Genomic DNA, 56,773 nt, shown 5'->3' on the forward strand with positions numbered 1-56,773 from the left:
AGTGAGCGCCTCGGTTCCGGCGTCATCGACGGCGGGCGGCTGCTGCACGGCAGCCGCGGCAGCGCCGGTGAGTTGGCCTTCCTGGACCTGGTCCAGGGCGTGGGCGACACCTACGGCATTGCCCACCTTGCCCGGACGTGGGCGGCGGAAGCCATGGCCGGCACAGCCACGACGTCCCTGAACACCCACGCCCGCCATGGCGCCGAGGCCGAGCATGTCTTTGCCGCTGCAGCTGCTGGCGATGCCGTGGCCCAGGATATCCTGGAGCGGCTGGCGGACAGGATGGCCCGGGTCATTGGCACCGTGTCCACCATGTACAACCCGGAGCTTGTGGTCATCGGCGGCGCCGTGGCGAACTCCGCGGGCGTCCTGCTTGGACCGATCGCCGAGCGTCTGCCGGACTTCACGGCCACTCCCCCACGCATCGCTGTTTCGCCGCTGGGGGACGCGATGGTGACAGTCGGAGCAGTCCGGGCGGCGCTGGACTACGTGGAAAAGAATTCCCTGGACCTTGAACTGGCCCCGCTTTCCTAGCACGGACTTACGGCTGCAGGGCAGCCGCGATGGGGAGGGTACCGTCACAGAATTCGATGGTCCTGCCTGCTGTTTCCGGGAGGTCCAGCACCGCTGCAGCCACTCCCGCGGTGTTGCTCCGCGAGGTTTCCCTGCTGTCCCCGGATGAGGGGTCCACCCTGATCAATCCCGTCCCTGGCTTCTCCGTCAGGGTGCCGGGGCCAAGGATGGTCCAGGCGAGGTCAGTGCCGCGCAGGTACTCATCAGCGGCAGCTTTCGCCTCTGCGTAGGCAAAAAAGCTGTTGCTTTGCGGCACGCCGTGGTCCTGGCGTGCTCCCAGGTACGACACCATCACGTAACGGTTAACGCCGGCCTGCACAGCCGCATCCATGGAACGGATGGCCGCATCCTTGTCCACGGCATAGGTCCGGTCCGGGTTCCCGCCGCCGGCACCGGCCGACCACACCACTGCGTCGTGGCCCTTCAGCGCCTGGGCGAGCGCCGCCGTCGTCGAATTTTCCACATCCAGGACCGACGGCGTTGCGCCCGTTTCAGCCACGTCGGCGGCATGGTCCGGGTTGCGGATGAACGAGGTGACGCTGTGGCCCTCATCCGTGAGGATGGCGGACAGGTGGAGGGCCACTTTGCCGTGGCCGCCGATGATTGCGATTCGGGTCATGGACCCATTCTGCCCCTTAGGTCAGGCATCGGTACTGCAGATAGACCACGCCGTTGCCGAACCTTCGCTCGGACAACAGCTCGAGCCGCAGGTTCAGCCCCTCCGGCAGGAACCGCAGTCCACCTCCCACCGCCACCGGGTTGAGGAAGATCCGGCACTCGTCCACCAGCCCCGCCTGGAGCGCGCTGGCAGCAAGGGTGGCGCCGCCGAGGCCGATGCTGCCGCCGGTGCGCTCCTTCAGGTCCCGGATGGCATCCGGTTCGAAAGCCCGCTGGATTGTTGTCCTTGCAGTCAGTGGTTTGTCCAAAGATCCGGAGAAGACGATTTTGTCTGCTGCCTGCCAGATGCGCGCGTAGTCCTGGATTACGGGCGGGTCGTCGCTTCCGCCCAGGGTCTCCCAGACGGACATGACCTCGTACATGCGCCGCCCGTAAAGGTGTGTGCCGGCGTCGCGCTCCAGGTAATTGATGAAGGCATGGACTTCCTCATCCGGTGCACTCCAGTCGAAGTTGCCGTGGCGGTCGGCGACGTAGCCGTCCAGGGATGCGATGCCCGTGTAAATCAGGTCAGCCATTGGCCCATTCTGCCTGCGCCTGCGGCATTCAGTAAGACCTTCAGCACTGGTTCCGGACGGGACTAGGCAGTGCCTGAAGCCCGCCGGTCACGCACAAGGAGTTGCTGGGCCATTGTCCAGAGGTTGGTGACCGTCCAATAGACGAGCACCCCGATGGGAAACAGTATGCCGCCCACGCCGAACACAACCGGCAGGATGTACAGGATCATCTGTTGCTGCCGCATGAAGGGGCTTTCCGGGACGCCGGCGGCCCCGCTCCGCGCCATGATCCGCTTTTGCGCGATGAACTGGGCCGCGATCATCACCAGGATCATCAGGAGGGTCAGGACCCCCACGGCAGTCTGGTTACCATCGCCCCCGTGCAGCACTGACGCGGACAGCGAGGCGTCGAAGATGCTGGACTGATCGAACTGCAGCACCTGGGCGTGGGTCATCGCGCCGATCCCCTGCCCCTGCCGGGCGCTCGTGCTGATGCCGGAGAGGACCTGGAACAGGGCAAGGAAGAACGGCACCTGGATCAGCACTGGCAGGCAGGCCGAGAAGGGGTTGGTGCCGTGCTTCCTGTACAACGCCATCTGCTCCTGCACCATGGCCTGGCGGGAAAGCGCGTCGGTTTTGTCCCTGTACTTTTCCTGAAGCTCCTTCAGGTCCGGCTGCAGTAACCGCATCCGGCGCTGCGCGTCGAGCTGTCTCAGGAACACGGGGATCAATGCAGCCCGGATCACCAGCACCAGCCCAATGATGGACAGCGTCCATGTCCAGCCGTCCGCTGGCGGCATGCCGATGGCACTCAGGGCGTCGTGAAAGCCGACCATAACGACGGACACGAGCCACCTGAACGGAGCCATGATTTCGCCAAGAACGTCCACGTGCTTCCCCCAACATCAGTTGCCGCAAAGCTACGGCGAAACGGGGAAGTTGTCACGCAGGTGAAAGCGGGGCCGGCGAGGGTCGCCGGCCCCGCTTTGGACCTCCAGGTGAATCCAGCCCGTGTTCTAGGACGGAAACAACAGGAACGCTATGGGGGTCACAAGGATCAGCGTCAAAGCGACCCGCTGGAACCAGATAACCACCAGCTTCCAGACCGGGATCGGGATATCCGTGGCCATGATGCAGGGAACCAGGGCGGAAAAGAAGATGATTCCGGACACGGACACAACACCAACAATGAACTTGACCATCGGTACCGCCTCCGCCGCAAGGAGCGCGGGAAGGAACATCTCTGCAACACCGACCGCACTGGCCTTTGCCACGAGCATGGGCTCGGGCAGTTGGAGCGCCCAGGTGAAGGGATAGAAAAGGAAGCCCAACCAGTCGAAGACGGGGGTGTAGGTAGCAAGGACCAGTCCCAGCAGGCCGATGGAGAGGATGGAGGGAAGGATGGCCATTGCCATCAGGAGGCCGTCCCTGACGTTGGTCCAGACATTGACAGCGAGTGAGGGTGCTGCTTCCACAGTTTGGCGCGCTTCACGCCAGGCGACCGAGAGGCGGCGGCCGGAAACGTCCTCTTCGGGCTGCGGTACGGCATCGGGGTGGTATTCGTCCGGGATGCTGTTCAAGGGCCAGATCCTGACCGTGATGGCGGTGACCGCGAAGGTGACCAGGAAGGTGATCCAGAAGTAGGCGGTCCACTGGCCCATCAGGTCCAGGGTCTTGGCCACAATAACCATGAAGGTGGCGGATACGGTGGAGAACCCAGTGGCAATGATGGCAGACTCACGGGCCGTGTACTTGCCTTCTTTGTAGACCCGGTTCGTGATGAGCAGGCCGAGGGAGTAGCTGCCCACGAAGGAGGCAACGGCGTCGATCGCGGAGCGCCCCGGGGTCCGCCAAATGGGACGCATCACGCGCTGGACAAGGACACCAATGAACTCGAGCAGTCCATAGCTGACCAGAAGTGCCAGGAACACAGCACCGATTGGGACAAGCAGCCCCACGGGAATCACGAGCTTTTCAAACAGGAACGGCCCCATGCCGGGTTCAAACAACCATGCCGGCCCCACCCTGAAGACCATCATGAAGCCCACCGCCATTCCCACCACTTTCAGCAGCGAGAAGACCAGCTCAACCGCGGACCTCTTCCAGGTGCCGGCGATAAAGGGATATACGGCACCGGCAACAATGACGGCCAGCGCATAAAACGGCAGGACCGGACCGGCAGTCGCCTGAAGAAAGGAGACGATGTGGTCCAGCATGATGGTGTTTTTTCCTGCAATCGTCACCGGCACAAAGAACATAAACGCGCCGATGCCGCTGTAAACGAATAGTTTCCAAGTGTGGCGCGACGCCGTGCGGGGGGCGTCTGAGGTGATGGCCATCGGTCTGTCTCCTGATTAAGTGCCGGCCCCTGTGGACCAGCATTTTCTGAATAGAACCATCGCACCGTGAATCGCGGACGGGGACAATGGAATGCATGGGAAAGCAGTCCCAGATATGAGATTCACACCACTGGAGGGGCCATGGGCGGTGAAGCAGACAGTTTCCTGCGGCCCCTTCGGATTCTCAGCTACCTGGCGACACAGGCAAATCCGGTCTCAGCCGCAAGGATTGCCGAGGCCGTAGGGTCCCCGCGTTCTTCCACCTTCCGGCTTCTCCGCGGAATGCAAACACTGGGGTATGTGACCCACATTCCCGAGGAACAGGCCTATGCCCTGGGCCTCGCGGCCCTGGAAATTGGCCAGGCGTTCGGCATTCAGGCGCCCTTGGCCAGGTACGGCCGCCCCGTCCTGGCCCGACTGGTGGCCAAGGTGGGTGAAACCGCCCATCTGGCGGTCCTTCATGGCCACGAAACGCTCTACATCCACGAACAAACCGCTCCCCTGCGGGCGCCCTTGGTCACAGCGAAGGACGTCCGCCTGCCGGCGCACCTGACGGCGTCGGGACGGGTTATCCTCGCCGGTTTGGGCAATGACCAGTTGCAGGCACTGTTCCCGCCCAATTTTGCCTTTATCCAGCGGACCGGCCGGGGCCCGCGGACCTACGCCGAGCTGCTCCAGCAGCTGGCTTCCACCCGGAGGCAAGGGTTTGCCCGTGAGTTCGGCGAGGTGACCGAAGGACTGACCTCCATCGCCAAGGCTGTCCGGGACCGTACCGGAAGGGTGGTGGCTTCAATCGCCGTGACCCACACCTACGACAAACAGGTGCCCGCGCTTCCGCCCGCCCATGAAGGCATGCTGGACGACATGATCCTGGCTGCTTTGGACCGTGCAGCCATGGAGCTCAGCCGCAGACTGGGGTGGGATCCGGAGCGCAGGGTGTGAAGGCGACTCAGCGGACCAAAAGAAAGGGCCCCGGAACCGTGGGGTTCCGGGGGCCTTACCTGTAGCGGTGGGACTTTTAACCGCCGCAGCTAGCTGATATCACCCGCCGGCGGCACCTGTGGGGGGCTCGTAAAAGTGCCAGTACCGGCTTGTGGCGTTCACATCTGCGAGCAGCAACAGGCCGCTGTTGGCCGTGCCCCGCGCCGCGCTGTTGAGGTTTTGCTTCGTGGATGTCACGTTGTGGGTGTACTGGTCGGCGTCCATGATACGAAGCGTCTTCGTCGCTGTGGTGAAGTTGATGTTGTTCAGCGGCGAGGACTTTTCGTAGATCGCGCCTCCCGAGCTGGTGCAGGCACCGGCGTTCGGTGTGCCGCTCGGTTTTGGATAGGTAGCGAAGGTACGCAACCTCTGCGTGCTCTCATCGATCAGGACCATCACCCGGTTCGGGCACTCGGCCACAGTTGCAATGGTGTGCGCCGACCAGGTCTTGGTCGTTTTATTCAATGCCAACAGCTGAATCAGCGGCTGGGATGCCGCCGTGAACGACGTCTTGATGGCGGCGAAAACTTGATCACCCGTCGAGTCGAGCCACTTCAGGTTCATGTGGTCATCACCGCTGCGCTGCCCCTTCACCGCGGCGACAGGAGTGGTCCAGTTGGTGTTCGCTGCTCCATCGACGTGGTGGCTCCAGTACATGCCGTCATTGGCGTCACCGAGCTGCCGGTTCCACATCACGCCGATCTTTCCGTCGAACGCGATCACAGCCGAGGTGTCGTCCACAGACACGTTGCTCAAGGACGAAGGATGCGCGAACGGCTTCCCCCACGTTTTGCCATCTGTGCCAGTGACGTTCAAATAGATTTTGTTCCTCTGCTGCCACGTCGCCCATACCCGGCCGGTCGAGTCCTTATCGATGGTCAGGGCCTCAACGCGCTGGTTGTTGATCTGTGAGGAATCCCGCAGCTTGTACATCTTCGTAACCGGGTCGTAGCTGTAACGCCGCATGGTCGTTGGGTAGTTCGGCTCAGCCGGCAGACCGTCCTTGACGAACTTATAGCTCGCCACATGCAACGTCATCCCGTCCCACAACACGTCATGATGCGTGTTCGCCCGCGGGTCCGTCGCCACACCAGTATCAACCCACGTCCCGGCGTTGAACTTGAAGATATGAAAATCCGAGCTAGCGGTGTGCCACAGGTTCCCCCACCAGCTCCCGCCGTGAAACCACAACCCACTCGTTGACCGCTTCGTACCCGTCGGTGTGCCCGTCCCGGAATGCGACGGGCCCTGAACCCCAACATCACCGGGAGCGGCCGACGCCGCAGGTACCACCACAACACCCAGCGCAAGCAACAGCGCTGTCAGCGGTGCTGCCAGCAGTACATGGAGCCGCAAATCCCGCGACCTGCGTGAACAAAAACCAGCCGGGCGACTCACTGGCGCTTTAGCTTTTGACATCTCTAATCCTTAACCGTTGAGGAAAGCAATCTCAGTCGACACCAGCTTGCGCACTGAATGTCCGGGTAATCGAACGCCTGGATCTGGGGACAACCTAATCCCCGCGGACGAACCCGGGCAATGCTGCGCCTGGCATTGTGTGGAAACCCGCACATTTTCGCGAAGACCCCCCGGCCGAAGCGCCGACCGTCCTTGGAACTGCCCCGGGACTGTCCGATAAACGGTGTGTGGGTCCGGCCGCTTTTCATTATTGAGTGGTTCTTTCGAACCGGCCCGCGAAGGTAATCGCGAACGCGTTTAGGGCAGGCTTCCACCTCATCACCCAGCGTGCCCGGCCGCCGCCGGTGGGATCAAGCGATCTGGTGACCAGATACAGGCATTTCAGGGCAGCGGTTTCATTTGGAAAGTGCCCGCGGGCCCTTACTGCCCTTCTGTAGCGGGCGTTGATCAACTCGATTGCGTTCGTCGTGCAGATCACCCGCCGGATCTCCACGTCGTACTCCAGGAAGGGCACGAACTCAGCCCACGAGGATTCCCAGAGCCGCACGATGGCCGGATATCGCTGGCCCCATTCGGCCGTGAACTCGGCGAACCGGTCCTTCGCCGCTTGCTCGGACGGGGCCGTATAGACGGGCTTGAGCGCCTTGACGATACCGTCACGGTGCTGGCGTCCGGCATAGCGGAAGCTGTTGCGGATCAAGTGCACGATGCACTGCTGCACGACCGTTCGCTCCCACGTGGTTGTGATCGCCTCCGGCAAGCCCTTGAGCCCGTCGCAGACGGCGATCAACACCTCTTCCACGCCCCGGTTCTTCAGCTCGGAGAATACCTGCAGCCAGAACCGGGCGCCCTCGCCGCCGTCGCCGGCCCAGATGCCCAGAATCTCCCGCTCCCCGTTGGTGGTGACCCCCATGACGACGTAGAACGGGGTGTTGCGCACCTGCCCGTCACGGACCTTGACCACGACCGCGTCAACGAAGAGCACCGGATAGACCGAATCCAAAGGCCGGGCAGACCATTCGGCCAATTCGCCAGAGACTTTCTCCGTGATGCGGCTGATGGTGTCCTTGGAGACCTTGGCGCCATAGACCTCCTCGAAGTGCGCGGCGATTTCCCCGGTGGTCAGCCCCCGTGCGGACAGCGAGAGGACGATCTGATCGATCCCGTCCAGACGCCGTTTCCGCTTGGGAACGATTACCGGCTCGAACGATCCGTCCCGATCCCGGGGCACCTCAATCTCGACCGGGCCGATCTCGGTCAGCACGGTCTTTGACCTGGTGCCGTTGCGCATGTTGGCGCCGACCGGTGTCTGACCGTGTTCGTGCCCGAGGTGCTCGGTCAGCTCAGCTTCCAGCGCGGTCTCGAGCACGTTCCTGGTTAGCTGGTTCAGCAGCCCGCCGGGGCCGACCAGGCTCACGCCCTGTTCCTTGGCCTGCGCGAGCAACCGCTCCGCAAGTTCCTTCTGATCGATGATCTCTCCCGTCACAGGATCGATCATCACCCCTGTCATCTCGGTCGTGGACTCCGACATGGCCGTCTCCTTTCGGATCAGGCCGGACTCCACACACCGTTATTCAGACAGTCCCACTGCCCCGGCTCATGTTGACTCGGGTCTTCGCCAAAGGTGAGCGCCAGCGAGTTGTTTGTTTCATATTCGACGGGCTAAGGTTCCCAACCGTCGTTGTCGTCGTCTGCGGTGGCAGGTTGCTCGATCCTGGTCGTGACTGCAGCAGCGAGAAGAACGACTCCATGGTAGCGTTGTCCGGCCACTGCCAGAGCGAGTTTGGACCAACCAGGAGCGTTGAAATGGACTGTGAGCACTTAAAACAAAAGCAGGTCAGAGGCGAAACCCAATGACCTGCGTTTGTAGCGGTGGGGAGGCTCGATCTCCCGACCTCACGATTAGGTGGCAAGACCTTTCCCCAGCTTCCGACCTATGCCGTAAGGCTTTCATCTATAAGGGAAATGACCTTAGAGGCCCTTCTCTGATCTTCGGACGATTCCTCCGCATTTCAGAGTATTCGTTGGATAAGCGTTGGGTACGGGACTACCGCGTACAAAGCAGAGTGAATGGAACGCGGTACGAATTCGTCACTATGTGGGCTCTTCGCATTAGGCGTGGTTGGTCTCTTTGACGGTAGGGGCGGTGGCCGCCGGCGGCGAGTAGGCATCTGAGTCTGTAGTTGGTGAAGTTGCGGAAGCCGCGGGCGATTCTTCGGGTGGTTTCGATGACGCCGTTGATCGCTTCGGTGGGGCCGTTGGAGGCATCGGAGGTGTCGAAGTAGGCCAGGATCACGGCCTTCCATTGTTTGAGTGTGCGGCCGAGCCGGGCGACTTCAGGGGTCGGGCAGGACGGGAATGACGCGATGACGAGTACCCTGCCCGGCCCGGGTGTGGCGTGGTAGATGTTGCGGAGTTTCTGGTAGCACTGCCAGGCGATGGTGACTTCGTGGTCCGGGTCCCCGAGGGTGAGTTTCGCATCGAGGCATGCGGCCTGTTTGCCGGTGAGGTGTTCGGCGCCGATCTGCAGGGTCCGGCGGATCCCGTAGAGCGGATCGCCCTTACGGCCCCGGTGCCCGAGCGTGTCTTGCCGGACCCGGCGGCGTACTTCATCGACCATCGCGGAGCCGGGCTTCACGACATGGAACGCGTCCAGGACGGTGATGGCTTCGGGCAGTCCGTCGCGGATCGCGTTCGCGTAGCCGCTGAAGGGATCCAGCGCCGCAGTCTTGATCCCGGCGGTAAATTCAACCCCCGGTCTTTGAGCCAGTAGGCGTGGGCTTTCCTGGACCGGCCCGGTACGAGGTCCAGCAACCTGGCGTGCACCACGCCGTTCGCGTCGCGGGTGTGGTCCACGATCCCGGTGACCATGCCGGACCCCGGCGGGCCGGTGTGGGACCAGACATGCTCATCCACGCCGAGCGCGTTCACTCCTGCCAGGTGCCCGGTGGCTGAGAGCCGGCGGGTGGCTTCAGCCTTCATGGCGTCCCAGGCCGTGTGCCAGGAGACGCCGAGCTGGCGGGCCAGGGCCGAGACCGAGGTATTGAAACGCTGCAGCGCATCGGTTGCCCTGCGAGGGCGGCAGCTAAAACCGCCACAATCAGGAACCGGAGCAGCGTGGGAGCGTGGCGCAAGGATCCGCCATCTGCGTGCCTGCGTGCCTGCGTGCCTGCGTGCCTGCGTGCCTGCGTGCCTGCGTGCCTGCGTGCCTGCGTGGAACACTAACAGTGTGAGCCATGGATTTCCTATCCGGTGGCCGGTGCGCTGCACGAAGGCACCGTAGGAGGCTGACGAGCAGATGCGTGCACACCTGTTTCGCCCCTAGCACCATCCAACAAAAAGGCCTGGACCGCAAGAGTGCAGCGACGGTATTCAATCCTGGGCGAAAGCGGACTTGACGGTGAGCATTAATTGGCCACTGTGAAGGGAATTACGGTCACCCCGGAATTTGTAGAGCCCAGCGTGTCGTCACGGCATGACGTTCGCAGGTGCAGCTTATGTACACCGTTGGTCAGAGTCCTGGTATCGATCGCGATGGGGGCTGATCCAAACGGCTCGGCGTTCCAAAGCACGGTTCCAGGTTCGGACGGAACGGCGTGAAAATCCGGGTCGATCGAGATGAAAGAGTGAGTCGCCGGGAGCGAGCCATCGGGGCGAGTGGTCGAATCTACTACCGGCGTCCAGATTCCTGATACCGGACTGTCAGGAATGGGAACGGTACGGAGCGAGGCCTCACAGTACAGCGTGTGGGTGTACCAGCCCTTGCCCCGCAGGAAGGGATCCCTGGATATGTTGGACACAGACGCGCCGTTTTGGATGTTGACCTGCCAGTTCAAGTTAGTTCGCATTTCCTTGCCGCCCGGCTCCGGGACGAACCCGCGGAAACGAACCTCCTGCAAGCCTGAATGGTTAAAGGAAGAAATTGGCTGCGAGAACGTCAGCCAGCGCTCACATGTTCCCGTACACACAAAGTCGCCTTTGCCTGTGCTGGACGGGCCGGGGCAAGTGAAGTTCGTCGCGGTCGCCCGTAGGTAACACTTCTGAACTATGGTTTCGGTGTCGGAGGTTTTGAACACCATCGAGACGTAATTGGCCTTGCCCGGGTTGTCATGGAGGATCACCCGTACATGCACGGTCAAGTTGCCCGAACTGATCGTTTCACGTTCAGGTATGCACGCCCCCATGTGTACATGGCCATGATTGGTGGTGGAGTTGTCGGCCTGATCACTGTCCGGCATCCACCATGCTTGAGCATCTATGAAATGCCGGGTCTCGGCGTAGGTCGTGCCGTCCGCGGCAGGGGCACCAATGCACGGCCCGGCCGCAGCCTGAGCAGCGCCCGAACTCAGTGCAGGCATAAAACCACAGATCAACGCAAGACCAACTACCGGTGCTAGGAATCTCCTCATGACCACCATCCTTCGAAGTACTTATTCGCGTCTATTGACTGTTTCTAGTAGCGCCCACTTGGACACCCGCACTGCTCAGGCCATTGACGAGGCAGTGGACAATAGTCGTCTTACCTGAATTCATCGCCGTTCCGATGACGGCCACGGTTCGGGGACGGGAACCTGCGTGGCGACGGGCTGCAAGGCAAAGTCCTGACGTTCAGCGGCCGGTCCGTGGCGGGAACCAGGGAAGCTATCGCATCCGGGACTACCCGGCGGGTAGGGAAAGCAGCCTTCACCTTTGTCACGCGACCCCCGTCCAGCGGTTTGACCCACACTCCCCGGTCAGAGCTCATGACTGGACCGTAATCCCGGCACACGGGGCAGGAAAGGGGCGTAGCTACTCGAATTTACGATTAGGTACTACTTGGGAAGGAATATCCCCGCGAATGGTTTCCCCTCCTTAATCACCCAGCAAGGTGCGGCGGCAGCCGGCAACGAGTTCGTCTGGTTTGGCTGTACGTTCCGGGTACAACTGGTTACCCATGAGGACATCGAGCCGCCTGTCGACGAGACCGAAACTCCGGGAGCGCCGATCGTGACCACGGACGTCCGCAGCTCCGGCGAGACCTGCTACAATAACGCTTCGACCCCGGAGCAGCGGCGCAACCGCTGCTAAGCCTTGCCCCTAACCAGATCGCCGGCAGGTGCCGACCTGTTTAGCCAGGAGGGCGGCACCCGCCACTATTTTTGCCGGTGGCCACCCGGGTGTCTTCCTCAGCGGAAATGTGCAGCGCCTACGCCTCAGCACCCTCGAAGAACTTCGTTCGGCCAGTCCATACACGCAACCACGCTGGCCGCCCAACTATTGATTTAGTTGGGTTTCCGTTGGATTGGGCCTTAAAACAGAAGCAGGCCAGAGGCTTTGCCTCTGGCCTGCTTCAAACTGTAGCGGTGGGGAGGCTCGATCTCCCGACCTCACGATTATGAGTCGTGCGCTCTAACCAACTGAGCTACACCGCCACGAATGAGAAAAACCTGTGTCAAGCCGGTCAAAACCGCCTTGACACAGGCCCTCATTCAGAGCCCCCCACCGGAATCGATCCGGTGACCTCGTTCTTACCAAGAACGCGCTCTACCACTGAGCTAGGGGGGCAACGAGTAAATACTCTACCGGAAGATTTTCCCACCAACAAATCGTCTCCCGGGCAGCCGGGAAGCGCCGCAACAGTTGCCCTTTTGGCAGTTGATGGCCCCGTTTTCCCCGCCGTTACAGGGAAGCCGAGCCTCCGGCCCGGTATAAGACCAGGCGCCGGTGACCGACCTGGATCCTCCCCGGGCGATAAATGTGGCGAGGTACACATTCTGTTCAGGGGCATTGCCGGGCCCGGCTGCTGCAGCCTGGAGCGGCAGGTCGCCGTCGGCCATTCATCCCGGCGGTTAAACGCCGATGGGCCGGCTCGAAAGCCGGCCCATCGGGGGTGTCAGACTAGCTGACGGTTACCATTTGCCCTTGCGGTTGAAATCGCGCTGGCCGCCTTCGTTGCCATGGCGGGGCTTGCGTGAGCCGTCGCCGTGGCCGCCGAAGCGGGAGTCGGTGGCCTGGCCGCGGCTGGCGCCGCTGTCAGCACCAAAGGAAGAACGCTCGCTGTAGGAACGGCCACCGCGGTCAGCGGAGGACCGCTCGCCGTCGGACTTGCGGAACTCCTTCTTGAACCCGCCGTTGCCCTTGAAATTGCCCCCACGGTCGCCGCCGCGGTTGCCCTGGTAGGCGCCGCGTTCGCCGGAGGGCTTGCGTCCGTTGTCCAGCTCGAGGTGGATCAACTCGCCACCGATCCGGGTACGGGACAGTGCACGCAGCTGCTCCGGGCTCAGGTCCGCCGGGAGCTCCACCAGGGAGTGGTCCGAGCGGATGTCGATGCCGCCGATCTGGGCGGAAGAGATGCCACCCTCGTTGGCGATGGCACCCACGATGGAGCCCGGCATGACGCGCTGGCGGCGTCCGACGGCGATCCTGTACGTCGCGTTGCCCTCGGTGAGCGTGCGGGTGGGTCCGCGGGAGCCGAAGCCGTCCTTAGCGCGTTCGCGCTTCTGGAACTCGGGAGCTGCGGCGAGCTCCTTGACCAGCAGCGGCTGTCCACCCTGGGCCATGACGGCAAGGGCGGCAGCGATCTCTGAAGCCGGAACGTTGTGCTCTTCCTCGTAGGAGGCGATGAGGTCGCGGAACGCGGCCACATCTTCGGAGGCGAGGGTCTCCGTGATGCGCTCGGCGAACTTGCCCAGGCGCAGCGTGTTCACGGTCTCAGCCGTGGGCAGGTGCATCTGCTCGACCGGCTGGCGGGTGGCCTTCTCGATGGAACGCAGCAGGTACTTCTCGCGCGGCGTCATGAAGAGGATCGCGTCGCCGGAACGGCCTGCACGGCCCGTGCGGCCGATGCGGTGGACGTAGGACTCGGTGTCGTGCGGAATGTCGTAGTTGATGACGTGGCTGATGCGCTCCACGTCAAGTCCACGGGCTGCGACGTCGGTGGCCACGAGGATGTCGATGCGGCCTTCCTTCAGGGCTTCCACAGTGCGTTCACGCTGCTGCTGCGGGATGTCACCGTTAATGGCGGCGGCCTGGAAACCGCGGGACTTCAGCTTGTCAGCCAGGTCCTCGGTGGCCATCTTGGTGCGCACGAAGGCGATGACGCCGTCGAACTCTTCCACCTCGAGGATGCGGGTCATGGCATCGAGCTTGTGCGGGCCCATGACCTGCAGGTACCGCTGGCGGGTGTTGGCGCCGGTGGTGGTCTTGGACTTGACGGAGATCTCGGCCGGGTTGTTCAGGTACTGCTTGGACATGCGGCGGATCTGGCTCGGCATGGTGGCGGAGAACAGCGCAACCTGGCGGTCCGAAGGCGTCTGCTGGAAGATCTGCTCCACGTCTTCGGCGAAGCCCATGCGCAGCATCTCGTCAGCCTCGTCCAGCACCAGGTACTGGAGCTCGGACAGGTCCAGGGAACCCTTGGAGATGTGGTCAATCACACGGCCGGGGGTACCGACAACCACCTGGGCACCGCGGCGCAGGCCTGCGAGCTGGGGGCCATAGGCGGAGCCGCCGTAGACGGGGAGGACGGTGAAGTCGTCGATGTGCTTGGCGTAGGAGGTGAAGGCCTCGGCAACCTGGAGCGCGAGCTCGCGGGTGGGGGCCAGGACCAGTGCCTGCGTCTTGCGGGAGGGGCCGTTGAGGTCGTGAAGCTCGGCCAGGCGGGACAGTGCCGGTACTGCGAATGCTGCAGTCTTACCGGTGCCGGTCTGGGCGAGGCCCACGACGTCGCGGCCTTCAAGCAGCAGCGGGATGGTTGCTGCCTGGATGGGGGACGGCTTCTCGTAGCCGACGTCCTGCAGGGCGGCGAGGACGCGGCCGTCAATGCCGAGATCGGCGAACTTGATGCCTTCTTCTTCGGATTCCTCGGCCTTGGCTGCGGGAGCGGAAGCCTCTGCGGCGGGAGCGGAAGCCTCTGCTGCAGGTGCAGCCGGCTCAGCTGCTGCCGGGACGAGGGCCTCGGCGAATTCGACGGCGGCGGTCTGCGCGTCGTTAACGGTGTTCTGGGTTTCGACGGAGTCGTTCTGATTTTCGGGCATAGGAGAATATTCCTCATCCATAGGGGGCCAGGCGGCACAACCCGAGGTGAGCGGAGCCGCAGTACGTTGTGCCGTGGACGCCGGGCAAACATTGACCGGCCGGTCACAGAAGTCCGGCGCTTTCGCAATCCCGTGGCAGGACTTCGCGCTGCATCTCTTGGCTGCTATCCCAGCAGTCTGTACAGCGTTTTCTTTAGCCGGCTCTCCCTATGAAAATGCCCACATCACAGTTGCGGGCCCCAACACTTGCCAGTCCTGCCTCAAAAATTGGGCAGGAATAAGGGATTTCCGGAGTGGGGGATGTTTCAAGTGTAAGGCACGGTGGGCGCCCACCGGAAATCAGGCGCCCAACAGCGGTGGTGAGCTTGGGCACACTGCCTGCCTCCGCCGTCGTACGTCCCTGCCGGCTAGCCGCGGAGCCGCCGCTGCAGTGCCTCGAACTTCCTGGTGAACTCCGGCTGCTGGAGGCGGATCTCACCCCCGGCATGGGCGTCTTTCAGCGCTTCCATGGACTCCACGTCAGGCTCCCTGAACCACCGGCCGACGGTGACGCCGTGCCGGGGAACATACGTCCGGTGAATATGGTCCCCTGCCCGGATTGTGCCAACCCGGATCACCCGAAGGTAGGCACCAACCCTGCCCTCGTCCGTGAACCGCTTAACGAACCTGGGCTCCCCCAGCCGCCTTTGGAATGTGGCGCACGGGGTCCGGGGAGATGTGACTTCCAGTTCAAGGTCGAGCCCAATCTTCCAACGCTCGCCGATCACGGCATGGGTGGCCTCGACCCCGGCCACCCGGAGGTTCTCGCCGAAGACGCCTGGCGGCATCTCACGCTGCAGTTCACCTGCCCAGTAGTCCGCGTCCGCCTGGGAGTAGGCGTAGATCGCCTGGTCCGGACCGCCGTGGTGGACCCGGTTCGCCTGGATGTCGCCCTGCAATCCCAGCTTGTGCACTATGACAGGACCCTCCGCGGGGCGCTTGTCGATCGCCGTCACGCCCACGCTCGAGGCATCCGGCAGAAGCTGGTGGACACGGCAGACAGCAATCAGGGACGCGGTTTCCATGGCTCCAGTGTAGGGTCCGGGACCGGCTGCCGAACGGATGGGCAGTTCTTCCCGCCCCCACACTCGCAGGGGGCACCGGCAGGGACTACGCTGATTTGAGGATTGCAATTGGGGGTGCAGCGCTGTGCCCAATTCACGTGGACAATTGAGGGGGACGCCGTGGACCCGAACAAAAAGGATCCAAGCGATCCGGACCGCGCGCCGGCCGGCGGTGACCCCCAGCGCCCCACGGACGGCAGCAGCAGTCCGAAGCCTCCCCCATGGCAAGTACCCAAACCGGAACTCCGCCCGGAGCTGCTCAACGGGCCCGTCACCCCGGTGGACCCGTTTGCCAGGGACCGGGAAAAGCAGCTTGACGAGGCCGCGGCCCGGAAGAAGCGCTCCCAGCGGCGCACCGTCGTGGTGGGACTGGGCGTGACCGCGCTCCTCGCCGGCACCATCACCGCAGTGGTTGGCAGCAACCAGGACGAACCCGAGTACGCGCAGGTGTGCTTCAACGACGAAACCGGTGAGCGCGTCGAAGACACCAACTGCAACAGTTCCGCGGGCAGGGGCGGCGGGCTCTACGCCTGGTACTTCTTCTCCCGCGGAGCCTTTGTCCCGGCCGTAGGACAGAACAGGTCAACGGCTCCGAACTACACCCGGACCGTCCCCAGCGGCGCGAAAGCCTCCACCGGCTACAGCACCAAAGGCGGCACCGTCAGCCGGGGCGGCTTTGGCACCAGCGGTGGCGGCGGCAAGGTCTCGGGGGGCTGAGCGTGAAGCGGTTGCTGTCTGAACCCCGGCCCGGCTGGAAGCAAAAAATCGAAGAACAGGGCCTGGTCTTCTCCACCACCACCATGGACGATGGCCGGAAAATCGAATACTGGAACGAATCCGCCTACTACGAGTTCACCCTGGACGAGGTGGAAACGCTCGAGGAAACCGCCGAAGAGATGCACCGCATGTGCTTGGAGGCGGCAAAGTTCCTCGCCACCGGAGCCATGGGCACCATCGGCATCGGACCGCAGGCACTGGAACTTGCGGCTGAATCCCTGCAGGCCGGCGACGTGGATGTCTACGGCCGGTTCGACTTCATCTACGACGGGCAGGGCGGCCCGGCGAAAATGCTCGAATATAACGCAGACACTCCCACCGGGCTGATTGAGGCCGCCGTGGCGCAGTGGTTCTGGCTGCAGGACGTCTTTCCCGGGAAAGACCAGTGGAACGGCATTCACGAAGCGCTGATCCGCCAGTGGAAGAAGATGCAGTACCGCACGGGCATGAGCACCCTCCATGTTGCGCACTCGGAGGTTGAGGAATCCGGTGAGGACTGGATGACCGCCGCCTACATGCGGGACGTCGCGAGCCAGGCCGGCTGGACCACCATCGGCATCAACATGTCCGACATCGGCTGGGACCCCAACCTCAACCGCTTCGTGGACTTGGACAACTTCATGATCAGCACCATCTTCAAGCTCTACCCGTGGGAGCTGATGATGAAGGAGCCGTTCGGGCCCCGGCTGCTGGAACGTGCGCACAACCCCCGCTGGGTGGAGCCTGCATGGAAGATGCTGCTCTCCAACAAAGCCCTCCTCGCCGCCCTCTGGCACCTGTACCCGGAGCACCCGAACCTGCTTCCGGCCTACCTCAATGAACCGGGGCCGCTGAAGGAATGGGTGGCCAAGCCGCTGCACGGCCGCGAAGGCGACAACATCAGGATCCACGCCCAGGGCATCAGCCTGGAGCAGCCGGGCGGGTACGGCCGCGAGGGCTGGTGCTACCAGCAGTACCACCCGCTGCCGGACTTCGACGGCAACCATCCCGTGCTGGGCCTGTGGGTGGTGGACGGGGAATCCGTCGGCTGCGGAATCCGCGAATCGGACGGCCCCGTCACGGACTACTTCTGCCGCTTCGTGCCCAACACCATCGACGCGCCGGCGCCGCTTTCGGCCGCGGCCTCCTCCAGCAAAGCAGGTATCGCACTATGAATCCGGTGACAGCATGAGCACAGACATTACGACGGCGGGAGGCGCGGGCGGAGGGCCCGGCACCCCGGTTCCGGCCAAGGGGCTGCGCGCCGGAATCCTGGACCTTGGCGATTCCGTCATGCTGGGCCTGGCGTCCACGGCGCCGGTGTACTCGCTGGCGGCCACGCTGGGCCTCATCGTGGCGGTGAACGGAAACTACACTCCGGTGATCCTGCTCATCGGGTTTATCCCGGTCCTCTTCATCGCCTACGCCTTCCGCGAGCTGAACAGCGCCATCCCGGACTGCGGCACCACGTTCACGTGGTCCCGCCGCGCCTTCGGACCCTGGGCCGGCTGGCTTGGAGGCTGGGGTCTTGCGCTCGCCGGCGTCGTGGTCCTGGCCAACCTCGCGCAGGTGGCCGGCCAGTACCTGTGGCTTCTGGTAGGTGACGGTTCGCTGGCCGGCAACAAGGTGCTGGTCACCGTCACGGGCGTGCTGTTCATCGCCGTGATGACGCTGGTCAACTACCGGGGCATCCGGCTGGGTGAACACGTCCAGCGGGTGCTGACCTATGTGCAGTACATTGCCCTGGGCATCTTCGCGCTGGCCATTGTGGTCCGCATTGTCGGCGGGCCGCCGGAGGGCCAGGCGTTCAGCTTCGAATGGTTCAACCCGGTTGGTGCCTTCGCCGATCCCGGGGCGGTGGTGCACGGTGCGCTTCTCGCCCTGTTCATCTACTGGGGCTGGGATACCTGTTTGGCCGTGAACGAGGAAACCGAGAACCCCTCCACCACGCCGGGCCGCGGTGCGGTCATCTCGGCCTTCGTCCTGGTGGCCATCTACGTGTCAATGTCCCTGCTGGTGATGATGTACGCCACCGTGGGCAGCGAGGGCATCGGCCTGGGCAATGAAGCCAACCAGGACGACGTGTTCGTGGCCATGAAGGACGTGGTGCTGGGGCCGTGGGGCTGGCTGATCGTCGTCGCAGTCCTGGCCTCGGTGCTGTCCTCCACCCAGACCACCATCCTGCCCACCGCCCGCGGAACCCTCTCGATGGGCGTCCACGGTGCCCTGCCCGCCAGGTTCGGCAGGGTCCATCCGCGGAACCAGACCCCGGGCTTCTCCACCCAGGTGATGGGAGCGGCTGCCACCGCCTATTACGTGGCCATGAGCTTCCTCAGCGAAAACCTGCTCTCGGACTCCATCAGCTCCATCAGCCTGTTCATCGCCTTCTACTACGCCCTCACCGGGTTCGCCTGCTTCTGGTACTTCCGCGGCACCCTGCGCGAATCGGCCCGGAACCTGTGGTTCCGCGGCATCCTGCCACTGGTTGGTGCCCTGCTACTGACCGCTGCGTTCTTCATTTCAGCCGTCCAGATGTGGGACCCGGCCTACGGCGACACCGAGATTTTCGGCGTCGGCGGGGCATTCATCAGCGGCGTGGTGCTGCTGGCCCTGGGCGTCGTCCTGGCCGGTGTCTGCCGCTTCCTGCCCTCCACCCGCGGCTATTTCACCGGCAACGCCACCGTCACCGCGAAGAGCACCAGCCCCCTCCCCAAGTAGGTAGCAGCACATGTCGTTTTGAGGCCTGAAAACGACATCTGCTGCGACCTGGTTGGGATGGGGAGGCGGAAGGTGCGCCGGGCACGCAGGCGGAGAAGCCGCCGTCGGCTTTGATCAGCTGCCCCGAGACCCAGCGGCCTCCGGGCGAGAGCAGGAATGCCACTGCAGCGGCGACGTCGGCAGGGGTGCCCAGCCGGCCGGTCGGCTGGCGTTCAACCAGGGCGTCCCTGATCTCCCCGCTCATCCAGCCCGTGTCCACCGGTCCGGGGTTGAGGACGTTGGCGGAAATTCCCTGCGGTCCCAGCTCGCGTGCGGCCGCGATGACGATCCTGTCCAGCGCACCCTTGGAGGCCCCGTAGGGAAGGTTGAAGGCAGTGTGGTCGCTGGTCAGCGCGACGATTGCGCCGCCGTCGTCCGTTGCCTGCCGCGCGAACGCGGCAATCAGCTGCCAGCTGGCGCGGGTGTTGACCGCGAAATGCCGCTCAAAGGATTCGAGGGTGGTGTCCAGGACCCCCGAGTCGACGGACTCGGCGTGGCTGAGCACCATCCCGTGCAACGGGCCGGCGACGTTCACGGCCTCGGCCACCAGCCGGTCCGGAACTGCGGGGTCCTGCAGGTCGGCCGAGAGGACATGGACCCGGGCACCAATGGCTTCGAGCTCGGCCGTCAGGCGGACCACGTCCTCCGGTTCACTCCCCCACGGCATCCGGTCGTCGTAGTCCTGCCAATAGGACAGGACCAGGTCCCAGCCGTCAGCAGCGAGCTGGCGGGCAATGCCGGCGCCGATGCCGGCCAGCCTTCCAGCACCTGTGATGAGGGCAGTGTTGCGTACGGCCACTTGCGAAGGGGACTCCATGGCACCAGCGTAGTAGCGCTTACGGAATGGAGGTGAAGGCCTTCTCCAGGTCCGCAATCAGGTCCTCCACGTCCTCGATGCCGCAGGACAGCCGGAGCAGGTTCACCGGAACGGCCAGCTCAGTACCCTTGACCGAAGCGTGCGTCATTTCCGAGGGGTAGTTCATCAGCGATTCAATGCCGCCCAGCGACTCGGCCAGGGTGAACACGGCAGTGGACTCCGCAACCTTCCGGGCAGCCGCCTCGCCGCCCTTGAACTGCACGGAAACCATGCCGCCGAAGCTTTTCATCTGCTTCCTGGCAAGTTCATGGCCCGGGTGCGTGGGCAGGCCGGGGTACAGGACCGCCTCCACCTCGGGGCGTTCCAGCAGCCATTCGGCTACAGCCTGGCCGTTGAGGCTGTGCCGGTCCATGCGCACACCCAGGGTCTTGAGGCCGCGGGTGGTGAGGAAGGCGTCCATCGGACCGGACACCGCACCGACGGCGAACTGCACAAAACCGATCTTCTCAGCCAGTTCGGCGTCCTTGACCACAACGGCACCGCCCACCACGTCGGAATGCCCGCCGATGTATTTGGTCGTCGAGTGGACCACGACGTCGGCACCCAGGGCGAGCGGGGTCTGCAGGTAGGGGGAAGCGAAGGTGTTGTCCACCACCAGGAGGGCACCGGCGTCGTGCGCGATGTCCGCGAGGGCTGCGATGTCGGTGATCTTCATCAGCGGGTTGGAGGGCGTTTCCACCCAGACGAAGCGGGTCTTGTTGGCAGCGACCGCTTTTTGGACGCTGTCCAGGTCTGCCATGTCCACCGGGCTGTTGCCGATCCCCCAGTCACCCAGGACCCGGCTGATCAGCCGGTAGGTCCCGCCATAGGCGTCGTTTCCCAGGACGATGTGGTCCCCGGGCCGGGCCAGCGCGCGGATGAGGGAATCCTCGGCTGCCAGTCCGGAGCTGAAGCTGTAGGCGTGGGTCCCCAGTTCCAACGCGGCGAGCTGTTCCTGCAGCGCGTCCCGGGTGGGATTGCCGCCGCGGCCGTACTCATAGCCGTCGCGGAGCCCGCCGATGCCGTCCTGGGCGTAGGTGGAACTGAAGTGCAGGGGCGGTACCACGGCCCCGGTGCGGGGCTCGAAAGCCTGGCCGGCGTGCACGGCACGGGTGTTGAAACCTTGGTTTTCAGAGACGGACATGATGCTCCTTAATCTGGGGGAAGCCGTTCAGTTGCTGAGGTAGGCCAGCAGGTCGTGCCGGGTAAGGATGCCCACCGGGGCGCCCACAAACGTCACCATGACGGTATCCACGTCCGAGAGCAGCTCCCTGGCTGCGGAGATGGTTTCCAGCGATCCGATGACGGGCAGCTTGGGACCCATGTGTTCGGAAATCTTGTCCGTCAGCCTGGCTTCGCCGCGGAACAGTTTGGCCGTGAGGGTGCGCTCATCCACGGCTCCCAGGACCTCGCCCATGACCACCGGAGGCTCCTGCGACAGGACCGGGATGTGGCTGACGCCGAACTCGTTCATGATGTTGATGACATCGCGGACGGACTCGTTCGGGTGGATATGCACCAGGTCCGGGAGTTCGCCGTTCTTGGACTTGATGACCTCACCCACGGACGTCTCCTCGCCGCCGGAGAGGAAGCCATAGGAACGCATCCACTGGTCGTTGAAGATCTTGGCCAGGTAGCCGCGGCCGGAGTCGGGCAGGATGACGACGACGACGGCACTTTCCGGCAGGTCCTGCGCGGCCTGCAGCGCTGCCACCACCGCCATGCCGGACGAGCCGCCCACCAGCAGTCCCTCTTCACGGGCAAGCCGGCGCGTCATGGCGAAGGAGTCTCCGTCGTTGACGGCGATCACCTGGTCCGGGACGGACTTGTCGTAGTTCGCGGGCCACATGTCCTCCCCCACGCCTTCCACAAAGTACGGACGCCCCGTGCCGCCTGAGTACACCGAACCTTCCGGATCCGCGCCGATGATCCGGACCGTGCCGCCGTCGGACTCCGGCCGGTCAGCCGATACCTCCTTGAGGTAGCGGCCCGTGCCGGTGATGGTGCCGCCCGTGCCGGCGCCGATGACGCAGTGGGTGACCTTGCCGTCAGTGTCGCGCCAGATTTCCGGGCCGGTGGTCCGGTAGTGGCTGCCGGGGGCGGCAGGGTTGGAAAACTGGTCAGGCTTGTACGCGCCGGGGGTTTCGCGGACGATCCGGTCGGAGACGCCGTAGTAGCTTTGCGGGCTGTCCGGGGGCACTGCCGTGGGTGTCACCACCACTTCGGCGCCGTAGGCCTGCAGCACTGCGCGCTTGTCCTCACCCACCTTGTCCGGGACCACGAACACGCACTTGTAGCCCTTTTGCTGGGCCACCAGGGCCAGACCGACGCCGGTGTTGCCGGACGTGGGTTCCACAATGGTGCCGCCGGGCTGCAGTTTGCCCTCCCGTTCGGCCTCCTCGATCATCTGGGCCGCGATACGGTCCTTGATGGATCCGCCCGGGTTCAGGTACTCCAGTTTGACCAGGACGGTGGCCTTGATGCCCTCGGTCACGTGGTTGAGTTTGATGAGCGGGGTATTGCCGATGAGGTCCAGAATGGACTGGGCGTACTTCATAGGTACTAAGCTACCGCTTACTGCCCGCGGGCCCGCCCCGCCTACTCCGCCTGCTCGGGGGGAAGGTTCTCCCACAGGCCCATCACATTTCCCTCGGTGTCCTTGAAGTATGCGAAGGAACCCATTCCCGGGATGGTTTCCTTGGGTTTCACCACGGCCCCGCCCAGCGACTCCACGGTCTGCAGCGTGGCGTTGATGTCCGGCACGTCCACGGTGATGACCGGGTTCCTGAGGTCCGGTTCCCTGGCCATCATGCCGCCGTTGATCGCGCCTGCTTCCGTGGGCTGCCCGGTGGATTCATCCATCGGGGTGGTGACCACCATGTTGTAGTCCATGCCGGGGACGGGATCGATCCGCCAGCCGAGGGCCTCCTGGTAGAACTTCCTGGCCCGCTCCTGGTTATCAGCGGGGATTTCGAAATGTACTACTCCACCCATTGCGCCCACCTTGCCCTTCGGTGTTCCGGCGCGGCCTTTCCGCGCCACACGGTGGAGTCTAGTCCGGGGCAGTGCGTTGTATAAGGGTGTTTTTCCTGCCGCACGGCGCACCTCCGGGCAGCGTTGTCAGCCCCGCGTGGGACGATGGAGGACATGACCATCGCAGAGGCACCTCCCCGGCTGGCGGCTGCCGCTGACGTGTCCCTGCGCTGGTATCCCGGGGGTCCGTACAACCTGGGCAGCACCCTTAGGCCGCTCCTGCGCGGCAACAGCGATCCGTCGTTCAGCCTCCAGGGTGATGTTGTGTGGCATGCGTTTACGACGGCGGAGGGGCCGGTGACGCTTCGGCTCAGCGCGGCGGGCGGCAGCGCAGGAGCCACTGGGCCCGGTGCCATGGTTGAGCCCTTCGTCGACGTCCAGGCCTGGGGTCCTGGTGCCGCGGCGGCAGTAACGGCGGCGCCGCGGCTCCTGGGAGCTCACGACGACTGGCGGGCCTTTGATGAGCCGGCCTTCCACGCCACCCTCCCGCGGATTGTCCGGGAGGCACGACGGCGGAGCCTGACGCTGCGCCTCCCTGCCAGCGGCCGCGTGGTGGACCAGCTGGTGCCCATCATCCTCGAGCAGAAGGTGACGGTGATCGAGGCGCGGCGGGCCTACCGGTACCTGCTGCACCGGTATGGAACACCGGCTCCCCTGGCAGGCACCTCCACGCCGCCGGGCCTGGTGGTGGGTCCCACGGCGGCTCAGTGGCTGCAGATCCCCAGCTGGGAGTGGCATAAGGCCGGTGTTGGACCCCAACGCTCGTCAACCGTCATGCGCGCGCTGCGCTCCGCCGCCGCGCTTGAACGCCTGGCATCACTGCCGGCCCTTGAGGCTGCCGCAAAGATGCAGGTTATCCCCGGCATCGGCATCTGGACTGCCGCCGAGGTGGTGCAGCGGACACACGGCTGCCCGGACTCCATCTCGGTGGGTGACTACCACCTGGCCGCGTATGTGGGGGCGGCGCTCACCGGCCGCCGGACCGACGACGCCGGCATGCTCCGGCTGCTGGAACCGTGGAAGGGGCAGCGGCAGCGTGTGGTCCGGATGATTCAGAGCAGCGGTTTCCGCAAACCCACTTTCGGCCCGCGGATGACCATCCAGGACCACCGCCGGCATTGACCTGGCCGCAACACCGGGGTCACAGCCCCAGCCGCGCCACGGCTTCCTCGCGCATTTCCACCTTCCGGACCTTGCCGGAGACGGTCATCGGGAAGCTGTCCCGGACCTCCACGTAGCGCGGAATCTTGTAGTGCGCCAGATGCCCCCGGCAGAAGTCGGCAATGGCATCGGAGCCGAGGTGTTCCGCCCCGGGATTGAGAATGATGCAGGCCATCAGCTCCTCGCCATACTTTTCGTCCGGAACCCCGATCACCTGCACGTCCTGGATGGCCGGATGGGTGTAGAGGAACTCCTCGATTTCCCGCGGGTAGATGTTCTCGCCGCCCCTGACCACCATGTCCTTGATCCGGCCTTCAATAACCACGTACCCGTCGTCGTCCATTCGGGCCAGGTCACCGGTGTGCATCCAGCCGTCACCGTCAATGGCTTCCGCGGTCTTTTCCGGCTGGTTCCAGTACCCGGCCATGACCGCATAGCCGCGCGTGCACAGCTCACCGATCCGGCCCCGTTCCAGGACCTCACCGGAGCCGGGGTCAATGATCTTGCTTTCAAGGTGCGGCATGGTGCGGCCCACGGTCTCTGTCCGGTGCTGCAGGGTGTCCCCCAGACGGGTCATGGTGGACACCGGCGACGTTTCGGTCATGCCGTAGCAGATTGCCACGTCCTTCATGTTCATTCCGGAAATGACCCGGTCCATCACCTCAATGGGGCACACCGAGCCGGCCATCACGCCGGTACGGAGGGTGGACACGTCGTAGGAGGCGAAATCCGGCAGGGCGAGCTCGGCGATGAACATCGTGGGGACGCCGTACAGGGACGTGCCGCCGAAGTCCTGCACCGCCTCCAACGCAGCCGCGGCCGAGAATCCCCGGCTGGGAATGATGGTTGCCGCGCCGTGGCTGAGCGCGTTCAGGTTGCCAATCACCATGCCGAAGCAGTGGTAGAACGGCACCGGGATCACCACGCGGTCATGCTCGGTGTAGCCCAGCAGTTCCCCGACGGCGAAGCCGTTATTGAGGATGTTGTGGTGCGTCAGCGTGGCGCCCTTCGGGAACCCCGTGGTTCCGGAGGTGTACTGCAGGTTGACGGGATCATGCGGGCTGATTTCCGCCATGCGTGCCCGCAACGCGGAATGCCCGACGCTGTCAGCCAGCTTGAGCAGTTCGGCGTAGGTCAGTTCCGCGTCGCTGAGCGGGGGGACACCGCCGTCGGGCCCTTCCCCGCCCGGCGTCGGAAGGAACACGAGCCCGCGGAGGTCCGGGCATTCGGCGAGCGCACGGCGGGCCATGCCCACGTAGTCGCTGTTCCGGTCCGACGGCGCCGTGACCAGCATCCGCATGCCGTTCTGCTTCACCACGAATTCCAGTTCGTGGCTGCGGTAGGCCGGGTTGACGTTGACCAGGATGGCGCCGGTCTTGGCCGTGGCAAACTGCAGCAGCGTCCATTCGGCACAGTTGGGGCTCCAGATTCCCACCCGGTCCCCCTTTGCCACGCCCAGGGCGAGAAGCGCACGGGCCAGCCGGTCGACGTCGTCGTTCATCTTGGTGTAGCTCCAGCGCCGGGCGTCCGCGCCCGGAACCGGCCCCGCCTCGATCAGGGCGTCATGGTACGGAAACCTGGCCACCACCCGCTCAAAATTCCCGCCGATGGTTTCCTCGAGCAGCGGAACGTCAGTGTCCCCGGCTGTATATGCGCGCATGATGGCACGGTACCAACAGGTCAGGGGCAAAAGAAGCATCGGGGCAGGCCCGGTGCAACAGAGCTGAAGCAGGGACCGCGGCCGGTATTGTGAAATCCATGAGTGCACCCATCGACCTGCAGGCAACGTTCATCCCCAACGACGGCGAGTTTTTCCGAGTAAAGCTGGCTTTGGAAATCGCCATCGACGAGGTGGTGAACGAGCCGGGCTGCATCCGCTATGAACTGACGGAAGCCACCGAGGAGAAGCTGGTCCTGACCGAGCAGTGGGCCTCCGAAGAGGACCTGGCCAAGCACTCCAAGGGGATCGCCGTGCAGGACCTGAACGAATCGTTGAGCGCCCTGCTCGCCGAGCCCGTCAAGGTTGAACGGATCTGAAGCTGCCTTAAGCAAGAAATGCGGGACCTCCCACTGGGAGGTCCCGCATTTAATGTTGACAAAGGGTTAGGCCTCCGGGATCTGGGAGCCGTCCTGCGGCCCCGCCGGCTTGTCGGCAGCTGAAGCTTCCTCCCTCTGCCGTGCCACGTGGGCGTGGACTTCCTCCATGTCCAGTGCCTTCACCGCATCCACTACCTGTTCCAGCTGCTGCGCGTTCAACGCGCCCGGCTGCGAGAACACCAGCACCTTTTCGCGGAAAGCCATCAGTGTGGGGATGGACGAGATGCCGGCCTCCGCGGCGAGCTGCTGCTCAGCCTCCGTGTCCACCTTGGTGAAGAGGACATCGGGGTGCTTCTCGGAAACAGCGGAGTAGGTGGGGCCGAACTGCTTGCAGGGACCGCACCATTCTGCCCAGAAATCGATCAGGACAATGTCGTTGCCCTCAATGGTTGACGCGAACTGTTCACCGGTGATGTCAAGGGTAGCCATGTGTCAACGGTACGCGGATTGCCCTGCCGTGTCGTGGCGGGAGGCACCATGTTCGCTCCACGCGTCATCGGGAATAACACCGTCCCGCCCATAAACGAAGGCCGACGTCGGAACCTGGCGGATCAGGCGTTGGTCTCCCAAAGGTGCGGGGCCGGTGTCCGGCTGCCGGGCAGGGCGCTGTCTGCCCGCCAGGCGTGGATCCAGTCCGGGAGGACCAGCTCCGCCGGGGGCTGGCCGAACTCCAGCAGGATCTCCTCCTGGCTGACCGGCCCGGTCCTGGTGACCAGCCGGGTGGCGATGTATGCACGCGCGTAAATCTCGCCGTCGGCCACCATCCGCTGTTCGAAGTAGATGGCCTTGGCGTCCAACCCGATGATGCGGGTCTCGATGGTGTAGTGCTGCCACAGCTGCAGGGATTTCCGAAAGGCGATAGTTTCAGCGGAAACCACCGGTCCCCAGCCGCGCCGGCGCATCCGCTTCCACACCCCGCTGCGGACCATTAGGTCGAACCGGCCCAGGTCCATCAGCGACAGGTACATGCCGTTGTTGACGTGCATGGCGATGTCGATGTCAGTGGGCAGGACACGCAGGGGCAGCGAGGAACTGTCCCACACCGTGAGCGGCTGCCGGCGCGCCGAACGGAACAGCATCAGTAGGGTTCTCAGGAGCAGGTGCATCCCACAATGCTACCCGCCGGTAACATAGGGCCGCGCGCAGTTCCCGGTCTCACCACTCCGCGTAGGATTTGCGTCCTGAAGGAACACCGGGCGCTGTACGACTGATGGGTTGCCGGACGGGCGCCTGGCAAGTAATCGTGCTCCCGATCCTTGAGTAGCCTGTCCGGGCACCACCAAGTACCGGCCTCAAAAATTCGGGTAACTCCTACTGGTGCCATGGCCTGTGCAGGGTTCATAGACTCGGGATTCCTAGGACCGAAACGCAATGGCGGGGTCCTCCGGTTGGCTTCCGGAGGTTCCGCTTCCTCGCGGAGGCTCCGTATCTTCTGGGTATGCGGATGCCTCCATCCCGCGATGCCTCCGTGGCCCCAACATCTGCCGGGCCACCGAGGCGCTGCGCCTTGCTCCGTCCTGCCGGCATGCTTGGCGTGCCTGGCCGGACCGACTCCGATGGGCCACCCATGAACCAGCCTTACCACACCACACCTGAAGCCGAAAGCAGAAGCTTCGCCACCGATGAACCCCGCGCCGAACTGACCACGGGCCGGCCTGCCATCAGCAACAGGCTGTGGGCCGGCATGGCCACTGCTGCAGTCGTGGCGGCTGTAGGCGTGGGCGCCCTGGCGGCACCGCCGGCTTCCCTGGACCAGGGCAGCCTGAACCAGGGTGCGACGGCGGCAGGCCAGGTTGCAGGTGCCGCGGCACCTGCCGCAGCCGGCACCGCCGTCGATACGAACGCCCAGGCGCCTACCGGCCAGGAAGCTGCTGCCACTGTCCCGGCTGAGGAAGCCCCGGCAGCTGAAGTGCCTGCGGCTCCAGCACCGGCGCCGGTGGAACCGGCACCTGCTCCGCCGGACCCCGCCCCCGAACCTGCACCTGCACCTGCACCTGCACCTGCCGGGGACCCGAATATCTACACTGTGGTTCCGGGCGACACGGTCGGAGCCATCGCGGGCCGGCACGGGGTGGATATGAACTCAATGCTTGCGGCCAACGGCCTAAGCCCGTACAGCGTTATCGTGCCGGGCCAGACGCTCCTGCTGACAGGCCCGCCGGTGCCGGCTCCCGCCGTGGCAGCAGCACCGGCCGCCGCCCCCGCATCTGCTCCCGCACCAGCCCCCGCCCCGGCGGCAGCACCCGCTCCAGCCCCCGCCTTTGTTCCGGCTGCTCCCGCCGTCCGCACCATCTACGTGGCCGGGGCCGGCGGACAGGCAATGGTGGACGCCTGTATCGGTCCCATTCACTACACGCCGGGCGACGGCTATTCGCTGTTCATCACCGAGCATGATTTCTGCGGCGGCTGGGCCCGCTTCTCCGGAATCGGGGTAGGGGAAACGGTGAGCATCCCGGGCTACGGGACGTACACGGTGACGGCCCGCGGCCAGGTTCCCAACCCGGGCACCACCAATGACGTGGCCAATGTGTTTGGCGGGTTCCCCCGCGCGGTCCTGCAGACCTGCATCCCGGGTACCAGCCAGATACTCCTGATCGCGCTGAACTGATTCTGATTCCCCGGCTGGCTCCCGGGGTTCCTAAGCTTGTCCGCGGGTCCGAACCTTAAAGGACGGGATCCGCGGACAAGGCCATGTGGTCGAGTTTGCGTTAGACGTGATGGCGTTCTGAAATGTGTTCCACCAGTTCGCCCACGCGCTGCTCCGAGTAGTTGCGGGCAATGTCGCCCTGGCTGATGATGCCCACCATCTGGTGGTCGGCTATCACGGGGAGCCGCCGGACCTGGTACTTTTCCATCATTTCGATGGCAGCATCAACATTGGCATCAGCCTCAATCCAGTGCGGCCGGCCCGTAGCTAGTTCGCGGGCCATCATCTGGCCGGGATCACGGCCGGCGGCAACGCACTTGAGGACGATGTCGCGGTCGGTAATCATGCCCTTCAGCTTGCCGTCATCACCACAGATCGGCAGTGATCCGCAATCCAGGTCCATCATCATCTTCGCTGCGTCCACCAGGGACTGGTTTTCCGTGACACACCGTGCATCCGTGGTCATGAATTCACGTACAGCACTCATTGAATCCTCCTTCATCGATGAATTTATCGACGCAGGGTACCGGGGCACATGCGCCGATGCTGCCAGACTACGCCGCCCCCACGGCAGTGTCGACGGCAGATTTCCGCCAGTGCCAGGGCACGAAAAAGCCTCCGGAACCATCAGGTACCGGAGGCTTTCCTTGGGTGGCAGATGAGGGATTCGAACCGCCGTAGGCGTTGCCAGCCGATTTACAGTTACAGTGCGTCGGTTTTGTCTACACCCGGGCCCGAACTGAAGTCGCGGATACGTGCGCTGATATCGCCAGCCCTACACCGTGCCCTGAGCACCAGTTTCGGGGCGTATGCGCCGCTACTCGCATCCTTATAGTTCAGATCCAAGCCGTCACTGCTGTTGGCGCCCTATACTGTGGCTACAAAGTTCTTGCGAGGAACCATGAAGCCTTTGCCCGCATTATCCGCCCTTGTCTTGGCTCTTGCTGCCTGCACCGCGCCTGTACAGGATGCCCCGCTCCCTGGGGTGGTGACCTCCACCAGCGCCCCGCGGCCAGAGCCGGCATCGCCAACGCGTGTACCGGTGGGCCAGTACACGCTCACAACGGAATCGGGGGCCGACATCAATGTAACGGTGCCTGCTCCTGCGACCGACCCTGCCATCGAGGCGATCGAGGCCTACAGGGCCAAGATTGGAGCGCCCCCGGTTTCCTATCTCGTGGCGGACGTGGACAACCAAAGAGGGACTGCGCCAATCGACATGTACATGGTGAACGTCTTCGATGAACAGGGACGAGAGCTCAGCTTTTCCCGGGTTACCGATGTTATCCACAGCTGGGGACCCACCTACAGTTACGACTTTAAGTGGACTATGGGTGATGGCACACCCGTCGATGAAGCTGTAGGTGCCGGGCTCAGTCAAGAGGCTACCGGCCTGTACAACGCGAATGTTGACGATGCGGAAGCGGGTGAGCGGACAAGGATTGTCTTAGCGTCCACCAACGCGGACATGCCCGCAAAAGTCGCCCGCGTCACCGTCCAGCCCTCCGGCATGGGAGTTGAAGAGGAGGCCCGGCCTGCTTCTTGACGGAAATTTATGGAGGGCTACAGTAACCATTCCGGTGCGACGTAATCCTCGTCGGGAACACGCTCAATGTCGGCGAGCGATCCTTCCCAGGCCCTGATGCTCCGGGCAAACGAGGGACCTGGATGGTGCTCTTCCCGGCGCTTCCGTGATTGTCATGGACGCGTCAATCTATACCAGGTCGTATGGGTTCCAATCAGCCCAAGGTCGGCCGCCAAGCTCAGAGATGTTGATGACCATCTGCCAAACTCTGAGTCCAATAGTTCCCACTTCTGGCCGTGGCCAACAGTCCTCAGCACCCCATGCCATGTACACGGACATCTCCAGCATCTAGCTTTTTAGCCTGAGATGAGGTGGACAACCAAACGGCGTCCTTTGCAGAAAGACTGAAGCCGACAGTCGCATGGAGCGGCTGGACCCATTCCATGTCCAGGTTGAACCCGTTCCCTGATGTCACTTGGGCGAACCCTCGCAGGTGCTAATCATCTCGCCTCCGCGACGCAGCTCCCGCTCTGGCCCGATCATCGGTGCAAGGTCAAGAATGATTGAACCGGGCCAGGGGGCCGCACGAAGACCGAGGGCAGTCTTCGTCAGATATTCATTGGGTACTCCGCCCTCGAATGTGTCGCAAACCACCGATGGCTGCGCCAACACTGGACACCAGCTTTTGGAACGCTGAGCCCATCTGGGAAACGTCCTCAATGGCCGCCTCGTGCCTACTACACCCGGGCCTTTCAGCTTAAGGGCCCCACCGACGGCCCATCACCTGAACAGAGACGTGCGTCCTTGTCGTGAGGGTTCTCAGGTTCAGGGATCGTTCAAGTGGGCAAGGAGGTAGTGGAGGGCACCATCAAGACCCAAGCCGGCCAGAACCGCACTGTGGCCCTCTCAGACCGTGCCGTGGCCGCACTCCTAACGTGGCAGTTTCAGCAAGGCCAGGAACGCGAAGCATGGGGAGACGCCTACCAGCACTCGTGCCGCGTGTTCACCTACAAGGATGGCCGCCAACTCCGGCCGGGCTACCCCTCGAAGCTCTTTTGAGCTGATGGTGGAGAAGCTGGGCCTGCCGCCGATGCGGTTCCATGACCTCCGGCACCTGCACGCGTCGCTGATGCTGGCTTCAGGTCAGGACTTGAGCACACCTTGACGTTTGCGTGACACGGTAGCAGCGCGGAGGCTCCTTCAGCGGCGTTCCTGGCGGCGTCACCCACCATGTGCGCGTACAGGTCCCGCGTGATCTGGCTGTTGCTGTGGCCCATGGTCTTGGACGACGATGGCCCACAAGTGAGATCACCGGGCATGAAAAAAGCCCTTCCGGAACCTCCTAAGAGATCCCGAAAGGGCTAAATTCCTTGCCATTACTGGCTGGTGGCAGATGAGGGATTCGAACCCCCGTAGGCGTTGCCAGCTGATTTACAGTCAGCCCCCTTTGGCCGCTCGGGTAATCTGCCGAACTTCAAAAGAAGATCACCCCCGGCTGCAGTCTTCAGAACGTCCGTTTCCGGGCCGTTCCGCTTCCAGTAACCGCGGGCAAGACAACTTTACAGAACTTCCGCCGAAGAATCGAATCGAGGCTGGCGCAACCGCAAAGGCCCCGGTATCACGCGGAATTCCTGCCATATCAGGCGTCGCCCAGGATCCTCCCGGCAAGCTTCGCCTCAAACTTAATAGCCTGATCTTCAGTGATCTGGTTCAACTGCACAGCCCGGAGGAGGTCCGCGTGGACGCCCTCCAGGCGGGAGGATGCGTCCGCCACCGGGCTGAAAATAATTGAAGCGGCCACCGCCGCTGCCGCCACAGATGTTGCCGCTGTTGCCACCGCCCCGGACGCAGCTGTGGTGGTCCTGGTGACATAACTGGCCGCTTGGCGGTGCATGGCTTTTCCCTTTTCGAGCAACAATCCAACACGTACAACTTTGCCCGGCACTCCTTCGTTCCCTCCCTGCGTCCGCTGAGAGGGAACTGTGAATCCGTCCGCCCCACCGGGCGGTGCATCCGTATTAGTCTTGAACGCAGTGATCCAGGCCCTGTCCACGCGCAGGGCTTCCACCAGCAGAAGGAGAGTCATGGCAGGCGAGTCCACGTTCGACGTCGTAAGCAAAGTAGACAAGCAGGAAGTTGCCAACGCGCTGAACCAGGCACAGAAGGAACTGGCGCAGCGCTACGACTTCAAGGGTGTAGGCGCCGAGGTGGACTTCAGCGGCGAAAAGATCCTGATGAAGGCCAACTCCGAGGAACGCGTCCTTGCCGTCCTGGATGTGCTCCAGTCCAAGCTGATCCGCCGGGGCATCTCCCTGAAGTCCCTGGACACCGGTGAGCCCTACGCCTCCGGCAAGGAGTTCCGCCTGGAAGCCTCCATCAAGGAGGGCATTGCGCAGGACCTCGCCAAGAAAATCAACAAACTCATCCGCGACGAGGCCCCCAAGTCGGTCAAGTCCCAGATCCAGGGCGATGAGCTGCGGGTTTCGTCCAAGTCCCGCGATGACCTGCAGGCCACCATGGCGCTGCTGAAGGACTTCGATGAAGCCGACCTGCAGTTCGTGAACTTCCGCAGCTAGCCTTTGTGTCCCTTGCGGGACGCCCGTTCCGGGCTGAAAATGTCCTTGTGGTCGCCTGCCGACGCCGTGGTTCTATGGTTCATTCAGGCCGTCAGCTAGCCGGGCGCTGGGGATCACGCTGTGGGCCCTTCACTGTTTCGTTAGCCGAGAACGAGGACTAGATTCCGATTTTCCCGGTGATCCCACGGGCGGCCGCTTATCCATTCAGCGGGGCGTCGGGTGAGGAGATGAGTAGGCCATGCTGGCCGAATCCCAGGATGAGGAGCAGATCATTGCCAGGGTCGCGGCCCTGGATATAGGCAAAGCCGAACTCGTGTGTTGTGTCCGGGTCCCGGCGGTCGGGAACCCGCAGAAGCGGTTACAGGAGGTGTCCACGCATTCGACCATGAGCCGATCCCTGGGGGAACTGGCCAACCATCTGGTCGATCTCCGGATCGAGCGGGTGGTGATGGAGGCAACCTCCGATTACTGGAAGAGCCGGTGTTCTATCTCCTCGAGGCTCACGGGCTCGAACCGTGGCTGGTCAACGCGCGCGACGTTAGGCATCTGCCGGGACGTCCCAAAACCGACGTGCTCGACTCGGTCTGGCTGTGCAAAGTCGCCGAACGGCAGATGCTGCGGCCCAGTTTTGTCCCGCCCGCCCCGATCCGGCGGCTGCGGGACCTGACCCGGTACCGGATTGACCTCGTCGGGGCGCGGACGGCAGAAAAGAACCGGGTCGAAAAACTCCTTGAGGACGCGTGCATCAAACTCTCCGTCGTGGCTTCGGATATTTTCGGGGTGTCCGGCCGGGAGATGATGGCGGCGCTCATCGCCGGCGAACGGAATCCGAAAGTGCTCGCCCAGTTGGCGCGGGCAAGCATGCGGAAGAAGATCAGCGAACTCGAGGAGGCGTTCAGCGGCCACTTTGATGACCACCACCGCTTCCTGCTGGCACGGATGCTGGCCAGGATCGACGGGATCGATGCCGATATCACGGCGGTCGATGAACAGATCGAGGTGCAACTGGCCCCTTTCGCGGGGGCGGCGGAGCATCTGGATGAGATCCCGGGCATCGGCCCCGTCGCCGCCGCCATTATCCTGGCCGAAATCGGGGCCGACATGACCCGGTTCCCAACCGCGGGGCACCTCTGTTCCTGGTCGAAGTTCTCTCCAGGCATCAATTCCTCCGCCGGGAAGACTAAGGGCAACGGCTCGACCGGGCATGGCAACCGCTATCTCGCCCGGGTCCTGGGAGAGGCAGCCGTCGTGGCCGGAAAGACAGATACGTTCCTGGGCGAACGCTACCGAAGGATCGCCCGGCGACGAGGCAGGAAACGCGCCATAGTCGCCACCGGACGTTCCATCCTCGTCATCGTCTGGCACCTGCTGCAGGATCCCAATGTACGTTTCCGCGACCTCGGCGCCGATCACTTCAGCCGCCACACCAACCCCGACACCAGCAAACGCAACCACGTCCGCCAACTCGAAGCCCTCGGCTACACCGTCACCCTGACCCGGGCAGCCTAAGTTCCAATCTTCAGGACTCGCCGACGGCTCTACTTTGCCCCGGACACCCACACCCGCGCCAACCACAGGCGCCGCATCTCATTTTCGGACTAGCTCCGCGAGGTACACCGTCCGACCGGGCACCTAGACCAGCGGCCGGCCTGCCACCCGCTCCAGCCGGGCAATCCGGTCCCCCATGGGCGGGTGCGTTGCGAACAGCTTGTTCATCGCGCCGCCCCGGAACGGGTTGGCGATCATCAGGTGTGATGTATTGACCAGCCGCTGGTCCGGCGGCAGGGGCGCGATGCTGACGCCGCGCTCGATCTTGGCCAGGGCTGAGGCAAGCGCCAGCGGATCCCCCGTCAGCTGCGAACCGTCCTCGTCGGCGTCGTACTCCCTGGTCCGGGAGATGGCCATCTGGATCAGCGACGCCGCGAAGGGCGCCAGCAGTGCCATGGCCAGCATGGCGAGCGGGTTGGAGTTGCGCCGGTCTCCGCCGAAGAACAGGAGCATCTGGCCCACCGAGGTGATCACGCCGGCGACGGCGGCCGCCACCGACGAGGTGAGGATGTCGCGGTTGTAGACGTGCATGAGTTCGTGGCCCAGGACGCCGCGGAGCTCGCGCACCGTCAGGAGCCGCAAAATCCCCTCGGTGCAGCAGACGGCCGCATTCCGGGGGTTGCGTCCGGTGGCAAAGGCGTTCGGGGTCATGGTCGGCGAGATGTAGATGCGCGGCATGGGCTGGTTGGCACGGGCCGAGAGCTCACGGACCATCTGGTAAAGCTGTGGCGCCTGCGCCTCCGTGACCGGGTACGCCTTCATAGACCGGATAGCGATCTTGTCGCTGTTCCAGTAGCCATAGGCCGTCGTGGCAACGCCCACCAACGCCATGATCCAGATGGGCGCCGAGCTGCGCGTGCCGGCACCAATCAATGCGCCCAGGCCCAGCAACACCGCCCAGAGCACACCGAACAGTGCGGCCGTCTTCAGTCCGTTGTAGTGCCTGTGCATGTCCGCTCCCTCCTGCAACCTTCTGCTGCACTTCCCAGGGGACCAGGAGGGAGGCGTCGTACGTCCGTAAGCCCGGTGCAACTTCGCCGCCGCCCAAGCCCCCACGATGCACACAACACCGCCAGAAGCAGGACCCGGCCCTCAGTAAAAATCTTAGTAGCGCCGCAGGCCAGCAGTTCCCCCACCTTGCAACCCTCATGGTGCGGCAGTGACGGAAGGTCATGCCGAGGTTAGCCAACCCTTATTGTGAGATATTCATAATAAGTGTTTCAATGGATCCATGACGGAGCACTTTGACGGCCACGACGCATGGGCTGCGGCCCTGCGCGCCCACGGCCGGCGGGTGACCAAGCAGCGCCTGGCAGTCTTGGCCGCCGTCGAACGCCACCCCCACTCCCCCGCCGAAAGCATCCTCGCCGCGGCCCGGGCCGATCTGCCCGAGCTCACGGCACAGTCGGTATACGTGGTTCTGGGTGACCTGACCGACCTGCACATGCTGCGCCGGTTCGAGCCGCCGCACTCCCCGGCGCTGTACGAAACCCGGGTGGGTGACAACCACCACCATGCCATCTGCATCAGCTGCGGCCGGGTGGAGGACGTGGACTGTGCCGTGGGCCATGCCCCGTGCCTCACGCCCCACTGGGATGAGAACGCCAAGCCCATGGCCATCCAGATCGCCGACGTTATGTACCAAGGCATCTGCCAGGACTGCCAGCAGTCCCAAAAACTTCCTTCCAATCGTCCCCCGCAAGAAATAGAGAAATAGGAGAACAATGACTGCCATTTCAACAACCCAGTCAGGTGCCCCCGTTACGTCCGACGCCCACTCGAAGTCAGTCGGTGCCGACGGCGCGATCATCCTGACCGACCACTACCTGGTGGAAAAGCTCGCTCAGTTCAACCGCGAGCGGGTGCCGGAGCGCGTAGTGCACGCCAAGGGCGGCGGTGCATTCGGTACGTTCAAGGCCACCGAGGACGTGTCCAAGTACACCAAGGCAGCCTTCCTCCAGCCCGGCGCCGAAACCGAGATGCTGATCCGCTTCTCCTCTGTGGCCGGCGAGAACGGTTCACCGGACACCTGGCGTGATCCCCGCGGTTTCGCCGTGAAGTTCTACACCTCCGAGGGCAACTATGACCTCGTTGGCAACAACACCCCGGTGTTCTTCATCCGCGACGGCATCAAGTTCCCGGACTTCATCCACTCCCAGAAGCGCCTCCCGGGCACCCACCTGCGCGACGCCGACATGCAGTGGGACTTCTGGACCCTGTCCCCCGAGTCCGCACACCAGGTCACCTGGCTGATGGGTGACCGCGGCCTGCCCGCCTCCTGGCGTGAAATGCAGGGCTACGGCTCCCACACCTACCAGTGGATCAATGCCGAGGGCGAGCGTTTCTGGGTCAAGTACCACTTCAAGTCCAACCAGGGCGTGAACTCCATGACCGGCGAGCAGGCCGAGGCCCTGGCCGGTTCGGACGCGGACTTCTACATCCGCGACCTGTCCGAGAACATCGAAGCCGGCAACTTCCCGTCCTGGGACCTGCACGTGCAGGTCATGCCGTACGAGGATGCCAAAACGTACCGCTTCAACCCGTTCGACCTGACCAAGGTCTGGCCGCACGGCGACTACCCGCTGATCAAGGTGGGCACCATGGAGCTGAACCGGAACCCGGAGAACTACTTCGCGCAGATCGAACAGGCTACCTTCGCGCCGTCGAACTTCGTGCCGGGTATTGCCGCTTCCCCGGACAAGATGCTGCAGGCCCGCATCTTCTCCTACGCGGACGCACACCGCTACCGCGTGGGCACCAACCACGCCCAGATCCCGGTGAACCAGCCGAAGAACCAGGTCAACAACTACAGCCAGGACGGCGCGGGACGTTACCTGTTCAATGCCCCCTCGGTTCCGGTCTACGCCCCCAACTCCGTTGGCGGCCCGGCTGCTGTTGAGCCGCAGAACCCGGCCGGCGGCTGGGAGAACGACGGCGAGCTGACCCTCGCCGCGCACTCCCTCCACGCCGAGGACAGCGACTTTGTCCAGGCCGGCGCGCTCTACCGTGAGGTGTACGACGAGGCCGCCAAGGCCCGCTTCCTGGAAACCATCACCGGTGCCGTGGGCGGCGTCAAGAGCCCCGGCATCAAGGAACGCGCCATCCAGTACTGGACCAACGTCGACGCCGAGCTCGGCGCCAAGCTCCGCGCCAACCTCGGCGCAGCAACACTCTCCGACGCAGAAGCAGCCAACAAGATCGGCTGATTCCCGCTGGTGAGCATTTGGAACCACCCCGTCACGGCTGCCGTGGCGGGGTGGTTTTTTGCGCTTTCCACATAGCAAACTGAACCGTAGCCGCCGCCGGGCGTCCTCCCTAGTATCGCTGCATGACAACTTTCCAGGGCATCCCGGCCGGCGCTTTCGGGTTCTACGCAGAACTCCACGCCAACAACAACCGGCAGTGGTGGCTGGAGCACAAGGAGAGCTATCAGTCGCTGGTCCGGGATCCTCTTACGTCGCTTCTCGAAGAGCTCGAACCCAGGTTCGGGCCAGGCAGGATTTTCCGCCCCAACAGGGATATCCGGTTTTCCCTGGACAAGTCACCCTACAAGACCGCCCAGGGCGCTTTTGCCTCGGCGCAGGAGGGCGTTGGGTACTACCTCCAGATCAGTGCCGAGGGCCTGCTGGTCGGCGCGGGCTACCATTCCCATTCACCCGCGCAGCTGGCAAGGTACCGGAACTCGGTTGACGCCTCGGGCACAGGAGAATCACTCCGGCATATTGTGGATGCAGTGGCGGGCGCGGGCTTTGCCGTGGAAGGCGAGAAGCTCAAGACCGTGCCGCGTGGATACGCGCGCGACCATCCGCGGGCAGAGCTCCTCAAACACAAATCACTTGCGGCAAGTATCGATCTGGGCCAGCCCGAATGGCTGGCCAGCCCCGCCGCAGTCCCGGGGATCTCCAGGCTCTGGGATGAGCTGCGCCCCCTGGTGGACTGAGTAAGCCGGCACGCGGCCCCGTGATGCTTCGGCAGCATCCCCAGGAATCAGCCTGCCACTGTTGGTTCAGGCTTCATTCGCTGCGGCCAGGCGGGTGTCGAGGTTGTTGAAGAAAACCGTCAGCATCAGTTCGAAGGCTTTGGTGGCGGCCTCCGGCTCGTTCATGACCACGAAGTCGAACTGGAGGCCGTAGAACGTCGAGGTGAAGAGCCGGGCGTCGGTATCCGCGTATTCCTCCGGAATCCCTTGCACCATGAGCCAGTCTCGGGTCTTGTGGTGGAGCATCCGGAAATGCTCCTGTGACGTTCCCCGGGGCTCGGCCGCGACGATGTCCTGGGCAGTGGCTTCGAACTCGAGCCTTGTCAGGTGGCGGTTCCGCTGGGCCATGGTCCATTGCCAGGAGTCCAGCAGGAACTCCCGCCATGCGGCGCGGTCAATGTCGCGGACATCGGTGTTGCGCATGCGGTCAAGCCTGGATTCGATGGACACCACAATGTCATTGATCAGCTGGTCCCGGCTCCCGAAGTGGTAAACCAGCACGTAGGCGCTCATTCCCAGGCCCTCTGCGAGGCTCCGGAAGGTCAGCTCCGCCAGCGTCTTGTCCATCAGGTAGTCGAGGATGGCGCCCAGCAGTTCGGCTTTTCGTTCGGGTCGTGTCGGGCGTGCCATAGTTCCATCCTAGGTATAACCGCGGGTGGTCCTGCCCGCCGTGCCCTTGCGCGCGTCCCGCATGAGCCGCGGCCGGGCGATAACAAAAACCACCCGCAGACCAGATGATCTGCGGGTGGTTTTGAGCAGCCGGCCGCCTCTCAGGCGGTGACCGCAAGTCAGACGCGGGTGTACTCGTCCTCGTCGGTGCGGCTGTGCCCGGCAGCAGTTGCGCCACCTGCCGGGGATCCGTTGACGGCGGTGCTGGCCGCGCTGAAACGCTCATTGAGGCGCGAGTGCCGCTGTCCGTAGGCGAAATAGATTGCCAGGCCGATGGCCAGCCAGATGGCGAAGAAGATCCAGGTCTCCACTGCCAGGTTGGTCATCAGGTACAGGCACAGCAGGGCGGACACGATCGGCAGGACCTTGCCGAACGGAACGCGGAAAGCGGGCTTCAGGTCAGGCCGCTTCCTGCGCAGCACCAGGATGCCCGAACTGACCACAACGAAGGCGGAGAGCGTACCGATGTTGATCATTTCCTCGAGCAGGTCCACTTTGGTCAGGCCTGCCACCACGGCAACCGCGGCGCCGCAAATGATCTGGAGGCGTACCGGCGTCGAACGCTTTTCGCTTGTCTTGGACAGCGCACGGGGCAGGAGGCCATCGCGGCTCATGGCCAGGACCACGCGGGAAAGGCCCATCAGCAGCACCATGATCACGGTGGTCAGGCCCACCAGGGAACCGAACGCGATGGTCTTCGCAGCGGAGGTGTCGCCCACCGCTTCGAAGGCAGTTGTGAGCGTGGGGTTCTCAGCCTCGGCCAACTGCGTGTAGGAAACCATGCCGGTCAGGGCCAGCGAGACCAGGATGTACAGCAGGGTGACCAGGGCCAGGCCGCCGAAGATGCCGCGCGGAAGGGTCTTCTGGGGGTTCTTCACTTCCTCGGCAGAGGTGGCCACCACGTCGAAACCGATGAAGGCGAAGAACACCAGGGCTGCACCGGCGAAGATGCCCAGGGTGCCGTACTGGGCAGGGGCGGCTCCGGTGAGGAAGCCGAAGAAGGACTGCTTCAGGACGTCGGCGGTGCCGGTGCCGCCGGTGGGCTCCGCCGCGGGGATGAACGGTGCGTAGTTTTCAAACTTGACGTAGGTGAAACCCACCACGATCACGAAGAGGACGACGCCGATCTTGATCAGGGTGAAGATGTTGCCCACCCGTGCGGACAGCTTGGTGCCCAGCACCAGCAGCACGGTGAAGACGGCAACAATCAGGAACGCGCCCCAGTAGAGGTCAACGCCGGCAAGCGGGATGGCCGGCGGAATGTCGGCGCCCATCAGCGCGAACACCTTACTGAGGTAGATGCCCCAGTACTTGGCGATGACCGCCGCAGCGGTGAAGAGCTCCAGGATCAGGTTCCAGCCGATGATCCAGGCGAGGAGTTCGCCCATCGTGGCGTAGGTGAAAACGTAGGCGGAGCCGGCCACCGGGATGGCGGTGGCGAACTCGGCGTAGCACATGATGGCCAGGGCGCAGGTGACGGCGGCAATGGCGAAAGACAGGGTCACGGCGGGGCCGGAGAAGTTGGCAGCAGCCTTGGCACCTACGGAGAAGATGCCGGCGCCGACAGCCACGGCGACGCCCATGATCATGAGGTCCCAGCTGCTGAGGGAGCGCTTAAGCTTGCGTCCGGGTTCATCGGCGTCAGCAATCGACTGCTCGATGGATTTGGTCCGGAGAAGGTTCATAGGGGATCACAATCCTGGTTTGTGACGGAAACAGACCCACCAACGCTAATATCCATCCACCGGACGGCCACAATCATCCCGGATAGTGAGATGTGCTCAGGGCCGAATATTATTCTGCGGAAGCACGCGTGGCCCTCCGCCTGAAGGGCCACGGGCGCTTCCGGTCGAACCGGCTAAGCCGGCCAGTCCATCAGGGTGGACCGGATCAGGAAACGCTTGCCTTCCGGTGCTTCCACCGAAAAACCGCTCCCCCGCCCGGGAACCACGTCAATGGTGAGATGGGTATGGCTCCAGTAGTTGAACTGCTCCCGCGACATCCAGAACTCCAGCGGCTGCGGCTCCGTCCCCGGCGAGACGTCAAACAGCCCCAGGAGGATGTCGGCGTCGCCGGTGATGAAGTCGCCCTTCGGATAGCACATGGGCGCAGACCCATCGCAGCAGCCGCCGGACTGGTGGAACATGAGTGGCCCGTGCTGGAGCCACAGCTTCCGGAGCAGCTGCACGGCTGCCGGGGTGAGCGCCACCCGGGAGAACTCTTCCCCGGGCAGCGTCACCGCGGCATTCAGCCTGTCCAGCGGCATCAGAACCTCAGCACCACGCGGCCGTCGATCTTGGCGTGCTTCATCTCGTCGAGCACGGCGTTGATCTCCGGGAGCTCCCGCACCGAGACGGTGGGGTGGATCTTGCCCTGGGCGTAGAAGCCCAGGGCCTCCTCCATGTCCTGCCGGGTCCCGACGATGGAACCGCGCACCGTCAGGCCCTTGAGCACAATCTCGAAGATCGGTGCCGGGAAGTCGCCGGGCGGCAACCCGTTGAACACAATGGTGCCGCCACGGCGGACCATCCCGATGGCCTGCCCGAACGCTGAAGGATGCACCGCAGTGACCAGGACGCCATGGCAACCTCCGGTTTCGCGCTGGATCACTTCCACCGGGTCCTCGTGCAGGGCATTGACCGTCAATTCAGCGCCGTGGGCCTTCGCCAGGGCAAGCTTGTCATCGGCAATATCCACTGCCGCAACCCGCAGGCCCATGGCCACCGCGTACTGCACGGCAATGTGGCCCAGGCCGCCAATGCCGGAGATGGTGACCCACTGGCCCGGTTTGGCCTCGGTCATCTTCAGGCCCTTGTAGACGGTGACGCCGGCGCACAGCACCGGCGCCACCTCGACGGGGTCGGATCCCGCCGGTATGCGCGCGGCGAACCGTGAGTCCACCAGCATGTACTCGCCGAACGAGCCGTCCACGCTGTAGCCGGCGTTTTTCTGCACTTCGCAGAGTGTTTCCCAGCCGGTGCGGCAGTACTGGCAGTCACCGCAGGCGGACCAGAGCCAGGCGTTGCCCACCAGGTCACCGACTGCCAGGTCGGTGACGCCCTCGCCGAGCACCACCACTTCCCCCACGCCCTCGTGACCGGGGATGAAGGGCGGTGAGGGTTTGACGGGCCAATCGCCCTCGGCTGCGTGGAGGTCGGTGTGGCATACACCCGTGGTCAGCACTTTCACCAGCGCCTCCCCGGGCCCCGGCGTGGGGATGGCGAGGTCCTGGAGCTGGAGGTCCTTGCCGAATTCGGTTACTACTGCTGCTTGCATTGTCGTCGTCATTGGCGAAATCCTTGCGTCGTTGTAGCTGAGCTAGCGGAGATGTAGCTGAGGTGAAGCAGGGGCTTTTAGAAGAAGCCCAGCTTGTTTTCGTTGTAGCTGACCAGCAGGTTCTTGGTCTGCTGGTAGTGGTCCAGCATCATGGCGTGGTTCTCCCGCCCGATGCCGGAGGACTTGTAGCCGCCGAACGCGGCCCCGGCCGGGTAGGCGTGGTAGTTGTTGACCCAGACGCGGCCGGCCTGGATTTCGCGGCCTGCCCGGTAGGCGGTGTTGCCGTTGCGGGACCAGACGCCGGCGCCCAGTCCGTAGAGCGTGTCGTTGGCGATGCCCATGGCGTCGCTGTAATCGCTGAACTTCGTGACGGCGACGACCGGTCCGAAGATTTCCTCCTGGAAGATCCGCATCTTGTTGTGGCCTTCGAACACCGTGGGCTGGACGTAGTAGCCGCCGGCGAGGTCGCCCGGCAGCTCTGCACGGCCGCCGCCGGTGAGGACCTTGGCGCCCTCCTGCTTGCCGATGTCGATGTAGGAAAGGATCTTCTCCAGCTGGTCGTTGGATGCCTGGGCGCCCACCTGCGTCTCGGTGTCCAGCGGGTTGCCCTGCACCATCTTCTCCACCCTCGCCACGGCGTCGGCCATGAACGAGTCGTAGATGTCCTCCTGCACCAGGGCGCGTGACGGGCAGGTGCAGACCTCGCCCTGGTTGAAGGCGAAAAGCGCGAAGCCCTCCTGCGCCTTGTCGTAGAACGCGTCGTTGTCCTGGGCGACGTCGTTGAAGAAGATGTTCGGGCTCTTGCCGCCCAGTTCAAGGGTGACGGGAATGAGGTTCTGGCTGGCGTACTGGCTGATCAGCCGGCCGGTAGTGGTCTCGCCCGTGAAGGCGATCTTACGGATCCGGGGGCTGGACGCCAGCGGCTTGCCGGCCTCCACGCCGAAGCCGTTCACCACGTTGAGCACGCCGGCCGGGAGCAGGTCGCCGATGAGCTCCATCAGGACCAGGATGGACGACGGCGTCTGCTCGGCCGGCTTGAGCACCACGGCGTTGCCGGCCGCGAGAGCGGGAGCCAGCTTCCAGACGGCCATCAGAATGGGGAAGTTCCAGGGGATGATCTGGCCCACGACGCCGAGCGGCTCGTGGAAGTGGTAGGCGGTTGTGTCGTCGTCGAGCTGGGACAGCCTGCCCTCCTGGGCGCGGACTGCGGAGGCGAAGTAGCGGAAGTGGTCTGCCGCGAGCGGAAGGTCCGCGTTGAGGGTTTCGCGGATGGGCTTGCCGTTGTCCCAGGATTCGGCGACGGCAAGCATCTCCAGGTTCTCGTCGATGCGGTCGGCGATCTTGTTCAGGATCGCGGCACGCTCGGCCACGGACGTCTTGCCCCAGGACGGTGCAACCTTGTGCGCGGCGTCCAGCGCCAGTTCGATGTCCTCGGCCGTTCCGCGGGCCACCTCACAGAAGGCCTTGCCCGTGACCGGTGTGATGTTTTCGAAGTACTGGCCCTTCACCGGGGCCACCCACTCGCCGCCGATCCAGTTCTCGTAGCGGTCCTTGAAGGTGACCTTCGAACCCTCGGTTCCGGGCTGTGCGTAAACGGTCATTGCTAGCTCCTTTGCTGTGCAGTCCAGGCTTTCGCCGTTGGAGCAAGCGTAGGAGCGGGCAGGTTGCAGCCAGGTTGCAACCACTGGCTGTTAGACGCGCATTTCGGCTTCCAGCCGTTCAAGATCCGTGACGACGGCGGCCCGCTTGGGTGACCGCGCCGGGAGGAGGCGGAGGGCGGCGCGGCGGACGCCGACGTCGTCCCTTGCCTCGGGAAGCCCGGCGTACCGGAGCAGCGACTCGGCACTGCCGTCGGTCAGGACTGCCTCGCGCAGCAGCGACGAAACCTTGTTCCGCAACTCGACGATCCCGGGCGCCTCGGACCGCGGCAGAACTGCCCCACGATAGATTTCCAGGGCGATACGGTGTGCGCCGCGCTGCAGGCAGCTCAGCACCTGGCCGCTGTCCGGCACCACGTCCACCGGAAGGCGGTAGGGCCGCGAGCCCGGAACGGCGTCCGGGCTCAGCTGCTGAAGGACCTTACGCAGGCGCACCATCTCCGCCCGGAGCGTGATGGTGGAGCCGTCACCCGGGTACAGGAGTAGGCTCAGTTCCTCGGCGCTGAGGCCGTCAGGATGGGAACTGAGCAGGGCCAGGATTTCGCTGTGCCGGGCGGACAAGGCAACGGTTTTGCCTTCCAGGCTGAGCAGGGCCTGGTCGCGGCCCAGCAGCTGCAGGCTGTTCCGGTAGAGGCTGCCTTCCTTGGCGCCCGCCCCCGTTGCGCGGGAAGCAGCAGCCGTGGCCCGGCGTCGCGCGGGCCGGCTGGCCAGTTCCGCGGCAAGCTGGAGACGTTCGACCCGCAGCTGCGCCTGGGCAGCGGCCACGGTTGCCTCCACCAGGGACAGGGTGTGTGGCGCCACCGCGGTGGCCGTGCCGGTGATGTCCACGACGCCGAGGACCGCACCGGAATCGGGGTCGTGGAACGGCACGGCGGTGCAGCTCCACGCGTGGACAGCCCGCTGGTAGTGCTCAGCGCCGGCAATCTGGATGCCCCGGCCAAGGGCGAGGGCCGTTCCCGGGGCGCTGGTGCCCACTGTGGCTTCGGACCAGTCGGCACCGGCAACAAACATCATGCCCTCGGCGCGCCGCTGCAGCGCCGGGTCGCCATCCACCCAGAGCAGCCGGCCCACTTCGTCACCCACCGCCACCAGCAGTCCGCTGTCATGGCTCGGCTGGACCAGGAGTTTCTTGATGACGGGCATGATGGCCGCGAGGGGGTGCTGGCTGCGGTAGTCCTCCAGCTCGTCCTGGTCCAGGACCAGCGGAGCGGCAGGATTGTCCGGGTCCGCCTTGAAGCCGGCCGAACGCTGCCAGGACTCGCGGATCAGGCTGCGCAGGCCATTTGAACCATCCGCAAAGGTGCCCCCATCAAGCTGTTCATGCGCCGCCAGGGCGCTGCGCTGCATCGGTTCCGGCTGGATCAGGTTCCTCATCGAACTCCTGTGCTGCCTGTAGGCACGGCGTAACGATGCCGGCCAGGGGATGGTCGCCATTCTAGCCCTGTCCAGGACGGGAAGGTATGGCCCGCCGGGCGTCAGCCCCGGGAGATCCGGATCATGTCCTCGCGTGGGACCACCTTGATCCGTTCCCGGACCACATGGTCCAGGTCCTCGGGACCGGTCCAGGCAGCACCGAGGCCTGCCTCATGGGCGTCCAGCCTGTTCCAGCCCTCCCAGGTGGTGTACTCGATGCCGCGCTCTTCCAGCAGGTCGATGATGGCCTGCGGATCGGGATTCTTGGCCGGGGGAAGGGTGGGACGGTCCTCGAGCAGGAAGCCGATGGTTTCAAGGGCGTCGCCCTTGGTGTGGCCGATGAGGCCGACAGGTCCGCGCTTGATCCAGCCGGTGGCATAAATTCCCGGAACCGGGTTTCCTTCGGCGTCCAGGACCCGGCCGCCCTCGTTGGGGATCACACCGCGCTTTGCGTCGTATTCCAGTTCGTCCAAGGCAGAGCCGTGGTAGCCGATGGCCCGGTACACGGCCTGGACGGGGTATTCGATGTACTCCCCCGTGCCTTTGGCGTTGCCGGTGCCGTCAAGCTGCATGCGCTCGAACTTGATTCCGCCCACCTTGCCCGTGCCGTCGTCGAGCACTTCAACGGGGCTGTGCAGGAAGTGCAGGTGCAGGCGGCGCGACGACGGGTTCTCGGATTCGGCGTGCTCCTCCACCAGCCAGTTGGTGAGGGTGTTCACCATGGTCTTGATCTGGTTGTTGCTGCGGATGGCGTCGTCGGAGGCCTCATCGAATTCGAAGTCCTCCGGGTACAGGACAATGTCCACGTCATTCATGTGGCTGAGCTCCCGCAGCTCAAGGGGCGTGAACTTGACCTGGGCAGGACCGCGGCGGCCAAACACGTGCACGTCGGTGACCGGCGACGCTTTCAGGCCCCGGTAGACGTTGTCCGGGATCTCGGTACTGAGCAGTTCCTCGGGATGCTTGACCAGCATGCGGGCCACGTCCAGGGCCACGTTCCCATTGCCGATCACAGCGATCTCCTTGGCTTCCAGCGGCCACTCCCGGGGAACATCGGGGTGCCCGTCGTACCAGGACACAAAGTCGGCGCCACCAAACGAGCCCGCCAGCTCGATGCCCGGGATGGCAAGGTCGGCGTCTTTGACTGCGCCGGTGGAGAAGATCACGGCGTCGTAGAAGGAGCGGAAATCGTGCAGGGTGAGGTCCCGGCCGTAGGTCACATTGCCCAGGAACCGGATATCGCCGCGGTCCAGGACCTTATGGAGGGCGTTGACGATGCCCTTGATTCGGGGGTGGTCCGGGGCAACGCCGTAGCGGATCAGTCCGTAGGGCGCCGGGTAGGCCTCGAAGAGGTCGATGCTGACTTCGAAGTCGCCGTCCTTCACTCCGCTGGATTTGGTGAGGATGTCCGCAGCGTAGACTCCCGCCGGCCCTGCGCCCACAATGGCGACGCGCAGCGGACGGTTGGACGTTGTTTCGCTGGGGTTGGACACCGCGAGCCCTTCTGAACTGATCATTTTCATGATGCATGGGATTGCGCCGAATCAGGTAGCGCACAGTCCCTTATTCTAGGCCTCAGCCGCTTTCCGCCAGCGGCACCACATTTCCTTCGCGGTAGAGCAGCGCCCGGAGCTCCGCCTCCGCCGAGTCGAGCCGCTTGGGATCGATGGTTTCGCCGGCGTGATAATGGTCCAGCACGCGGGGGTCCACATAGCTCTTGCGGGCGATCGACGGCGTGTTTCCCAGCACCTCCGCAGCGTCCAGCATTGCGCTGCTGATGGCCCTCTTCCGCTTGGCGGCGGTCTTCCGGGTTCCCGTGCGGGCCAGGCTCGCGGCCGCCGCCAGGGTCCCGCGCAGGGTACGGAAGTCCTTTGCCGTGAAGTCGGCTCCAGTCCGCTCCTTCACGTAAGCGTTAATTTCCGCACTTGTCACCGGCCGCCAGGTCCGGCCCTCCTTATAGGCCAGGAGCCGGGCATTGGGTCCCCGGCGTTTCAGCAGGCGAACCAGGACGGCAAGGTCTGCGTCGCGGATTTCCGATTCCCAGTCCTTGCCGCTCTTGGCCGGGAACCTGAGCAGGATCCGGTCCTTCCGCACCTGGACGTGGGCACAAAGCAGGGTGGCCAGGCCCCGGCTGCCGTTCTCGTTCGTGTACCGCTCGGAGCCCACGCGCAAGGACCCGCTGTCGAGCATCCGGAACGCTCCGGCCAGGACACGCTCCCGGGTGAAGCCTTCACTGCGCAGGTCCATGGTTACCCGGCGGCGGGCGACCGGAAGGGACTCGGCCAACTGCAGGGAACGGTCGAACTTGAGCCGGTCCTTCCGTTCCCGCCACTCGGGGTGGTAGATGTACTGGCGCCGGCCCACCGCGTCCACCCCGGTCGCCTGGATGTGCCCGTTCTCAAACGGGGCAATCCAGACGTCCGTCCAGGCCGGCGGAATACCAATACTCTCCAGCCGGTCCCGAACAGGCCCCGGCGGCAGGGTGGAGCCGTCGAGGTCCCGGTAACTGAAGCCCTTGCCCGCGGGCAGCCTGCGGTATCCGCGGCCCGAGGCGTTGCTGCGCCGGAGCCTCACGGGACGGCTTCCGGCAGGTCCGCACATGTCATGAAAGCAAGCCTACTGACTATCTGCTGTTTCCGGCATGCAGGCTTGGAATACCTGGACCTGGATTGGTGTTATGGGTTTCGTGCCCATCCCCGAAGGATCCTCCCCCGCCAGTCCGCCTGCCCCCGCCACGGCGGGCCCCCCGTCAGGCAAGGGCGCCGCCGGCGCAGACGGGATGGAGGCCAAGGGGGCCGGCGCTCCGAAGGCAGTCGATAAAGAGACGACGGCGGGAATCCTCTTCGGCATCGGGGCCTACGGATTGTGGGGGCTGCTGCCTCTGTACTTCTTCGTGCTCATGCCCGCTGGCGCCGTCGAAATCGTGGCCAACCGGGTGGTTTGGTCCCTGTTGTTCTGCGCGCTGCTGATCACCGTGACCCGCGCCTGGCCGGCCCTGGTTGCGGCGCTGCGAAACCGCGCTGTGTTTGGTTCCCTGGCCCTCGCGGCTTTTCTTATCGCCGTGAACTGGCTGACGTACACCTACGGCGTCACTACCAACCAGACAGTGGAAGCCTCCCTGGGCTACTTCATCAACCCGCTGGTTTCTGTCCTGCTTGGCGTCTTTGTCCTTAAGGAAAAGCTGCGTCCGCTCCAGTGGGCCGCCGTCGGCATCGGTTTCGTGGCGGTGGGAGTCCTCACCTACTCCTACGGCAAGCTGCCGTGGATTGCCCTGACGCTGGCCTTCAGCTTTGGCCTCTATGGCTTCGTGAAGAAACGCGTCGGCCCCAAGGTGGATGCGGTCACCAGCCTGAGCGTGGAGACCATGGTCCTGGCACCGTTCGCGGCGGTCACCATGATTTTCCTGGCCGCCAGCGGTTCCGCCACCCTGACCGCCCAGGGCGCCGGGCATTTCTGGCTGCTTCTCGCATCCGGCGTGATCACCGCCGTCCCGCTGCTCTTCTTCGGCGCTTCCGCCCGCCGCCTGCCTATGACAACCATCGGCCTGCTGCAGTACTTCGCCCCGTTGCTGCAGTTCATCGTTGCACTCGTGGTGTTCCAGGAAGCCATGACCCTGGAGCGCTGGATCGGTTTCGGAGTAGTGTGGCTGGCCCTGGCGGTCCTCACCGTGGACATGCTGCGGGCGGCGCGCAGAAACTCGCTGGCAAGAAGACGGGAAATGCGGGGCACATGACATCCACCATTCCCTCTACGCCCGGTCCGGTGACAATGCCTTCATCAAAAAGCTCAAGGTGGGCGGGAACAGAAACATCGACGCCGTGACAGGAACCGACGGCCTGGACGTCACTGCCCGGAACGTCGGGTCGCAATTCGAACAGGGACTTCTGGTGGTCCACGATGAATCGAACGACGACGGGAAACGTCGAACCTGAAGTACATTCCGCTTGACTCGGTCCTGGAATAAGGCAAAAAGGCCTCAGGCCCCGGAAGCTTTGCTCTTCCGGGGCCTGAGGCCTGTTCGCGCCCTTGCGGGGGACGGCTGACTCTGTGGGTGTTACGCGTTGGCCTTGATGGCACCGGCGAGGACGTCCAGGCCGTCGTTCAGGAGGTCATCGGTGATAACCAGCGGGGGCAGCAGGCGGATGACGTTGCCGTAGGTGCCGCAGGTGAGGATGATGACGCCTTCCTTCAGGCAGGCGGCAGCAACGGCCTTTGTTAGTTCCGGGTTGGGTTCCTTGGACCCGGCCTGGACCAGTTCGATGGCGAGCATGGCGCCGCGGCCGCGGATGTCCCCGATCACGGCCGAGCCGGCGGCGGCGAGTTCAGACTGCAGGTCGCGGAGGCGGCCGGTGGCGAGGGCTTCGATGTGGCGGGCGCGCCCGGCCAGGCCGTATTCCTCCATCGAGCCGATGGATGCCAGGGCCGCGGCGCACGCTACCGGGTTGCCGCCGTAGGTGCCGCCCAGGCCACCCGGGTGGACGGCGTCGAGCAGGTCGGCCCGGCCGGTGATGGCGGACAGGGGCATGCCGCCGGCGATGCCCTTGGCGAGGGTCATGATGTCCGGGATCACGCCCTCGTGGTTGACGGCGAACCATTCGCCGGTGCGGCAGAAGCCGGACTGGACCTCGTCGGCAATGAAGACGATGCCCTTTTCCCTGGCCCACTCGGCCAGCGCCGGGAGGAAGCCCTCGGCCGGGACGATGAAGCCGCCCTCACCCTGGATGGGCTCGATGATGATCGCGGCAACCTGGTCCCCGCCAATCTGCTTCTCGATCATGGTGATGGCGCGCTTGGCGGCCTCGGCACCAGTGATTTCCGGGTTTTCCTCGCGGTAGGGGTAGCTCATGGGCATGCGGTAGACCTCGGGCGCGAACGGACCGAAGTTGGTCTTGTACGGCATGGCTTTGGCGGTCAGCGCCATGGTGAGGTTGGTGCGTCCATGGTAGGCGTGGTCGAAAGCGACGACGGCGTCACGGCCGGTGGCCAGGCGGGCCACCTTGATGGCGTTCTCCACTGCCTCGGCGCCGGAGTTGAAGAGGACGGTGCGCTTTTCGTGGTCGCCGGGGGTGAGCCGGTTCAGCTGCTCGGCCACTGCCACGTAGCCTTCGTAGGGAGTGACCATGAAACAGGTGTGCGTGAAGTGCTCCACGGCTTCCTTCACGGCACCGACGACGGCGGGATCGGACGCGCCCACGCTGGTCACCGCGATGCCCGAGCCAAGGTCAATGAAGGAGTTGCCGTCCACGTCCTGGATGATGCCGCCGTCGGCGTCTGCAACGTAGACCGGAACGCCGGAGGCGACGCCCGCGGCCACCACGGACTTGCGCCGCTCTGCGAGGGCAACGGACTTGGGGCCCGGGAAGTCGGCCTGGACGCGGCGCTTCTGCTCCAGGCGGAAGGTGATATCGGATGCGGTGGTGGTCATGGGGAGGCCTTTCAGGAATAGCGGGAAGCGTTTTGGGGTGTGCTGCTGGTTGCGCGGCCGGGTCAGGCGTCCAGGGCACTCATGACGTGCTTGATGCGCGTGTAGTCCTCCACGCCGTACATGGAGAGGTCCTTGCCGTAGCCGGACTGCTTGAAGCCGCCGTGCGGCATTTCGGCGGTGAGGAGGATGTGGGTGTTGATCCAGACGGCGCCGAAGTCCAGGTCCCGGCTCAGGCGCATCGCCGTGCCGTGGTTGCTGGTCCAGACGCTGGAGGCGAGGGCGTATTCAACGTCATTCGCCAGTTCAACGGCTTCTTCCTCGGTGCTGAACTTCTGCACCGTGATGACGGGGCCGAAGGTTTCCTGCTGGACGATGCTGTCCGTCTGCTTGGCCCCGGTGATGATGGTGGGCTCGAAGAAGAACCCCTTGTCCCCCGCCCGGTGGCCGCCGGTTTCGATCCGGCAGTTCGCCGGCAGGTTCTCCACCACGGACGTCACGGCGTTGAAGTGGTTTACGTTGTTCAGCGGGCCGAAGTAGTTGTCTTCGTCGTTCTGCGAACCGGTGCGCAGGGTCCTGGTGTGCTCCACCATGGCGGCCACGACGTCGTCGTGCACGGAATCCTCCACCAGCACGCGGGTGATGGCGGTGCAGTCCTGGCCGGCGTTGAAGAAGGCGAACTCGGCGATGGCTGCGGCGCTCTTCTTGATGTCGGCGTCCTTGAAGACGATGGCGGGCGCCTTGCCGCCGAGCTCCAGGTGGGCGCGCTTGAGCCCTTTGGCGGCACCGGAGGCGACGGCGATGCCGGCCCGGACGGAACCCGTGATGGACACCAGGCCGGGGACCTTGTGCTCCACCATCATCGAGCCGGTCTGGCCGGAGCCCAGCACCACGTTCAGGACACCGGGGGGCAGGATTTCGCCGGCCAGGCGGGCCAGGACAAGGGTGGACTCGGGCGTGGTGTCGGAGGGCTTCAGGACAACCGTGTTGCCGGCGGCGAGCGCGGGGCCGATTTTCCAGATGGCCATCAGGAACGGGTAGTTCCACGGTGCAACCTGGGCCACCACGCCGATGGGCTCCCGGCGGACGTAAGAGGTGTGGCCTTCAAAGTACTCGCCGGCGGACTTGCCTTCGAGGATGCGGGCGGCACCGGCGAAGAAGCGGAGCTGGTCTGCGCCTGCGGCCACTTCCTCGGAGGCGATCAGGGAGCGGACCTGGCCGGTGTTGCGGTGCTGGGCCTCCACCAGTTCGTCGCTGTTGGCCTCGATGGCGTCCGCGAGCTTAAGGAGCATCAGCTGCCGCTGGCCGGGTGTGACGTGTTTCCAGGTCTTAAAGGCGTCCTTGGCAGCGGCCATGGCGGCGTCGACGTCGGCCTGCACCGAGACAGGCGCGTGCGCCACCACTTCGCCGTTGGTGGGGTTCACAATGTCCAGCTGTGCGGTGCCGGCGGGGGTGACGAACTGCCCGTTGATGAAGTTCTGCAAGGTTTGGACCACGGTGTGCAACCTCTTTCGTAGGGGGCCATCGGCGCCAAGGTGAAGGGACCAGGGCGATGGATGTAACTGCCTTGAGCCTATGCCAGCGGCCATATGCAGTGAATAGCCAGGTGCACACCCTTTGCGGAACTGTTTAGTGCGGTCGTCCAGCCACCGCTTATCCTTGATCCATGGCCATCTCCCTCGCTGCCCTGCTGGGCGTGAACTCCCTGAAGCTGTCCAAGGCAGGGGTCGCCGAGACCACCTGGCACCAGGACATCAACTGGGTGGCCGTCACCGAACTTGAAGACCCACAGCGGTTCATCAACGGCGGTGAACTGATCCTCACCACCGGGCTGCGCCTGCGGTCCGCCCCGGAACAGCGGCGCTTCGTCCGCCAGGTGCAGCGTGCCGGTGCCGTGGGTATCGGCTTCGGCGTCGGACTCTCGCATGAAACGGTGCCGCCGGCCCTCCTGGCCGAGGCCAACAGGTGGGGCCTGCCCGTGGTGGAGGTCCCCTACGAAACCCCGTTTATTGCCATCGGCAAGCTGGTGGCCGACGCCCAGTCCGCGGACCACTATTCCAAGCTCGAACGGCTGATCGCCGGGCACCAGGTACTGGCCCGCGCGCTGCTGACCGGGGGCGGGCTGGCCGAACTCCTGAAGCACCTGGGCAGCATGCTCCGCACCGATATTGCCCTCACCCAGTTCACCGCGCAGCTCTACAACAGCAGCAGCGAATCCCCGTCCGCGGATACGTGGTCCTCCTACCCCATCCCCACCGGCCGCCGGGACGCCTGCACACTCTGGGTCCGCCAGCCCTTCGAGGACTCCGGCATCATCGGATACGCGCAGAACCTGATCAGCGTGGAGCTGAACAACATGGTCAAGCAGCGCCAGGCCCAGCGTGCCCTGTGCGGGCAGGTGCTCGAGGACGTCATCCACGGCGCACTCGAGACCAGCGAGGCGCAACGCCGCCTGGCCGGGGTGGGCGTGAACAGTACGCGGAAGAACGTGGTGCTGCTCGCCGTTTCGGCCGCCCACAGCAAGGCCCTGGTGAGCACCTCCGTGCCGCGGGAACTGGAAAAGGCTGTTGCCGCCGTCGTGGGCAAGGACCTGGTGCTGGTCATCAATGATGACGGCAGCGCGGTTCCTGCCCTGGCCCGGAAGCTCAGCGACCACCTGGCCGAGGCCGGCCTCCACGCCACCATCGGCATCGGCGGTGCGTACACCAAGCCCAACGGCCTGCGGTGGAGCTACTTCGAAGCCCGGGAGGCGGCAAGCCATGGGCTGCCCGTCAACGAGCCGGAGCGCCTGAGCCTGACGTCGCTGCTGCTGGCCAGTGAGGATGTGCCGCTCGCGGACATGGCGCACGAGTCGCTCAACCCGCTCCGCTCCTTCGATGCCGCCCACGGCGCCGAGCTGATGACCACGCTGGAAAGCTACCTCAACAACAACGGCTCCGTGGCGGCCGTTGCGGAGGAGCTCACCCTGCACCGCAACACGGTCCGGTACCGGCTGGCCCAGATCACCGAGCTGACCGGGTACGACCCCGCCCTCACGTCGGACCGCGTCCAGCTGTGGCTGGCGCTGGCCGTGGCCCGGCTGGCCGCGCGGCAGGGCAAGTAGCGCAGGCGCGTCTAGCTGACCCCGCGCCGCAGGAGGCTGCGGGACTTTTTGCGGGCCTTCCGGTACTTTGCTTCGGCGGCAGCCATCAGTTCATCCTGTCGGCTCAGCAGTGCATCATAGGCCTCAGCAGCCGGTGGGCCGTCCGGGTCCGAATGCAGGCCTGCCAGCAGGTTCCGGGCAATCACGGCGTCATGGTGGTCACCCAGGATTTTCTGCTGCCTGTGCGCCGCCTTGGCAACTTTGCCGGCGCGCTTGCCTGTCACCATGGCTGCGGATTCCGCCACGTGCCGGAGCCGTTTGGCGTCTTTGCGCACCTGGTGGAGCGCATCTTCGTGATCCCTTCCGGTCCGGGCGCGGGCGGCGGCTTTATGTGAGCGCCGCAGCCGTTTCGCAGCCTTGTCTACGGCTTTCGCAGCTGCCTTCCGCCCCGGCGCCACCGCGCGTGTATGCACCGGCGGGTTGTTCCGGAAGTCCTCGAGGCTGTCCAGGAGCCGGAAGTAGCGATCCGACTGCAGCGCCTCCTGGAGGCGGCGGTACCCGGCGTCGAACGTGGCCCCGGACTGCTGTTCCACCCGGCTGCGGGCGGCATCGGTACCCTCACCCGGGGGGAGCTCGTCCAGGTGTCCGCGGAGGTGGCCCTGCAGAACTTCGGCGTCCCGGGGTTCTCCCAGCAGCCGGCCCAGCCACTTGAGCTCGTCCCGCAGCCGGCGGACCGGCACCTGCCGGTAGAGCTTGCGGTATGCAGCCAGGGCGGAGCGGATCCTGCGCGTTGCGGAGCGCATGTCATGGACGGCCTCCGGTTCCTCCAACCGGACGGCCGCGTCCCGGGCAAGGAGCAGATCGACCTGCGCGCCAACGTAGACAGTGACGACGGCGGCGGCCGGGGCTTTCTTCCCGGCCAGCAGGACTGGCGCGTTTTCCTCCGCGTCGCCGCCTTGTGAAGTGGTCTCCGCCTTCTCTTGCGTTGATAGGCCCAGGGCCTTGGCCAGCTTGGAGGCATGGCCGGCGTGGCGTGCTCCCGCCTCGATCAGGAGCATCTCCGCCGGGTAGAAAAGTCCGGTGTCCCCGTGGACGAGCTCGAGCTCCCATTCGCGCCACTTGCGCTTCCGCTTCTTTCCCTTGGCGTCAGGCCGCAGGCGCTCAGCAGTAACACGGTCGTCAGCCAGGTCGGCCAGGTGCGTGCCGTCCCCGCCGTACAGGGCATGGGTTGTGCGCTGCGTCTTGAGCCGGACCACCGGAGCCACGTCCGCGCCCCGGAGAAAGGCCTGCACGTAGGCGAGCAGGCTGTCCGGCACGACGTCGGCCTGGCCCAGCGGGGCGTGCAGCTCACGCCGTTGCTGGGGTTCCGGCCCACCGGAAGAAGAAGCTTGCGGCGGCAGCTTCAGGTGCCAGCCCGCGTCTGATCCTCCGGTGCGGCGGCGGAGCGTGATGCGGCGGGAGGCGAGCGCGTGCCGGTCAGTGTCGAAATAGACCGCTGTAAGCTCCGCGGCCTGCGGCTCCCCCACGCGGCCCACCCCTGGCAGCACATCCAGCGGGGGTACTGCGGCGTCATCGTCGACGTCGTACTTCTTCTCCACTTCGAGCCCTTGGGATGCCTTCACAGCCGTCCTTCCACATCAGTGCGGTACCGGGCCGGGCGCCTTGCTGCCCGGACCTTCGCTGGCAGTCTATTGCGCAGTCTATTGCTCCAGGCCCGGAGCCGGGAGAGCTTGCCCACAAAACCCTAGACATCAAACGTCTAACCTTTACGCTTGAGTTATGCCCGCCACTCCACCGCCTGCAATCGCAAACCCCGCTTCCGCCGTACCCGCCGCACGCGTGCCGGCGCAGCAGCCTGCGGCAGTCGCGGCAATGAAGGCAAAGCCCAGGTCCGCCGTCGTCTTTGGTGTTGTTGCACTGGTGCTGATCGGGCTGAACCTGCGCGCAGGAATTACCGGGGCGTCCGCACTGCTGCATGACCTGCAGGCCGTGCTTGACTACGGACCGCTTGTCGCGGCCGTTATCCCGTCCATCCCCACCCTCTGCTTCGCCGTCGCCGGCGCAGGCACGTCCTGGCTCACCGGGCGGCTGGGCGTGGAGAAGGCCATCCTGCTGTCCCTGGCAATGCTGGCGGGCGGCCTCCTGCTGCGCGGCATTCCCGCCACCGGGATGCTGGTTGCGGGCAGCGTTATCGGGATGTCCGGGCTGGCCGTCTGCAATGTGGCCATGCCGTCCTTTATCCGTGAGCATTTCGCATCGCGGACCTCGCTGATGACCGCCCTCTACACGGTAACGATGACCACCGGAGCAACCGTGACCGCCGTCGCCGTGGTCCCCCTGGCGCAGGCGCTGGGATCGCCGTCCGCCGCGGTTGGGGCGATCGGGATTACGGCCGTCGCGGCATTCCTGGGATTCCTCCCGGTGGTGCTGCACGCGCACCGGAACAGCACGCACGGCACGTCGGGCAGGGTCTCGCCGTGGCCGCTGCTGCGGACCCGCAAAGGGCTGCTTCTTACTGCGATCTTCACTCTGCAGGCGCTGCTCGCCTACGCCCTGCTGAGCTGGTTCCCGTACATGCTCACCACCATGGGGCTCAGCGCCTCGGACAGTGGCCTGATGTTCGGGCTGATGCAGCTTGTCTCCGTCCCGGCCGGCATGATCCTGATCGCCATCGGGTCCCGCCCCCGGATGCTGCGCCCGGCGTTCTACCTGGTCA

The 56,773-nt window shown here is 64.5% G+C and carries 51 protein-coding genes, 3 tRNA genes and 1 pseudogene (2 of these 55 cut by a window edge); 20 read left to right on the plus strand and 35 right to left on the minus strand.

All coding sequences use genetic code 11. The annotated features are described in order from the left end of the window. On the plus strand, window positions 1-534 hold the end of the coding sequence (locus tag NXY83_RS14815; RefSeq protein ID WP_258802954.1) for an ROK family protein. 669 nt of this gene lie to the left of the window's left edge; the window shows 534 of its 1,203 coding nt (coding positions 670-1,203); the start codon falls outside the window, past its left edge; the stop codon is at window positions 532-534. 7 nt (window positions 535-541) lie between these two features. Here NXY83_RS14815 and NXY83_RS14820 read toward each other — a convergent pair whose 3' ends face one another. The 4 genes from NXY83_RS14820 to NXY83_RS14835 all read right to left on the minus strand — a co-directional run bounded on the left by NXY83_RS14820 (window position 542) and on the right by NXY83_RS14835 (window position 4,084). Continuing rightward, complete coding sequence (locus NXY83_RS14820; RefSeq protein ID WP_258802955.1) at window positions 542-1,192, minus strand: SDR family oxidoreductase; 651 nt, start codon at window positions 1,190-1,192, stop codon at window positions 542-544. 16 nt (window positions 1,193-1,208) lie between these two features. Beyond that, complete coding sequence (locus NXY83_RS14825; protein ID WP_258802956.1) at window positions 1,209-1,766, minus strand: dihydrofolate reductase family protein; 558 nt, start codon at window positions 1,764-1,766, stop codon at window positions 1,209-1,211. A gap of 62 nt (window positions 1,767-1,828) precedes the next feature. Beyond that, entirely contained in the window at window positions 1,829-2,614 is a 786-nt protein-coding gene (yidC, locus tag NXY83_RS14830; protein WP_258802957.1) for a membrane protein insertase YidC, read from the minus strand. Between the two features lie 147 nt (window positions 2,615-2,761). Beyond that, complete coding sequence (locus NXY83_RS14835) at window positions 2,762-4,084, minus strand: YjiH family protein (protein WP_258802958.1); 1,323 nt, start codon at window positions 4,082-4,084, stop codon at window positions 2,762-2,764. Between the two features lie 141 nt (window positions 4,085-4,225). On the opposite strand from NXY83_RS14835, the gene NXY83_RS14840 reads away from it, so the two are divergent. Continuing rightward, window positions 4,226-5,026, plus strand: coding sequence for an IclR family transcriptional regulator (locus tag NXY83_RS14840; protein WP_397427329.1), 801 nt, complete (start codon window positions 4,226-4,228; stop codon window positions 5,024-5,026). A gap of 99 nt (window positions 5,027-5,125) precedes the next feature. Here the strand turns inward: NXY83_RS14840 and NXY83_RS14845 are convergent, their stop codons facing one another. The 5 genes from NXY83_RS14845 to NXY83_RS14865 all read right to left on the minus strand — a co-directional run bounded on the left by NXY83_RS14845 (window position 5,126) and on the right by NXY83_RS14865 (window position 10,893). After that, window positions 5,126-6,484, minus strand: a complete 1,359-nt coding sequence (locus NXY83_RS14845; protein ID WP_258802960.1) for a hypothetical protein — start codon at window positions 6,482-6,484, stop codon at window positions 5,126-5,128. Window positions 6,485-6,731: 247 nt separating this feature from the next. Further along, window positions 6,732-7,982: an IS256 family transposase gene (locus NXY83_RS14850; RefSeq protein WP_258806244.1), complete on the minus strand. Its 1,251-nt coding sequence runs from the start codon at window positions 7,980-7,982 to the stop codon at window positions 6,732-6,734. Window positions 7,983-8,531: 549 nt separating this feature from the next. After that, the gene (locus NXY83_RS14855) at window positions 8,532-9,218 is read right to left on the minus strand and encodes a transposase (protein WP_309484143.1); all 687 of its coding nucleotides are present in this window, start codon (window positions 9,216-9,218) and stop codon (window positions 8,532-8,534) included. After that, window positions 9,119-9,466: a hypothetical protein gene (locus NXY83_RS14860; RefSeq protein ID WP_258802961.1), complete on the minus strand. Its 348-nt coding sequence runs from the start codon at window positions 9,464-9,466 to the stop codon at window positions 9,119-9,121. The genes NXY83_RS14855 and NXY83_RS14860 overlap by 100 nt, the downstream gene beginning before the upstream one ends. Before the next feature lie 425 nt (window positions 9,467-9,891). Next, complete coding sequence (locus NXY83_RS14865) at window positions 9,892-10,893, minus strand: hypothetical protein (protein ID WP_258802962.1); 1,002 nt, start codon at window positions 10,891-10,893, stop codon at window positions 9,892-9,894. A gap of 406 nt (window positions 10,894-11,299) precedes the next feature. Between NXY83_RS14865 and NXY83_RS14870 the strand changes: the two genes are divergently transcribed. Further along, complete coding sequence (locus NXY83_RS14870) at window positions 11,300-11,551, plus strand: hypothetical protein (protein WP_258802963.1); 252 nt, start codon at window positions 11,300-11,302, stop codon at window positions 11,549-11,551. Window positions 11,552-11,821: 270 nt separating this feature from the next. Here NXY83_RS14870 and NXY83_RS14875 read toward each other — a convergent pair. The 4 genes from NXY83_RS14875 to NXY83_RS14890 form a co-directional block, all read right to left on the minus strand. After that, a tRNA-Met gene (locus NXY83_RS14875) sits at window positions 11,822-11,895 on the minus strand. A gap of 61 nt (window positions 11,896-11,956) precedes the next feature. Continuing rightward, window positions 11,957-12,028 (minus strand) — tRNA-Thr (locus NXY83_RS14880). A 344-nt stretch (window positions 12,029-12,372) separates the two neighbouring features. Then, window positions 12,373-14,499 carry a DEAD/DEAH box helicase gene (locus NXY83_RS14885; protein ID WP_258802964.1) on the minus strand — a complete coding sequence of 709 codons (2,127 nt, stop codon included), beginning with the start codon at window positions 14,497-14,499 and terminating at the stop codon, window positions 12,373-12,375. Between the two features lie 407 nt (window positions 14,500-14,906). Then, the gene (locus tag NXY83_RS14890; protein WP_258802965.1) at window positions 14,907-15,563 is read right to left on the minus strand and encodes an MOSC domain-containing protein; all 657 of its coding nucleotides are present in this window, start codon (window positions 15,561-15,563) and stop codon (window positions 14,907-14,909) included. 159 nt (window positions 15,564-15,722) lie between these two features. On the opposite strand from NXY83_RS14890, the gene NXY83_RS14895 reads away from it, so the two are divergent. From NXY83_RS14895 to NXY83_RS14905, 3 genes are read left to right on the plus strand one after another with little or no spacing between them, the layout of a single operon-like run. After that, entirely contained in the window at window positions 15,723-16,319 is a 597-nt protein-coding gene (locus tag NXY83_RS14895) for a Tat pathway signal protein (RefSeq protein WP_258802966.1), read from the plus strand. 2 nt (window positions 16,320-16,321) lie between these two features. Then, the gene (locus NXY83_RS14900) at window positions 16,322-17,533 is read left to right on the plus strand and encodes a glutathionylspermidine synthase family protein (protein ID WP_258802967.1); all 1,212 of its coding nucleotides are present in this window, start codon (window positions 16,322-16,324) and stop codon (window positions 17,531-17,533) included. Between the two features lie 13 nt (window positions 17,534-17,546). Beyond that, entirely contained in the window at window positions 17,547-19,076 is a 1,530-nt protein-coding gene (locus NXY83_RS14905) for an APC family permease (protein WP_258802968.1), read from the plus strand. A gap of 88 nt (window positions 19,077-19,164) precedes the next feature. Here the strand turns inward: NXY83_RS14905 and NXY83_RS14910 are convergent. The 4 genes and pseudogenes from NXY83_RS14910 to NXY83_RS14925 form a co-directional block, all read right to left on the minus strand. Beyond that, window positions 19,165-19,932, minus strand: a pseudogene (locus tag NXY83_RS14910) (SDR family oxidoreductase); the annotation flags it as partial. A gap of 19 nt (window positions 19,933-19,951) precedes the next feature. After that, window positions 19,952-21,115, minus strand: coding sequence for a cystathionine gamma-synthase (locus tag NXY83_RS14915; protein ID WP_258802969.1), 1,164 nt, complete (start codon window positions 21,113-21,115; stop codon window positions 19,952-19,954). A 27-nt stretch (window positions 21,116-21,142) separates the two neighbouring features. Beyond that, window positions 21,143-22,528 carry a cystathionine beta-synthase gene (locus NXY83_RS14920; protein WP_258802970.1) on the minus strand — a complete coding sequence of 462 codons (1,386 nt, stop codon included), beginning with the start codon at window positions 22,526-22,528 and terminating at the stop codon, window positions 21,143-21,145. A gap of 41 nt (window positions 22,529-22,569) precedes the next feature. Beyond that, on the minus strand, window positions 22,570-22,965 hold the full coding sequence (locus tag NXY83_RS14925) for a VOC family protein (protein WP_258806247.1): 396 nt from the start codon (window positions 22,963-22,965) through the stop codon (window positions 22,570-22,572). Window positions 22,966-23,118: 153 nt separating this feature from the next. Here NXY83_RS14925 and NXY83_RS14930 point away from each other — a divergent pair, with 153 nt between their 5' ends. Beyond that, on the plus strand, window positions 23,119-24,126 hold the full coding sequence (locus NXY83_RS14930; protein ID WP_258802971.1) for a DNA-3-methyladenine glycosylase family protein: 1,008 nt from the start codon (window positions 23,119-23,121) through the stop codon (window positions 24,124-24,126). Between the two features lie 19 nt (window positions 24,127-24,145). Here the strand turns inward: NXY83_RS14930 and NXY83_RS14935 are convergent, their stop codons facing one another. Then, window positions 24,146-25,825: an AMP-binding protein gene (locus tag NXY83_RS14935; RefSeq protein ID WP_258802972.1), complete on the minus strand. Its 1,680-nt coding sequence runs from the start codon at window positions 25,823-25,825 to the stop codon at window positions 24,146-24,148. Between the two features lie 98 nt (window positions 25,826-25,923). Here NXY83_RS14935 and NXY83_RS14940 point away from each other — a divergent pair, with 98 nt between their 5' ends. Then, window positions 25,924-26,202, plus strand: a complete 279-nt coding sequence (locus NXY83_RS14940; protein ID WP_258802974.1) for a putative quinol monooxygenase — start codon at window positions 25,924-25,926, stop codon at window positions 26,200-26,202. Window positions 26,203-26,268: 66 nt separating this feature from the next. Here the strand turns inward: NXY83_RS14940 and NXY83_RS14945 are convergent, their stop codons facing one another. Both NXY83_RS14945 and NXY83_RS14950 read right to left on the minus strand, forming a co-directional pair. After that, the gene (locus NXY83_RS14945; RefSeq protein ID WP_258802975.1) at window positions 26,269-26,691 is read right to left on the minus strand and encodes a thioredoxin family protein; all 423 of its coding nucleotides are present in this window, start codon (window positions 26,689-26,691) and stop codon (window positions 26,269-26,271) included. Window positions 26,692-26,813: 122 nt separating this feature from the next. Then, window positions 26,814-27,368 carry an acyl-CoA thioesterase gene (locus tag NXY83_RS14950; RefSeq protein ID WP_258802976.1) on the minus strand — a complete coding sequence of 185 codons (555 nt, stop codon included), beginning with the start codon at window positions 27,366-27,368 and terminating at the stop codon, window positions 26,814-26,816. Window positions 27,369-27,829: 461 nt separating this feature from the next. On the opposite strand from NXY83_RS14950, the gene NXY83_RS14955 reads away from it, so the two are divergent. Further along, window positions 27,830-28,870, plus strand: a complete 1,041-nt coding sequence (locus NXY83_RS14955; protein WP_258802977.1) for a LysM peptidoglycan-binding domain-containing protein — start codon at window positions 27,830-27,832, stop codon at window positions 28,868-28,870. A 100-nt stretch (window positions 28,871-28,970) separates the two neighbouring features. Here NXY83_RS14955 and NXY83_RS14960 read toward each other — a convergent pair whose 3' ends face one another. Beyond that, window positions 28,971-29,396 (minus strand): CBS domain-containing protein, encoded by a 426-nt coding sequence (locus NXY83_RS14960; protein ID WP_258802978.1) that lies wholly within the window; start codon window positions 29,394-29,396, stop codon window positions 28,971-28,973. 501 nt (window positions 29,397-29,897) lie between these two features. Here NXY83_RS14960 and NXY83_RS14965 point away from each other — a divergent pair. Beyond that, window positions 29,898-30,455 carry a hypothetical protein gene (locus tag NXY83_RS14965; protein ID WP_258802979.1) on the plus strand — a complete coding sequence of 186 codons (558 nt, stop codon included), beginning with the start codon at window positions 29,898-29,900 and terminating at the stop codon, window positions 30,453-30,455. Window positions 30,456-31,274: 819 nt separating this feature from the next. Then, window positions 31,275-31,493, plus strand: coding sequence for a hypothetical protein (locus NXY83_RS14970; RefSeq protein ID WP_258802980.1), 219 nt, complete (start codon window positions 31,275-31,277; stop codon window positions 31,491-31,493). A gap of 325 nt (window positions 31,494-31,818) precedes the next feature. Here NXY83_RS14970 and NXY83_RS14975 read toward each other — a convergent pair. After that, window positions 31,819-31,903 (minus strand) — tRNA-Tyr (locus tag NXY83_RS14975). 170 nt (window positions 31,904-32,073) lie between these two features. After that, on the minus strand, window positions 32,074-32,328 hold the full coding sequence (locus tag NXY83_RS14980) for a hypothetical protein (protein WP_258806248.1): 255 nt from the start codon (window positions 32,326-32,328) through the stop codon (window positions 32,074-32,076). Between the two features lie 190 nt (window positions 32,329-32,518). On the opposite strand from NXY83_RS14980, the gene NXY83_RS14985 reads away from it, so the two are divergent. Both NXY83_RS14985 and NXY83_RS14990 read left to right on the plus strand, forming a co-directional pair. Next, on the plus strand, window positions 32,519-33,010 hold the full coding sequence (locus NXY83_RS14985; RefSeq protein ID WP_258802981.1) for a YajQ family cyclic di-GMP-binding protein: 492 nt from the start codon (window positions 32,519-32,521) through the stop codon (window positions 33,008-33,010). A gap of 480 nt (window positions 33,011-33,490) precedes the next feature. Next, entirely contained in the window at window positions 33,491-34,519 is a 1,029-nt protein-coding gene (locus NXY83_RS14990; protein ID WP_258802982.1) for an IS110 family transposase, read from the plus strand. Window positions 34,520-34,642: 123 nt separating this feature from the next. On the opposite strand, the gene htpX is transcribed toward NXY83_RS14990, so the two are convergent. Beyond that, a complete protein-coding gene (gene htpX, locus NXY83_RS14995) occupies window positions 34,643-35,509 on the minus strand; it encodes a zinc metalloprotease HtpX (protein WP_258802983.1) in 867 nt (288 codons plus the stop codon). A gap of 280 nt (window positions 35,510-35,789) precedes the next feature. Here htpX and NXY83_RS15000 point away from each other — a divergent pair, with 280 nt between their 5' ends. The 3 genes from NXY83_RS15000 (at window position 35,790) to NXY83_RS15010 (ending at window position 38,498) form a co-directional block, all read left to right on the plus strand. Further along, complete coding sequence (locus tag NXY83_RS15000; RefSeq protein ID WP_258802984.1) at window positions 35,790-36,275, plus strand: Fur family transcriptional regulator; 486 nt, start codon at window positions 35,790-35,792, stop codon at window positions 36,273-36,275. Between the two features lie 7 nt (window positions 36,276-36,282). Next, on the plus strand, window positions 36,283-37,764 hold the full coding sequence (locus tag NXY83_RS15005) for a catalase (RefSeq protein ID WP_258802985.1): 1,482 nt from the start codon (window positions 36,283-36,285) through the stop codon (window positions 37,762-37,764). Window positions 37,765-37,886: 122 nt separating this feature from the next. Next, entirely contained in the window at window positions 37,887-38,498 is a 612-nt protein-coding gene (locus NXY83_RS15010) for a DUF2461 domain-containing protein (RefSeq protein WP_258802986.1), read from the plus strand. 66 nt (window positions 38,499-38,564) lie between these two features. Here the strand turns inward: NXY83_RS15010 and NXY83_RS15015 are convergent, their stop codons facing one another. The 8 genes from NXY83_RS15015 to NXY83_RS15050 form a co-directional block, all read right to left on the minus strand. After that, window positions 38,565-39,167 carry a TetR/AcrR family transcriptional regulator gene (locus tag NXY83_RS15015; protein ID WP_258802988.1) on the minus strand — a complete coding sequence of 201 codons (603 nt, stop codon included), beginning with the start codon at window positions 39,165-39,167 and terminating at the stop codon, window positions 38,565-38,567. 158 nt (window positions 39,168-39,325) lie between these two features. Beyond that, window positions 39,326-40,891 carry an amino acid permease gene (locus NXY83_RS15020; RefSeq protein ID WP_258802989.1) on the minus strand — a complete coding sequence of 522 codons (1,566 nt, stop codon included), beginning with the start codon at window positions 40,889-40,891 and terminating at the stop codon, window positions 39,326-39,328. 173 nt (window positions 40,892-41,064) lie between these two features. After that, entirely contained in the window at window positions 41,065-41,472 is a 408-nt protein-coding gene (locus tag NXY83_RS15025) for a DUF779 domain-containing protein (RefSeq protein ID WP_258802990.1), read from the minus strand. Then, complete coding sequence (gene adhP / locus NXY83_RS15030) at window positions 41,472-42,494, minus strand: alcohol dehydrogenase AdhP (RefSeq protein WP_258802991.1); 1,023 nt, start codon at window positions 42,492-42,494, stop codon at window positions 41,472-41,474. The genes NXY83_RS15025 and adhP overlap by 1 nt, the downstream gene beginning before the upstream one ends. A 65-nt stretch (window positions 42,495-42,559) precedes the next feature. Further along, window positions 42,560-44,083: an acetaldehyde dehydrogenase ExaC gene (gene exaC, locus NXY83_RS15035; protein WP_258802992.1), complete on the minus strand. Its 1,524-nt coding sequence runs from the start codon at window positions 44,081-44,083 to the stop codon at window positions 42,560-42,562. Between the two features lie 90 nt (window positions 44,084-44,173). After that, complete coding sequence (locus tag NXY83_RS15040) at window positions 44,174-45,514, minus strand: GAF domain-containing protein (RefSeq protein WP_258802993.1); 1,341 nt, start codon at window positions 45,512-45,514, stop codon at window positions 44,174-44,176. Window positions 45,515-45,615: 101 nt separating this feature from the next. Then, a complete protein-coding gene (locus NXY83_RS15045; protein ID WP_397427341.1) occupies window positions 45,616-47,076 on the minus strand; it encodes an FAD-dependent oxidoreductase in 1,461 nt (486 codons plus the stop codon). A 52-nt stretch (window positions 47,077-47,128) separates the two neighbouring features. Then, window positions 47,129-48,127 (minus strand): DNA topoisomerase IB, encoded by a 999-nt coding sequence (locus NXY83_RS15050; RefSeq protein ID WP_258806254.1) that lies wholly within the window; start codon window positions 48,125-48,127, stop codon window positions 47,129-47,131. Window positions 48,128-48,230: 103 nt separating this feature from the next. On the opposite strand from NXY83_RS15050, the gene rarD reads away from it, so the two are divergent. Both rarD and NXY83_RS15060 read left to right on the plus strand, forming a co-directional pair. Beyond that, window positions 48,231-49,286, plus strand: coding sequence for an EamA family transporter RarD (gene rarD / locus NXY83_RS15055; RefSeq protein ID WP_258806259.1), 1,056 nt, complete (start codon window positions 48,231-48,233; stop codon window positions 49,284-49,286). A gap of 58 nt (window positions 49,287-49,344) precedes the next feature. After that, complete coding sequence (locus tag NXY83_RS15060) at window positions 49,345-49,485, plus strand: phytase (RefSeq protein ID WP_258802994.1); 141 nt, start codon at window positions 49,345-49,347, stop codon at window positions 49,483-49,485. Between the two features lie 122 nt (window positions 49,486-49,607). On the opposite strand, the gene gabT is transcribed toward NXY83_RS15060, so the two are convergent. Together gabT and NXY83_RS15070 are read right to left on the minus strand one after the other, a co-directional pair. Further along, window positions 49,608-50,978, minus strand: coding sequence for a 4-aminobutyrate--2-oxoglutarate transaminase (gabT, locus tag NXY83_RS15065; RefSeq protein ID WP_258802995.1), 1,371 nt, complete (start codon window positions 50,976-50,978; stop codon window positions 49,608-49,610). Between the two features lie 62 nt (window positions 50,979-51,040). Beyond that, entirely contained in the window at window positions 51,041-52,471 is a 1,431-nt protein-coding gene (locus NXY83_RS15070; protein ID WP_258802996.1) for an aminobutyraldehyde dehydrogenase, read from the minus strand. A 170-nt stretch (window positions 52,472-52,641) separates the two neighbouring features. Here NXY83_RS15070 and NXY83_RS15075 point away from each other — a divergent pair, with 170 nt between their 5' ends. Beyond that, window positions 52,642-54,078 (plus strand): PucR family transcriptional regulator, encoded by a 1,437-nt coding sequence (locus NXY83_RS15075; protein ID WP_258802997.1) that lies wholly within the window; start codon window positions 52,642-52,644, stop codon window positions 54,076-54,078. Window positions 54,079-54,089: 11 nt separating this feature from the next. Here NXY83_RS15075 and NXY83_RS15080 read toward each other — a convergent pair whose 3' ends face one another. Then, on the minus strand, window positions 54,090-55,679 hold the full coding sequence (locus NXY83_RS15080) for a CYTH and CHAD domain-containing protein (RefSeq protein WP_258802998.1): 1,590 nt from the start codon (window positions 55,677-55,679) through the stop codon (window positions 54,090-54,092). Window positions 55,680-55,836: 157 nt separating this feature from the next. Here NXY83_RS15080 and NXY83_RS15085 point away from each other — a divergent pair, with 157 nt between their 5' ends. Continuing rightward, a protein-coding gene (locus NXY83_RS15085) for a CynX/NimT family MFS transporter (RefSeq protein WP_397427345.1) crosses the window boundary here: on the plus strand, window positions 55,837-56,773 show its 5' portion. Its footprint extends 356 nt past the window's final position; 937 of the gene's 1,293 nt are visible here — the first part of the coding sequence; its start codon is at window positions 55,837-55,839; its stop codon lies off the right edge, out of view.

Source organism: Pseudarthrobacter sp. NS4 (assembly GCF_024758005.1).
In the GTDB taxonomy this organism is placed as follows: domain Bacteria; phylum Actinomycetota; class Actinomycetes; order Actinomycetales; family Micrococcaceae; genus Arthrobacter.

Excerpts from the sequence above, each read along its gene's own strand:
- NXY83_RS14820 (WP_258802955.1), bottom strand. The coding sequence starts at position 1,192 with ATGACCCGAATCGCAATCATCGGCGGCCACGGCAAAGTGGCCCTCCAC.
- NXY83_RS14825 (WP_258802956.1), bottom strand. The coding sequence starts at position 1,766 with ATGGCTGACCTGATTTACACGGGCATCGCATCCCTGGACGGCTACGTC.
- yidC (WP_258802957.1), bottom strand. The coding sequence starts at position 2,614 with ATGGCTCCGTTCAGGTGGCTCGTGTCCGTCGTTATGGTCGGCTTTCAC.
- NXY83_RS14835 (WP_258802958.1), bottom strand. The coding sequence starts at position 4,084 with ATGGCCATCACCTCAGACGCCCCCCGCACGGCGTCGCGCCACACTTGG.
- NXY83_RS14840 (WP_397427329.1), top strand. The coding sequence starts at position 4,226 with ATGGGCGGTGAAGCAGACAGTTTCCTGCGGCCCCTTCGGATTCTCAGC.
- NXY83_RS14845 (WP_258802960.1), bottom strand. The coding sequence starts at position 6,484 with ATGTCAAAAGCTAAAGCGCCAGTGAGTCGCCCGGCTGGTTTTTGTTCA.
- NXY83_RS14850 (WP_258806244.1), bottom strand. The coding sequence starts at position 7,982 with ATGATCGATCCTGTGACGGGAGAGATCATCGATCAGAAGGAACTTGCG.
- NXY83_RS14860 (WP_258802961.1), bottom strand. The coding sequence starts at position 9,466 with ATGAAGGCTGAAGCCACCCGCCGGCTCTCAGCCACCGGGCACCTGGCA.
- NXY83_RS14865 (WP_258802962.1), bottom strand. The coding sequence starts at position 10,893 with ATGAGGAGATTCCTAGCACCGGTAGTTGGTCTTGCGTTGATCTGTGGT.
- NXY83_RS14885 (WP_258802964.1), bottom strand. The coding sequence starts at position 14,499 with ATGCCCGAAAATCAGAACGACTCCGTCGAAACCCAGAACACCGTTAAC.
- NXY83_RS14890 (WP_258802965.1), bottom strand. The coding sequence starts at position 15,563 with ATGGAAACCGCGTCCCTGATTGCTGTCTGCCGTGTCCACCAGCTTCTG.
- NXY83_RS14905 (WP_258802968.1), top strand. The coding sequence starts at position 17,547 with ATGAGCACAGACATTACGACGGCGGGAGGCGCGGGCGGAGGGCCCGGC.
- NXY83_RS14915 (WP_258802969.1), bottom strand. The coding sequence starts at position 21,115 with ATGTCCGTCTCTGAAAACCAAGGTTTCAACACCCGTGCCGTGCACGCC.
- NXY83_RS14920 (WP_258802970.1), bottom strand. The coding sequence starts at position 22,528 with ATGAAGTACGCCCAGTCCATTCTGGACCTCATCGGCAATACCCCGCTC.
- NXY83_RS14925 (WP_258806247.1), bottom strand. The coding sequence starts at position 22,965 with ATGGGTGGAGTAGTACATTTCGAAATCCCCGCTGATAACCAGGAGCGG.
- NXY83_RS14930 (WP_258802971.1), top strand. The coding sequence starts at position 23,119 with ATGACCATCGCAGAGGCACCTCCCCGGCTGGCGGCTGCCGCTGACGTG.
- NXY83_RS14935 (WP_258802972.1), bottom strand. The coding sequence starts at position 25,825 with ATGCGCGCATATACAGCCGGGGACACTGACGTTCCGCTGCTCGAGGAA.
- NXY83_RS14940 (WP_258802974.1), top strand. The coding sequence starts at position 25,924 with ATGAGTGCACCCATCGACCTGCAGGCAACGTTCATCCCCAACGACGGC.
- NXY83_RS14945 (WP_258802975.1), bottom strand. The coding sequence starts at position 26,691 with ATGGCTACCCTTGACATCACCGGTGAACAGTTCGCGTCAACCATTGAG.
- NXY83_RS14950 (WP_258802976.1), bottom strand. The coding sequence starts at position 27,368 with ATGCACCTGCTCCTGAGAACCCTACTGATGCTGTTCCGTTCGGCGCGC.
- NXY83_RS14955 (WP_258802977.1), top strand. The coding sequence starts at position 27,830 with ATGAACCAGCCTTACCACACCACACCTGAAGCCGAAAGCAGAAGCTTC.
- NXY83_RS14960 (WP_258802978.1), bottom strand. The coding sequence starts at position 29,396 with ATGAGTGCTGTACGTGAATTCATGACCACGGATGCACGGTGTGTCACG.
- NXY83_RS14980 (WP_258806248.1), bottom strand. The coding sequence starts at position 32,328 with ATGCACCGCCAAGCGGCCAGTTATGTCACCAGGACCACCACAGCTGCG.
- NXY83_RS14985 (WP_258802981.1), top strand. The coding sequence starts at position 32,519 with ATGGCAGGCGAGTCCACGTTCGACGTCGTAAGCAAAGTAGACAAGCAG.
- htpX (WP_258802983.1), bottom strand. The coding sequence starts at position 35,509 with ATGCACAGGCACTACAACGGACTGAAGACGGCCGCACTGTTCGGTGTG.
- NXY83_RS15000 (WP_258802984.1), top strand. The coding sequence starts at position 35,790 with ATGACGGAGCACTTTGACGGCCACGACGCATGGGCTGCGGCCCTGCGC.
- NXY83_RS15005 (WP_258802985.1), top strand. The coding sequence starts at position 36,283 with ATGACTGCCATTTCAACAACCCAGTCAGGTGCCCCCGTTACGTCCGAC.
- NXY83_RS15010 (WP_258802986.1), top strand. The coding sequence starts at position 37,887 with ATGACAACTTTCCAGGGCATCCCGGCCGGCGCTTTCGGGTTCTACGCA.
- NXY83_RS15015 (WP_258802988.1), bottom strand. The coding sequence starts at position 39,167 with ATGGCACGCCCGACACGACCCGAACGAAAAGCCGAACTGCTGGGCGCC.
- NXY83_RS15020 (WP_258802989.1), bottom strand. The coding sequence starts at position 40,891 with ATGAACCTTCTCCGGACCAAATCCATCGAGCAGTCGATTGCTGACGCC.
- NXY83_RS15025 (WP_258802990.1), bottom strand. The coding sequence starts at position 41,472 with ATGCCGCTGGACAGGCTGAATGCCGCGGTGACGCTGCCCGGGGAAGAG.
- adhP (WP_258802991.1), bottom strand. The coding sequence starts at position 42,494 with ATGACGACGACAATGCAAGCAGCAGTAGTAACCGAATTCGGCAAGGAC.
- exaC (WP_258802992.1), bottom strand. The coding sequence starts at position 44,083 with ATGACCGTTTACGCACAGCCCGGAACCGAGGGTTCGAAGGTCACCTTC.
- NXY83_RS15040 (WP_258802993.1), bottom strand. The coding sequence starts at position 45,514 with ATGAGGAACCTGATCCAGCCGGAACCGATGCAGCGCAGCGCCCTGGCG.
- NXY83_RS15045 (WP_397427341.1), bottom strand. The coding sequence starts at position 47,076 with ATGAAAATGATCAGTTCAGAAGGGCTCGCGGTGTCCAACCCCAGCGAA.
- rarD (WP_258806259.1), top strand. The coding sequence starts at position 48,231 with ATGGGTTTCGTGCCCATCCCCGAAGGATCCTCCCCCGCCAGTCCGCCT.
- gabT (WP_258802995.1), bottom strand. The coding sequence starts at position 50,978 with ATGACCACCACCGCATCCGATATCACCTTCCGCCTGGAGCAGAAGCGC.
- NXY83_RS15075 (WP_258802997.1), top strand. The coding sequence starts at position 52,642 with ATGGCCATCTCCCTCGCTGCCCTGCTGGGCGTGAACTCCCTGAAGCTG.